This is a genomic window from Allohahella marinimesophila (assembly GCF_039538005.1).
Lineage (GTDB): Bacteria > Pseudomonadota > Gammaproteobacteria > Pseudomonadales > Oleiphilaceae > Allohahella > Allohahella marinimesophila.
Genome location: NZ_BAABBO010000010.1, coordinates 173,015 through 224,438, shown reverse-complemented (window position 1 = coordinate 224,438; position 51,424 = coordinate 173,015). Strand labels below are relative to the sequence as shown.

General features: G+C 54.9%; 54 protein-coding genes and 2 pseudogenes (1 of these 56 only partly in view). 40 read left to right on the top strand and 16 right to left on the bottom strand.

Annotated elements, in window-relative coordinates:
- The first annotated feature begins 83 nt into the window (after positions 1–83).
- From ABD735_RS12195 to ABD735_RS12170, 7 genes are all read left to right on the top strand, one after another.
- A complete protein-coding gene (locus ABD735_RS12195) occupies positions 84–347 on the top strand; it encodes a BrnT family toxin (RefSeq protein WP_344806763.1) in 264 nt (87 codons plus the stop codon).
- A complete protein-coding gene (brnA, locus tag ABD735_RS12190; RefSeq protein ID WP_344806761.1) occupies positions 337–606 on the top strand; it encodes a type II toxin-antitoxin system BrnA family antitoxin in 270 nt (89 codons plus the stop codon). Before ABD735_RS12195 ends, brnA begins: the two co-directional genes overlap by 11 nt.
- A gap of 139 nt (positions 607–745) precedes the next feature.
- Positions 746–1,009 carry a type II toxin-antitoxin system RelE/ParE family toxin gene (locus ABD735_RS12185; RefSeq protein WP_344806759.1) on the top strand — a complete coding sequence of 88 codons (264 nt, stop codon included), beginning with the start codon at positions 746–748 and terminating at the stop codon, positions 1,007–1,009.
- Positions 1,006–1,293 (top strand): NadS family protein, encoded by a 288-nt coding sequence (gene nadS, locus ABD735_RS12180; protein ID WP_344806757.1) that lies wholly within the window; start codon positions 1,006–1,008, stop codon positions 1,291–1,293. The genes ABD735_RS12185 and nadS overlap by 4 nt, the downstream gene beginning before the upstream one ends.
- 210 nt (positions 1,294–1,503) lie before the next feature.
- Positions 1,504–1,566, top strand: a complete 63-nt coding sequence (locus ABD735_RS20190) for a BrnT family toxin (RefSeq protein ID WP_425548608.1) — start codon at positions 1,504–1,506, stop codon at positions 1,564–1,566.
- Positions 1,566–1,754 carry a BrnT family toxin gene (locus tag ABD735_RS12175; RefSeq protein WP_344806754.1) on the top strand — a complete coding sequence of 63 codons (189 nt, stop codon included), beginning with the start codon at positions 1,566–1,568 and terminating at the stop codon, positions 1,752–1,754. The genes ABD735_RS20190 and ABD735_RS12175 overlap by 1 nt, the downstream gene beginning before the upstream one ends.
- Positions 1,732–1,956: a BrnA antitoxin family protein gene (locus ABD735_RS12170; RefSeq protein ID WP_344806752.1), complete on the top strand. Its 225-nt coding sequence runs from the start codon at positions 1,732–1,734 to the stop codon at positions 1,954–1,956. The genes ABD735_RS12175 and ABD735_RS12170 overlap by 23 nt, the downstream gene beginning before the upstream one ends.
- Positions 1,957–2,175: 219 nt before the next feature.
- Here the strand turns inward: ABD735_RS12170 and ABD735_RS12165 are convergent.
- Positions 2,176–2,538 (bottom strand): annotated as a pseudogene (locus ABD735_RS12165) (IS110 family transposase); the annotation flags it as partial.
- A gap of 560 nt (positions 2,539–3,098) precedes the next feature.
- Here ABD735_RS12165 and ABD735_RS12160 point away from each other — a divergent pair.
- From ABD735_RS12160 to ABD735_RS12125, 8 genes and pseudogenes are all read left to right on the top strand, one after another.
- Positions 3,099–5,215, top strand: a pseudogene (locus tag ABD735_RS12160) (diguanylate cyclase domain-containing protein); the annotation flags it as partial.
- A 27-nt stretch (positions 5,216–5,242) separates the two neighbouring features.
- The gene (locus ABD735_RS12155; protein WP_425548607.1) at positions 5,243–6,010 is read left to right on the top strand and encodes a putative bifunctional diguanylate cyclase/phosphodiesterase; all 768 of its coding nucleotides are present in this window, start codon (positions 5,243–5,245) and stop codon (positions 6,008–6,010) included.
- Positions 6,011–6,065: 55 nt separating this feature from the next.
- Entirely contained in the window at positions 6,066–6,989 is a 924-nt protein-coding gene (locus tag ABD735_RS12150; RefSeq protein WP_344806746.1) for a glutathione S-transferase family protein, read from the top strand.
- 21 nt (positions 6,990–7,010) lie between these two features.
- Positions 7,011–7,364: a YkgJ family cysteine cluster protein gene (locus ABD735_RS12145; protein WP_344806744.1), complete on the top strand. Its 354-nt coding sequence runs from the start codon at positions 7,011–7,013 to the stop codon at positions 7,362–7,364.
- Positions 7,365–7,604: 240 nt separating this feature from the next.
- Positions 7,605–8,885: a sensor domain-containing diguanylate cyclase gene (locus ABD735_RS12140; protein WP_344806741.1), complete on the top strand. Its 1,281-nt coding sequence runs from the start codon at positions 7,605–7,607 to the stop codon at positions 8,883–8,885.
- Positions 8,872–9,675, top strand: coding sequence for a substrate-binding periplasmic protein (locus ABD735_RS12135; protein WP_344806739.1), 804 nt, complete (start codon positions 8,872–8,874; stop codon positions 9,673–9,675). The genes ABD735_RS12140 and ABD735_RS12135 overlap by 14 nt, the downstream gene beginning before the upstream one ends.
- A 210-nt stretch (positions 9,676–9,885) precedes the next feature.
- Entirely contained in the window at positions 9,886–11,109 is a 1,224-nt protein-coding gene (locus tag ABD735_RS12130; protein WP_344806737.1) for an ATP-grasp domain-containing protein, read from the top strand.
- A gap of 2 nt (positions 11,110–11,111) precedes the next feature.
- A complete protein-coding gene (locus ABD735_RS12125; protein ID WP_344806735.1) occupies positions 11,112–13,115 on the top strand; it encodes a hypothetical protein in 2,004 nt (667 codons plus the stop codon).
- Positions 13,116–13,141: 26 nt separating this feature from the next.
- On the opposite strand, the gene ABD735_RS12120 is transcribed toward ABD735_RS12125, so the two are convergent.
- Positions 13,142–14,455 (bottom strand): methyl-accepting chemotaxis protein, encoded by a 1,314-nt coding sequence (locus ABD735_RS12120; RefSeq protein WP_344806733.1) that lies wholly within the window; start codon positions 14,453–14,455, stop codon positions 13,142–13,144.
- 250 nt (positions 14,456–14,705) lie between these two features.
- Between ABD735_RS12120 and ABD735_RS12115 the strand changes: the two genes are divergently transcribed.
- The gene (locus ABD735_RS12115; protein ID WP_344806731.1) at positions 14,706–15,371 is read left to right on the top strand and encodes a glutathione S-transferase; all 666 of its coding nucleotides are present in this window, start codon (positions 14,706–14,708) and stop codon (positions 15,369–15,371) included.
- Positions 15,372–15,424: 53 nt separating this feature from the next.
- Here the strand turns inward: ABD735_RS12115 and ABD735_RS12110 are convergent, their stop codons facing one another.
- From ABD735_RS12110 to ABD735_RS12100, 3 genes are read right to left on the bottom strand one after another with little or no spacing between them, the layout of a single operon-like run.
- Positions 15,425–16,708 carry a TRAP transporter large permease gene (locus ABD735_RS12110; RefSeq protein WP_344806729.1) on the bottom strand — a complete coding sequence of 428 codons (1,284 nt, stop codon included), beginning with the start codon at positions 16,706–16,708 and terminating at the stop codon, positions 15,425–15,427.
- A gap of 35 nt (positions 16,709–16,743) precedes the next feature.
- Entirely contained in the window at positions 16,744–17,331 is a 588-nt protein-coding gene (locus ABD735_RS12105; protein ID WP_344806726.1) for a TRAP transporter small permease, read from the bottom strand.
- 18 nt (positions 17,332–17,349) lie between these two features.
- Positions 17,350–18,315: a TRAP transporter substrate-binding protein gene (locus ABD735_RS12100; RefSeq protein ID WP_344806771.1), complete on the bottom strand. Its 966-nt coding sequence runs from the start codon at positions 18,313–18,315 to the stop codon at positions 17,350–17,352.
- Between the two features lie 513 nt (positions 18,316–18,828).
- On the opposite strand from ABD735_RS12100, the gene ABD735_RS12095 reads away from it, so the two are divergent.
- Positions 18,829–18,960 (top strand): hypothetical protein, encoded by a 132-nt coding sequence (locus tag ABD735_RS12095; RefSeq protein WP_344806725.1) that lies wholly within the window; start codon positions 18,829–18,831, stop codon positions 18,958–18,960.
- Positions 18,957–19,931, top strand: coding sequence for a Gfo/Idh/MocA family protein (locus ABD735_RS12090; protein ID WP_344806724.1), 975 nt, complete (start codon positions 18,957–18,959; stop codon positions 19,929–19,931). Before ABD735_RS12095 ends, ABD735_RS12090 begins: the two co-directional genes overlap by 4 nt.
- A 26-nt stretch (positions 19,932–19,957) precedes the next feature.
- Here the strand turns inward: ABD735_RS12090 and ABD735_RS12085 are convergent, their stop codons facing one another.
- Entirely contained in the window at positions 19,958–20,326 is a 369-nt protein-coding gene (locus ABD735_RS12085; protein WP_344806723.1) for a hypothetical protein, read from the bottom strand.
- A gap of 71 nt (positions 20,327–20,397) precedes the next feature.
- Between ABD735_RS12085 and ABD735_RS12080 the strand changes: the two genes are divergently transcribed.
- A complete protein-coding gene (locus ABD735_RS12080) occupies positions 20,398–21,492 on the top strand; it encodes an App1 family protein phosphatidate phosphatase (protein WP_344806722.1) in 1,095 nt (364 codons plus the stop codon).
- 22 nt (positions 21,493–21,514) lie between these two features.
- On the top strand, positions 21,515–22,210 hold the full coding sequence (locus ABD735_RS12075; RefSeq protein WP_344806721.1) for an aspartate/glutamate racemase family protein: 696 nt from the start codon (positions 21,515–21,517) through the stop codon (positions 22,208–22,210).
- Between the two features lie 28 nt (positions 22,211–22,238).
- Here the strand turns inward: ABD735_RS12075 and ABD735_RS12070 are convergent, their stop codons facing one another.
- Complete coding sequence (locus ABD735_RS12070) at positions 22,239–24,800, bottom strand: ABC transporter permease (RefSeq protein WP_344806719.1); 2,562 nt, start codon at positions 24,798–24,800, stop codon at positions 22,239–22,241.
- Complete coding sequence (locus tag ABD735_RS12065) at positions 24,787–25,461, bottom strand: ABC transporter ATP-binding protein (protein WP_344806717.1); 675 nt, start codon at positions 25,459–25,461, stop codon at positions 24,787–24,789. The genes ABD735_RS12070 and ABD735_RS12065 overlap by 14 nt, the downstream gene beginning before the upstream one ends.
- 580 nt (positions 25,462–26,041) lie before the next feature.
- Between ABD735_RS12065 and ABD735_RS12060 the strand changes: the two genes are divergently transcribed.
- From ABD735_RS12060 to ABD735_RS12040, 5 genes are all read left to right on the top strand, one after another.
- Positions 26,042–26,293 carry a YciI family protein gene (locus tag ABD735_RS12060; RefSeq protein WP_344806715.1) on the top strand — a complete coding sequence of 84 codons (252 nt, stop codon included), beginning with the start codon at positions 26,042–26,044 and terminating at the stop codon, positions 26,291–26,293.
- Positions 26,294–26,713 (top strand): MerR family transcriptional regulator, encoded by a 420-nt coding sequence (locus tag ABD735_RS12055; protein WP_344806713.1) that lies wholly within the window; start codon positions 26,294–26,296, stop codon positions 26,711–26,713. It abuts the gene before it with no gap.
- Between the two features lie 54 nt (positions 26,714–26,767).
- Positions 26,768–27,349 (top strand): NAD(P)H-dependent oxidoreductase, encoded by a 582-nt coding sequence (locus tag ABD735_RS12050; protein WP_344806711.1) that lies wholly within the window; start codon positions 26,768–26,770, stop codon positions 27,347–27,349.
- Positions 27,350–27,376: 27 nt separating this feature from the next.
- The gene (locus ABD735_RS12045; protein ID WP_344806709.1) at positions 27,377–27,835 is read left to right on the top strand and encodes a DUF6194 family protein; all 459 of its coding nucleotides are present in this window, start codon (positions 27,377–27,379) and stop codon (positions 27,833–27,835) included.
- A 196-nt stretch (positions 27,836–28,031) separates the two neighbouring features.
- Complete coding sequence (locus ABD735_RS12040; protein ID WP_344806707.1) at positions 28,032–28,556, top strand: VF530 family protein; 525 nt, start codon at positions 28,032–28,034, stop codon at positions 28,554–28,556.
- 51 nt (positions 28,557–28,607) lie between these two features.
- Here the strand turns inward: ABD735_RS12040 and ABD735_RS12035 are convergent, their stop codons facing one another.
- Positions 28,608–31,580: an Ig-like domain-containing protein gene (locus ABD735_RS12035; protein WP_344806705.1), complete on the bottom strand. Its 2,973-nt coding sequence runs from the start codon at positions 31,578–31,580 to the stop codon at positions 28,608–28,610.
- Positions 31,581–32,116: 536 nt separating this feature from the next.
- Between ABD735_RS12035 and ABD735_RS12030 the strand changes: the two genes are divergently transcribed.
- Positions 32,117–32,623: a phosphate-starvation-inducible PsiE family protein gene (locus ABD735_RS12030; RefSeq protein WP_344806703.1), complete on the top strand. Its 507-nt coding sequence runs from the start codon at positions 32,117–32,119 to the stop codon at positions 32,621–32,623.
- Positions 32,624–32,718: 95 nt separating this feature from the next.
- On the opposite strand, the gene ABD735_RS12025 is transcribed toward ABD735_RS12030, so the two are convergent.
- Positions 32,719–32,946: a hypothetical protein gene (locus ABD735_RS12025; RefSeq protein WP_344806701.1), complete on the bottom strand. Its 228-nt coding sequence runs from the start codon at positions 32,944–32,946 to the stop codon at positions 32,719–32,721.
- A gap of 283 nt (positions 32,947–33,229) precedes the next feature.
- On the opposite strand from ABD735_RS12025, the gene ABD735_RS12020 reads away from it, so the two are divergent.
- Positions 33,230–35,530, top strand: a complete 2,301-nt coding sequence (locus tag ABD735_RS12020) for a caspase family protein (protein WP_344806699.1) — start codon at positions 33,230–33,232, stop codon at positions 35,528–35,530.
- A gap of 82 nt (positions 35,531–35,612) precedes the next feature.
- On the top strand, positions 35,613–36,980 hold the full coding sequence (locus ABD735_RS12015) for an autotransporter outer membrane beta-barrel domain-containing protein (RefSeq protein ID WP_344806697.1): 1,368 nt from the start codon (positions 35,613–35,615) through the stop codon (positions 36,978–36,980).
- Between the two features lie 15 nt (positions 36,981–36,995).
- Here ABD735_RS12015 and ABD735_RS12010 read toward each other — a convergent pair whose 3' ends face one another.
- Together ABD735_RS12010 and ABD735_RS12005 are read right to left on the bottom strand one after the other, a co-directional pair.
- A complete protein-coding gene (locus ABD735_RS12010; RefSeq protein ID WP_344806695.1) occupies positions 36,996–37,880 on the bottom strand; it encodes a hypothetical protein in 885 nt (294 codons plus the stop codon).
- 35 nt (positions 37,881–37,915) lie between these two features.
- Positions 37,916–38,836, bottom strand: coding sequence for a sigma-70 RNA polymerase sigma factor region 4 domain-containing protein (locus ABD735_RS12005; protein WP_344806693.1), 921 nt, complete (start codon positions 38,834–38,836; stop codon positions 37,916–37,918).
- Between the two features lie 199 nt (positions 38,837–39,035).
- Between ABD735_RS12005 and ABD735_RS12000 the strand changes: the two genes are divergently transcribed.
- From ABD735_RS12000 to ABD735_RS11970, 7 genes are all read left to right on the top strand, one after another.
- Complete coding sequence (locus ABD735_RS12000) at positions 39,036–39,329, top strand: hypothetical protein (protein ID WP_344806691.1); 294 nt, start codon at positions 39,036–39,038, stop codon at positions 39,327–39,329.
- A 23-nt stretch (positions 39,330–39,352) separates the two neighbouring features.
- Entirely contained in the window at positions 39,353–39,667 is a 315-nt protein-coding gene (locus ABD735_RS11995; protein WP_344806689.1) for a hypothetical protein, read from the top strand.
- Between the two features lie 23 nt (positions 39,668–39,690).
- A complete protein-coding gene (locus tag ABD735_RS11990) occupies positions 39,691–41,229 on the top strand; it encodes a DUF4384 domain-containing protein (RefSeq protein ID WP_344806687.1) in 1,539 nt (512 codons plus the stop codon).
- Positions 41,230–41,245: 16 nt separating this feature from the next.
- Positions 41,246–41,626, top strand: coding sequence for a hypothetical protein (locus tag ABD735_RS11985; protein ID WP_344806685.1), 381 nt, complete (start codon positions 41,246–41,248; stop codon positions 41,624–41,626).
- A gap of 26 nt (positions 41,627–41,652) precedes the next feature.
- Positions 41,653–42,249: an OmpA family protein gene (locus tag ABD735_RS11980; RefSeq protein WP_344806683.1), complete on the top strand. Its 597-nt coding sequence runs from the start codon at positions 41,653–41,655 to the stop codon at positions 42,247–42,249.
- A complete protein-coding gene (locus ABD735_RS11975; protein ID WP_344806681.1) occupies positions 42,246–42,989 on the top strand; it encodes a GIN domain-containing protein in 744 nt (247 codons plus the stop codon). The genes ABD735_RS11980 and ABD735_RS11975 overlap by 4 nt, the downstream gene beginning before the upstream one ends.
- A gap of 132 nt (positions 42,990–43,121) precedes the next feature.
- Complete coding sequence (locus ABD735_RS11970; protein ID WP_344806679.1) at positions 43,122–43,415, top strand: hypothetical protein; 294 nt, start codon at positions 43,122–43,124, stop codon at positions 43,413–43,415.
- An 85-nt stretch (positions 43,416–43,500) separates the two neighbouring features.
- Here the strand turns inward: ABD735_RS11970 and ABD735_RS11965 are convergent, their stop codons facing one another.
- Positions 43,501–44,358, bottom strand: coding sequence for an alpha/beta hydrolase (locus tag ABD735_RS11965; protein WP_344806677.1), 858 nt, complete (start codon positions 44,356–44,358; stop codon positions 43,501–43,503).
- Positions 44,359–44,441: 83 nt separating this feature from the next.
- On the opposite strand from ABD735_RS11965, the gene ABD735_RS11960 reads away from it, so the two are divergent.
- The 4 genes from ABD735_RS11960 (at position 44,442) to ABD735_RS11945 (ending at position 47,564) form a co-directional block, all read left to right on the top strand.
- Positions 44,442–44,735: a hypothetical protein gene (locus ABD735_RS11960; protein ID WP_344806675.1), complete on the top strand. Its 294-nt coding sequence runs from the start codon at positions 44,442–44,444 to the stop codon at positions 44,733–44,735.
- A gap of 266 nt (positions 44,736–45,001) precedes the next feature.
- A complete protein-coding gene (locus tag ABD735_RS11955) occupies positions 45,002–45,640 on the top strand; it encodes an esterase/lipase family protein (RefSeq protein WP_344806673.1) in 639 nt (212 codons plus the stop codon).
- A gap of 213 nt (positions 45,641–45,853) precedes the next feature.
- Positions 45,854–46,603, top strand: coding sequence for a peptidylprolyl isomerase (locus ABD735_RS11950; protein WP_344806671.1), 750 nt, complete (start codon positions 45,854–45,856; stop codon positions 46,601–46,603).
- 7 nt (positions 46,604–46,610) lie between these two features.
- Complete coding sequence (locus tag ABD735_RS11945; protein WP_344806669.1) at positions 46,611–47,564, top strand: lipase secretion chaperone; 954 nt, start codon at positions 46,611–46,613, stop codon at positions 47,562–47,564.
- Positions 47,565–47,599: 35 nt separating this feature from the next.
- Here ABD735_RS11945 and ABD735_RS11940 read toward each other — a convergent pair whose 3' ends face one another.
- On the bottom strand, positions 47,600–48,214 hold the full coding sequence (locus ABD735_RS11940; protein ID WP_344806667.1) for a LysE/ArgO family amino acid transporter: 615 nt from the start codon (positions 48,212–48,214) through the stop codon (positions 47,600–47,602).
- A 96-nt stretch (positions 48,215–48,310) separates the two neighbouring features.
- Here ABD735_RS11940 and ABD735_RS11935 point away from each other — a divergent pair, with 96 nt between their 5' ends.
- The gene (locus ABD735_RS11935; RefSeq protein WP_344806666.1) at positions 48,311–49,231 is read left to right on the top strand and encodes a LysR family transcriptional regulator ArgP; all 921 of its coding nucleotides are present in this window, start codon (positions 48,311–48,313) and stop codon (positions 49,229–49,231) included.
- Positions 49,232–49,298: 67 nt separating this feature from the next.
- Here the strand turns inward: ABD735_RS11935 and ABD735_RS11930 are convergent, their stop codons facing one another.
- On the bottom strand, positions 49,299–50,891 hold the full coding sequence (locus tag ABD735_RS11930) for a PQQ-dependent sugar dehydrogenase (RefSeq protein ID WP_344806664.1): 1,593 nt from the start codon (positions 50,889–50,891) through the stop codon (positions 49,299–49,301).
- 193 nt (positions 50,892–51,084) lie between these two features.
- A protein-coding gene (gltS, locus tag ABD735_RS11925; protein ID WP_344806769.1) for a sodium/glutamate symporter crosses the window boundary here: on the bottom strand, positions 51,085–51,424 show its 3' portion. Its footprint extends 854 nt past the window's final position; the window shows 340 of its 1,194 coding nt (coding positions 855–1,194); its start codon lies off the right edge, out of view; the stop codon is at positions 51,085–51,087.

Here is a 51,424-nt window from a genome sequence, read left to right as displayed (position 1 = left end):
TGGTTTTTCTACAGCCTCGTTAGCAGTCAAACCCATTCTTTTTGCATCTTGCGGTATGAGTAGAAAAGGAATATTTTATACTCATGCGCCAGTTTGAATTTGATCCAGCAAAAAGTGAAGTCAACCTTGAGAAGCACGGGATAGATTTTCCGTCCGCTCAAAGGCTGTGGGACGACCCCGACCTTATCGAAATCCAGGCAAAGTCGGCAGACGAGGACAGGTTTCTGCTTATCGGTCGGATAGGGGAGAAACATTGGTCGGCTGTGGTCACCTACCGAAACGAAAAGACTCGGATAATCTCTGTGCGGCGCTCGCGTAAAAAAGAGGTGGACGTTTATGAAGGCTAAAGATTTCGATAAAAAGTTTGAAGAGGGTGAAGACGATATCATTGAGGATCTCGATCTTTCGACTGCGCGCCGTGTCAACCAGAACCAAAAGCGTATAAATGTCGATTTCCCAGCCTGGGTGGTCGAGTCGTTAGATCGGCAGGCTGCGCGAATTGGCGTCACCCGGCAATCGATCATAAAGGTGTGGTTGGTCGAACGTCTCCAGCTTGAAGCTGCTAACAAGCCGCTGAATGGTGACGCCGCAGGCGGCGCACATTAGCGGAGCGTTACATTTCAAAATAAGTTCGTCTAGACTGAGGTAACCCAATGGGTTACTATGGCTTATGCAGACAGTCGTGGAACTTCCAGAATACTTACGCAAATCGCAGTCGCTTCTGTCAGAGCAGGAGCGTCAGCTTTTGATTTCTCACTTGGCAGAGTTTCCGAAGTCTGGCGTTCTGATTCGAGGTGCTGGCGGTATACGAAAGTTGCGATGGGCTCGGCCAGGCGGTGGCAAAAGTGGCGGCTTTCGCGTTATCTATTATTACCATGATGAGCGCTTGCCCCTCTATCTTCTGACGATGTTTGGCAAGAATGAACGAGCGAATCTGTCAGAAGCGGAAAGGAATGAGCTCGCCAAACTCACCAAACTGATCTTACAAGCTGCAGGGTTGAAGCCATGAGTGAAGCATTCAAAAGTATCTCTACTGGACTTACAGAAGCGCTTGAGCATGCTCAGGGCAAACCTGTGGCTGCGGTTGTGCATGAGTTCAAGCCGATCGACGTCAAGGCAATCCGTAGCCAAGTAGGCATGTCGCAGCGTGAGTTTGCGGCTGCTTTCGGCATTAGTCTCGGTACGCTACGTCATTGGGAGCAGGGAACCCGTCAGCCCCATGGTCCAGCACGCGTCCTTCTCAATGTTGTCGCCAAGGAGCCAGCGGTTATTCTCCGTGCACTGGCCAGCTAAATGTACCAAGGCCATGCAAGGGACAAATTTCCACTCCGTATTTTGTGCTTTCGCTGCGCTCAATGTTTGCACAAAATACTACACTCCAATTTGCCCATGATGGCAGCGTTAACTATCAGATAGTGCTGGAGATGCCACTACACTGTAAGTACAATGTAGGTTATTCATCATCCGACCTTCCAATGGGACGCTGAAAAAAGCGAGTCCAATTTGCGCAAACATGGCGTCTCTTTCAAAGAGACGAAGACCGTGTTTACTGACGAGTTTGGTTGATGAGCGATGCAGATCATTCTGAGCCTGACGAGGATCGTTTCCTCCTCCTCCTCCTGGGGACCAGTATCCACTCAAAACTGCTGGTTGTTTGTCACTGCATCAGAGAGCGAGAATGCATTCGGATCATTTCTGCCCGAAAAGCTGATAAACGTAAAAGAAAACTATATGAGAGGTTCCGTCATGCGTGATAACTATGACTTCGCTGACTCCAAGCCCAATCCGTATTCTGCGAAGCTTAAGAAGCAAGTCACCATTCGGCTTGACGAGGACACTGTCGAGTATTTCAAGCAAATGTCTGAGCGGAAGGGCATCCCTTACCAGAGTCTGATAAATCTGTATCTCCGAGATTGCGCAGCTACGCATAGAGATCTCAAGCTGCAGTGGCAGTGATAGTTAACACATATGAGTCTTCTCTGGGTCAATAGGCAATAGTGGTTTTGGCCGCGCCAGCGGCCAGCCTAAATCCATGAACGAGAACGCCTCCTTCGTCAGTCTCGCGGGGCTGTCAGGCACTCCCAGCAAACACATATAGGGGCTCTCTTACGTGGCTTTGGGCCACAGCCTGACCGGTCGTTCCATCGGTAGGTCAGGGGCACCAGGCATTCATTTGTACACGTAGGCCAGCGGGAAATTGCCGCCCTTCATGAGCATGGCGATCTTGAAGGAGTCGATGCGGTCGTTCTTGGTTTTGCCGCCATGGATGGCCTTCATGTAGAGCGCGTGGCCCAGAATGAAGTGAATGCCATGTGCTTCACACAGGTCAGAGATCCAGTACCAGCAATGCATGCATTCGACGCCCACGATCAGGTCATCACGGAAGGGATCGAGCAGGGCTAGTAATGGTTCCGCTTGGGCTTTGATTTCCTTGTGGAGCAACACCTCGCCAGCCTGGTCGATGATGCAGACATACAGACTGCGGGCGTGCAAATCGATTCCACAATAATGGCGGTGGGTGCTATGGTAAAAGTTCATGAGTCTTCTCCCATGTAGTGCTTGGTCGCCTTCCAGCTTAGCGGGTAAGCGCTGGGCTGGGGAGAAGCCTCAATCAGTAACAAGTTGCTGCTAGCGATATCGCACAGTGGGCATCTTTTCTGCGGCACTTTGCTGGCAAAAAAGCCGCCAACGGCACGCTGCCGCTGAGAAAAGCGTTACCTTGGCGGGCAAGTTTTGTTATTGGATGGGTAGTGATATTGATCTGCTGCCAGCGGTGTACGGTTTGTCCTTCGCCTCCAGCAGACGCTTTTAATTCCGGGTCCGATCGTGAAGCCCACCTATTTGCTAGACTAAGCTTATCTGAAGTAGTAGCGTCCCGATGTTAAGTAGCCACCTTGTCCGGCTGCTTCGATCCAGATACGAGCCTCTGGCTTGCCTTTCAGCAAAGTGGACTAGCCTGGTATGAGTGGATGACCAAATAACAATCGGATGCTGCAGATCAAGCGCGCTGACTATGCGCCCTTCCTTGCTAAAGCGGCTGGACGAAACTGCGTCCGTCTGGATGATTTCAGACTGTCTTATGATGAAGAGGCACCCCCATGCCAGCGTTAAACTATCTACTCAAAAGTTCAGCTCTCAGCTCGCCAGCTATCTACAGCAGCATGGCCGGTCAAATTGGCTGGGCAGTCATCGCTATCAGCGTTCTGGTGATAGTGTCCTGGGTCTTTGATATCGAAGCAGGAAAACGTCTGCTACCCACCTTTCAGTCGATGAAGCTCAACACGGCACTTTGTTTCGTCACTTGCGGGGTCATTCTGGTTCGCAAAGCGCCCTCTGAAGCTCCACCTAAGGATCCGGTGGCTGCGCTCCTGGCTTTGCTGTTGTTTTTAATCTCGGGCCTCACGCTATTCGAATATGGGTCAGGTCTGCTGCTGGGCATTGATAATATTCTGATTCCTGATACTGCAACCGCTCCAGAGAACTGGCCCGGGCGAATGTCAGTTGGTACAGCACTGTGTTTCAGTATGATTGGTGCTGGGTGGCTGATCGCTGTGATCTCTGGACGTCACTCCATTCTGATACTGCAACTCCTCGGTCTTGCAGTGGCCATTATCGGCGGCGCAGCCGTGATCGGCTATGCGTTTGGCGTGAAAGAATTCAGGCTGCCGGTATTCTCGACCATGGCGTTGCACACCGCTGTGCTGTTCGTCCTCTGTGGGGTGGGGATGTTGTTCGTGCGGCCTGGCGAAGGCCTGATGAGTTCTGCCACGAGTCGTTTCGTTGGGGGCCGCTCGCTTCGGCGCCTGTTTCCCTTCATCGCAGCAACGCCGATCCTCATGAGCTGGCTAAGCCTGCAGGGTGTGCTGGCGGGGTACTATTCGGAGGCATTCGGTTTCGCATTGGGCAGTTTGTCCAGCATTCTGGTGCTTGGCTTTGTCGGCTGGCTTGGCGCCGACGCGCTCAACTGCGAAGAAGAACGCTTCTGCTCCACCATCGACTCCTCGCCTGTAGCCACGATCATGATCGATGAGCTCGGCATCATCCGCATGGGCAACCGCCTGGCGCACTCGGTGTTGGGTTATGCGGACAATCGATTGGTGGGCTTGTCTGTGGAGCAGCTGGTACCCGATCAGTTTCGTCAGGGTCATTCGGCATACCGCAGCGAGTATATGATCCACGCTCAGCAGCGAATCATGGGAGAAGGTCGGGAGCTGTTTGCATTGCGCCAGGACGGCACTGGATTCAGGGCTGAGATTGCGCTGAATCCTGTCCAGACGGCCGATGGCCGCTTCGTGGTAGCTGCCATCGTGGACATTACCGAGCGTGTGGCAGCTGAACAGAAAATAATGCGCCTCAATCGCATGCATAAAGTGTTGAGCGGTATCAACACCCTCATCGTGCGCAGTCAGAGCCTCGACCATCTGTTTGAGTGCGCTACGCGCATTACGGTGGAAGAGGGCGGACTGTCTGCCGCACTGGTTGTGCAGCAGGATACCCAGTCCGGGAAATGCACTATTCTGCGTGCGCATGCGGCCGCAACACCGATCGAAGTCCGACGGTTGACCGGTGACGAAATGGAGGCCGTCAGCGACTGCGTCCAGCACCATCGCATCGTTGTGCGGAACGACCTGGCGGCCTTCCCACTGAATTTGCATGAGCATGCCCTGGAAGCGGCCTTTCTGCTCAACCGGCACGAGTCCTTCTCGTTCGATGACTCTGACATGAAGCTTTTACAGGAGGTGACTGGCGATATCTCATTCGCGATTGCCGGCCTGGAGAAGAGCCAGAAACTGGATTATCTGACGAATTTCGACAATGTGACGGATCTGCCAAATCGCTTGCTGCTCACTGACCGGCTGCAGCAGGCCATTTTTCAGGCTGACAGCTTTAAAGGCCTTGTCAGCTTGCTGTATGTGGATATCGACCGCTTTAAACAGGTCAACGACAGCTTGGGACATGCTGGCGGCGACGAAGTGCTCCGTCACGTGGCAAAATGATCAGCTCGTGCGTGGACAAGACCGATACAGTATCCCGCTGGAGTGGTGACGAATTTGTTGTCCTGCTTCCAGGCCAGAGCGCTGCCGGCGCTACCAGGATCAACCGCGCCATCAGTAGTGCACTGCATTCGCTCATAGTCCTGGATGACAGCCGAGAGCTCTTCGTCTCATGCAGTATCGGCATCGCGGAGTACCCGCATAAGGGCAGGAGCATCGATGCACTGATCAACAGCGCTAGAAGTGCAATGGCCACCATCAAGGAGAAAGGGGGGGGTAACTACCTGCATTTCGATGCGGGCAGCGACCAGGCCGTCGATGATGGGCTGGAGCTGGAAACATCATTGAGACATGCACTGGGGCAGGCGCAGTTCGTGCTTTACTATCAGCCTCAGATGGATATTGTGTCGGGGGCAATTGTTGGGCTGGAGGCCCTCTTGCGCTGGCATCATCCCACGCAGGGTATGATTGGCCCCGACCGCTTCATTCCATTGGCTGAAACGACTGGATTGATCGTCCCCATCGGTAAATGGGTGTTGCGCGAGGCCTGCCGCCAATGCGCCGGCCAGCAGGGGCTGAGAGTAGCAGTGAACCTCTCCGCCAGACAGCTCCATCAGGAAGACCTCGTGGCTACCATTCGTCAGATCCTGGATGAGACGGGTATGCCGCCGTCCGGGCTGGAACTGGAGATCACGGAAAGCGCGCTGATGTATGATGTTGAGTCAGCCATCGGCACGATGGAGGAACTGATCGAACTGGGGGTGAGTATTTCTCTCGACGACTTCGGAACGGGGTATTCCAGCCTGAGTTACCTGAAGCGTTTCCCAATCGACACACTCAAGATCGACAAGTCATTCATTGCCGAAGTAACAACAGACCCTGGCAGCGAAGTAATCGTCAAGACCATCATCGTCATGGCTCATAGTCTTGGGCTCAAGGTCATCGCAGAAGGCGTTGAGAGCGAAGAGCAGCTGGCCTTGCTGCGAGACCGCGGCTGTGACCTGGCTCAGGGCTAGCTGATTGCTCGGCCCCTGCCGTATCAGAGCGACTGGACAGGAGCAGCCAGGAACAATGAATAACTCAATGATTCTCCACCACTACGACAGCTCTCCCTACGCCGAAAAAATTCGCTTGATGTTCGGATTGACCAACGCTGGCTGGCAGTCAGTTATCTCACCAGTACAGCCCCCCCGGCCAGGCCTGGACAAACTCACAGGCGGCTATCGACGAATTCCTGTTGCGCAGGTAGGCGCGGACATATTCTGTGACACTGCGCTTATTGCGCGGGAAATCGCAAAAGCGACCGATTGCTCAGCGCTTGATCCGGCGGCGGTCGACTCGGCGGCTGCAGCGCTGATGGAGCAAGCGGAAAAGAAAGCGTTCTTCGCCGCTATCGGCGCGGTCAAGCCACTGCGGCTACTAGGCACAATGCTGCTGCAGATCGGACCGGTGGGCACGTACCACTTCATCAAGGATAGAACCGGCATGATGAAAGGCGGTACAGTTCGCCCACCACAGGGGCCGAGGGCCGAGGCCGAACTGGACGACCTGCTGGCTGCCCTTGAAAAAAGACTGACTGAGCACTCATGGGTTGGCGGCGAGACAGTTTCAGTTGCAGATTTCGCCACCTATCATCCGCTCTGGCTCTACGTTGCCTGCAACCGGCGTCCGCTCAAATCAGGACCAAAGGTTGAAGCCTGGTACCAGCACGTTAGCGACATCGGGCACGGCCGACGCGAGGAAGTCACGCTTGATGCCGCGTTTGCAGCGGCACGCGAATCAGAACCCCGTTCACTCCCACCCAGCGTAGAGGAAGTGCCAGTGGCGAAGGGTACAGTGGTCCAGGTGTCACCCACTGATTACGGCACCCTACCTGTTACAGGCGTTCTGGCTGCCCTGACAGAGGATCGAATCATACTCGCAAGGCACAGTAACGAATTTGGACAGCTGCACGTTCATTTTCCACGCGCCGGATATTCACTCGTTGAAAAATGAACTCGAATAGGCGTGTCCCGGATGAGCACTAACCGAGAAATCATCGCACGTCTGCGCGAGCGGATTCCGTCCTTCGAATGCGTGCCGGGCTGCCACGATTGCTGCGGGCCGGTCACGACTTCCTCTGAAGAAATGTCGCGCCTGCCAGTGAAAACTGATGCCGAGCATGAAGCCGCACTCACTGAGCTCGACTGCGTGCACCTGGGCCCTGAAGGTTGCACGGTATACGCGGAAAGACCGTTGATTTGTCGACTGTTTGGCACCACACCTCGCATGCTTTGCCCAAATGGTCGCGGACCAGAAGAGATGATTGATTCAAAAACAGAGCGTCAGATCCATCAATACATCAGCGGTACACGGCAAGTGTTGGTCTAGAGGCAAATCCGCTGCCAGAAGCAGCAATTACTGCGGTGATGAGCTGTCTTACGAGCTTTGTCTCATCCATTCGTTTGATTGAATTGTGATGCATATGAACATCGCTGATTATTTACATCCGCGAGCAGGCGAATCACCTCACGATAATTCGTGGCGGGTCAGACAAAGCCCAGCCGCGACTGCGCTTGACAAAATCACGAGAAGTTTTTCCCTTAAGCTAATCGGAGAGGATCATACTTAGTGTCTACGAGCTTCCTGCGTCCAAAGAATCTGTCCAAAAAAATGATGCGGGTTATTTTCTCCATCTATTTTGGTGTGGCCTGCCTGATTACAAGCCTCCAGTTCCTGAGTGAATATCTGAAAACTCAGGATTCGATCTTGAATGAACTGAAGCAGCTGGAAGAAACAGTCAGCGGTCCCATATCTACCAGTTTGTGGCAATATAACCAGAACCAGCTCGATGCGCTTATTGCCGGGCTCGTTAAAATGCCGATTATAGTAGGCGTCGATATCGCTGATAAGAATGGCGAACCGATGATTTCGAGAAGAATCTATCCACCCGGTTCGGCACCTATGTCAACTTTCGGTACGACAGCAGAATTGAACTGGGTACTGAAGGAAAAACAGATCTCGTTGGGAATGCTCACATTATATTCCTCTTCAGAGGTTATTCTTGATCGAGTCCTGTTCGGGTTTTTCTTGATTGCGGTTACGGCAATCATAAAGCTCTCTGTCTTATTCTGGCTTTTTATATGGGCGTTCGATCGTTATCTGGCAAGTCCGTTGAGAGAGTTGATGCGTCAGGTTGAAGAGGTCCAACTCAGCCATAACGGCAGACAACGCATCAGCCTGCCAAACATAGACGATAATGAACTCAGTCGACTTCAGGACCATATGAATGCAATGCTCGCTGCCATGGAGCGTGATCAGGAACGTCTATTGGAGGATGAGCAGGCAAAGCGAAGCTGGCTTGAACAGGCTGTGGCAGAGCGTACAGAGGAGCTGCAGATTCTCAATGAGAAGCTCAAGGACCTGGCTACCAAAGACTCCTTGACTGGCATATTGAATCGGGGGAGCTTTCTCGAAACTGCGCAGCACTTGCTTGCCCTCTCCAGACGTCAGGAATCGCCTGGAGCGCTTATCCTAATGGATTTAGACCACTTCAAGAAAATCAACGATACCTTTGGTCATGTAGTCGGCGACAAGGTGCTGATCCATTTCACACAGACTATCCGTGCGATCTTACGAAAATCTGATCTCCTCGGAAGACTTGGTGGCGAGGAGTTCGGTGTTTTCCTGCCTGATACCTCCCTTGATGATGCGGTTAAGCTTGCCGATCAAATGCGGCAGGCTATCGGAGAATCAACGCTGGAGTTTGAAGATAGAACACTCTCCTACACTGTGAGCCTTGGCGTCGAATCATCAGCGCTTGAAGATCATTCGATCGTCGAGCTCTTTAAACGCGCCGATCTGAAGCTGTATGGTGCCAAAGCAAAAGGTCGCGACCGTGTCGAGAAATAAACTGTATTGTCATGTAGCTGTTTCGCTGTTCTTTTCAGCAGCTAGTCAGAGCCAGGCTGAGCCACTAAAAATTTGCTATGACCAATGGGCACCAATGACGATGTTTCCTTCAGAAGCATCTCCTGCTCGCGGCGTCGTTATAGACATGGTCGACGAAATATACACCTCGAAAGGCTACCAGACAGAGTATTTTGAAGTCCCTTTGGCTAGGGGCTTGGATATGGTGGCAGAGGGGCTTTGCGACATGTTGCCGGAATACCTCTTCTCCAAAAATTCAGAAAATGACTTCGTGTATGCTACGGAACCCACATTCGCCTATACCACAGCATTTGTGGTGAGACGGGACGATTCCTGGCGCTATAGCGGGATTGAGTCCGTAGAAGGACGGCGCGTCGCCACCGGGCCGGGCTGGGACTACAGTTCAATGAGCGTCGAGTATCAAAACTACCTGGATGACCCGAAACACTCGAGTTTTGTTGAAGTGATTGCGGGTGACGACGACGTAGTTGACCGAGCCTTGCGCATGATCAGGGACCACAGGGTCGATACTTATGTGGATAATGACCTTGTTCTTCAGTACGCCTTGAACAGGCTGGGTCTCGAAGAGGATCTGCGGATCGTGCGCCCTGGACTGGAAAAGAAATTGGTTGAACGGCCGATCTTCTCGAAAAAGATTCCTGCAGCAAAAAGGCAGAAGCTTATAAGAATCTGGAATGAAGGACGTTTGGCACTGAAAGGCATACAGGAGAAATCGCTGCTGGATAAGTACGACGTGAGATTTGAAGAATAAAAGACCGACCTGGCTCATGCATTGCTGCGGCATAAAATGCAGTATGAGCAATAAGTTGCCTGGCTGTGATCTGGCGCTCATTTGCAAGTCGCACGCGGGCTCTGTAGGGTCATGGCCCTACTACTGTCCACGGAAAGGACATCAAGACCATCACATCTGGGCTTGGGCCAGGACTGCCGGAGCTTTCAGCTTGTTACCAGCGAGGATCAGATGAACACCAATACGGACAAGGGTTATATCGCCTTACTCGGCTGGAGTCTTAACGCGGTGGAAGCCGCTGCTGATTTCGATCGCCGCTATCTTGTAGTTGCCCCGGACTGGGCTGAAGAATACTGCACAACCCACAACATTCCATATATGGCATGGAATTTTGAGCGCCTCAATGATCGTTCGATGGAAATCGCGCAAAAGTTGAAGGATAAAGGCATCGACGTTGCCATTCCGTTGTTTGAAGAAACGGTCGAATGGGCTGGTGCCATCAACTCCGTGCTGCTTGATAAACCCCGCCTGCTGGGACAGTCCATGCTCATGCGTGACAAGTCGCTGATGAAGCGTAGGGCGCAGCTCGGTGGCATTCGAGTGGGTATCTTCGAAGAGGCGCATGACAGAGACGACGTCGTACGATTCCTGCGCCGGGTCAACCAGACTTTGCTCAAGCTCGATGGCGACCCTAATGATCCGATTCACTTCAAGGCTTTCGATAAGGCTGGCTGCCTTGGCCACCGTGTGATTCGCACGCCCGACGATGTCGATGGCATTCCAGACGACGAATTTCCGGCGCTGATAGAGTCACACCTTGATGGCTGGGAGTTTGCAGTTGAAGCCTGGATTCACAACGGCAAGATCCGTTTCCTGAATATTTCAGAATATGTGACGCTCGGTTACTCCGTGTACGTGCCGGCATCGCCGGAACTGGAAAAGTACCGGGAAAAAATCACACGGCAGATCGAGAAGCTGATTCAGGTTTTCGATATCGAGTTCGGCTTCATTCATCCGGAATACTTCGTTACCAGCGATGGCGAGATGTACTTCGGTGAAGTGGCCTATCGGCCGCCTGGTTTCAAGGTATTCGAGTTGCTTGAGCGGGCGTATGGGTTCAATGCCTATAAGGGCCTCATTCTCGCATTCGATCCAAAAACCACAGAGAAAGAGATCACTGACTTCTTTCCTCGCGAAGTTGTGGACGCTAGCTGCTACGCCGGCTGCTTTGGTGTGTATCCACGGCGTCGTGTCGTCAGCAAGCTCGAAATCCCCCAGGAGACTGAACAGCATCCTTATTTCGAGTCGCATGAACTGAGTACGCCGCTTGAAGAAACGGTGACGAAGCGTACTGCGTTCGGCACGCACTGGGGACTTGCTTACTTCAAGGGCGATAACGCGGACACACTGCATAAGCTGCTGAAGCGTCAGGAAGAATTGGACTATTATATTTAGTCATGACTGAACCAGTGCCGATTGATCAGACGCAGTGCAAGCAGCTTTGTCTCAAGCTGGACGAGGCCATAACGCGACTCGCCAAAGCGCCTGATTTCGCCAAGTTTCCAAAGCTGTCACCGGTACTCGATCTTGTGCGCCGCATAATCATGGCGGGCGGCCTGGGTGAAGTAGCCTCACGTGCAGTGGTGTTCGAGCAGGCTGGTGGGTTCCTTGGTACCGATTGGGCTCAGCCCCAGGTTCTGGTGCCGGCGATGACCTGCCACTCGCTCCGATCGCCTGACTCGAATCTCGTCATTATCGAGACGCTGAGCGAGTTGCGTCTGCTGGCTATTGCCATGGGTGAGTACATTCGTCCTGATCTGTCGGCAGAGCAGGCACACCACTTTCTCACTCAGGTTCTGGCTGTGAACCTGGCCATGCTCTTCAATCCGCTGACCGAGGCCGAGCGAGAGACTCAGGGCCGTCTTGCAGAAGTGCCACGGGCTCTACTCAATTACCTGGCTGAGCGTATCGGTTTTGAACACATCATCGACCGACTCATCGAGGAGATCTGGCGCATATTACGCCAGCGCCCCATCCAGCTTGATGGCGTGAAACAGATGATTACCCAGATCGCCGTCTGTCGTGGCTCGGCCAGGCAACCGGGTGCCGCGACGGAGCGCATCATGCAGGGGGCTGATCGGTTGATCAGCGCCTTGTACGGACCAACGCAACTGTGCCGGGAAGATCCTGGTGTAGACGTTTACCGGCAGCGCATCGACTATCTTGACCACACGGCTCTGCAGGCTGAAGCGGCGGGCTTCGTGCGCTCTATGCATGATACCGGACTCGTGTCACCCTACCACGCTGTGCTTCTACAGACCGTCGTCGAGAATTCCCCGCAGCTGCTGGTCGACGCGCTCGGGCTGTCCGGGACCGGCAGGGATTGTCTGGTCTGCTATCACGACCTTGTACTCGAGCTGGTTCAGCATGCAGTGACCCCGCAAACCCCTCAGGCTATATTTGGCCTGAGCTCGATGCTGGAACGAGGTATTCTCTATCAGCCCGCGGTAGGCCCTTCGCTCTGGCGGCAGATTGGTCTGCCTCTCTCGGAGCGAACTGAACAGCGGATTCACGCTGGCTTCGGGACTGGCGTTTCAGCACGAACGCAATTGCTGCATGGTGTGCTGCTTATGCTCGGTCTGCCTCTTGGCATAGGGCAGGGCAATAACCCGACCTGCCAGTCAGCACGAGCGCTGTCGATCTGGTCCTATATCGTGCCTGATTATCTTCTTCAGCTCATTGCTTCGGCTGCACGCGATGATGAAATCGTCATGCATTTTGAAGGAGAGGCGATTTCTTCACGCGCTGCACTGGCAGCGGGTATCGAGGCACTGCCTGTTGATCTCGATCCGGTGTCCCTGATTCTGGTACCACATCTGGATCATATCTATCAGGAAATGGGGCGGCTCTGTTTGGGGCGTGAAGGCGATCCCCATCGCTGGATCAATCCGGAATTCCACGGCTGGCGGGTAGGCCGCGGTTTCTGCATCAACGTGGACGTTGCTACCGGCAATATTATTGATCTCGAAGATTACATGCGTCGTTTCTACGCTTTCTACCATCCCTTTTTCAATGGCAATCAGCCTTTGATTCATCCGCAGCCCGCCGGGATCGCCATTACCGATAGCGTGGCTCGTTTCATCGGCTGGCATGCGATCGCTATTCAGCGCGTTGCGCTGGACCCAGGTGGGCAGATGAGGGTCTTCTTCTATAATCCCAACAATGACAGCGGGCAGGACTGGGGTGATGGTGTTGTGGTGAGCACTGCCGACAACGGCGAGCGCTACGGCGAGTCATCGCTCGAATTCGAAGCCTTCGCGTCGCGTATCTATATCTTCCACTTCGATGCTCAGGAACCCGGCGAGCCCGCTGCAGTAGAGGCGGAGGCCATTGAACGGATCAGGGGGCTGATGTTACGGAGCTGGGGACGCGATCGCATGGTCGAGGGCGATGGGCGTTAGCGTAGGCCCTCAGATCACGCAAGCCACTATCGCAATTCGTTTGCAAAGCGTCCAACTGCATCTACCACCTGCTTGGCGCCTTCCTGAATTTCCACAATGACGGCACCTGCCTGGCTTGCCAGTTCCAGACCCTGCTCAGCTTCCTCCCGGGTGTTAAACATCTGACGCATAACTTCGTCAGAGAGCCCATGGTTTTTCTCGACCACCCTCACGATTTCCTCCGTGGCCGTGCTGGTCCTGCCTGCCAGCTGGCGCACTTCGTCGGCCACCACCGCAAAGCCACGCCCCTGTTCCCCAGCTCTGGCGGCTTCAATGGCAGCGTTCAATGCCAGAAGATTTGTCTGCTCTGCGATGCCACCTATAGTTTGAACGATAGCGTTTATCTGTAGTGATTGCTTGCCCAAGGCTTCGATGCTTTTCGTAGCAGCTTGCATCTGGTCGGCTATTTTCTTCATGGTGTCGACGGTCTGTTTTACAACAGTGGCGCCTTTTTTTGCGCTGACGTCGGTTTGCTGAGAGACATCAAATGCGATAGCAGCACCCTCGCGAACCTGGGCTTCCCGTGCCACCTGGTCAGTAACCACGGTGGCGAACTTCACAACTTTATAAAGCTTGCCTTCGGCGTCGTAGACCGGATTGTAAGTTGCTTCCAGCCATACTTCGGAACCACGGCTGTCGATGCGTCTGAAGCGGCCCGCCACGAATTCTCCGCTGTTCAGTTTCGACCAGAAAGCGGCGTACTGGGCCGAGGCGCCCTCCTCAGTAGAACAGAATGTCCGGTGGTGCTGGCCAACCAGCTGTTCGAGCCGATAACCCATAGCCCGCTGAAATTGCTCATTTGCGGTGATAACAGTGCCATCAAGATTGAATTGAATGACCGCGGTAGAGCGTATCAGCGCATCAATAAATGCTTCACTCTCTTTTGCGCCTTCCACTGCATTGGTGACGTCGCGCGCATAGCCCTGAACGTGAGACAGCTTGCCGTCGCCGCCACGAATCGGGAGCCAGTGTACATTGAGCCAAATCAGCGAGCCGTCAGAGCGCAGGTAGCGATAGTTGTCACTGACAGGCGCAAATTGCGCGATAGCCTGATGGAAGGCACGAAAACAGGGGAGCTTGGATACGTAGGGTGGAACAATCTCGGAGAGCGGCCGGCTGAGCAGCTGCTCTCGCTGGTAGCCTAATGCGCTGGCAAAGTCCTGATTCAGCGAGGTTATGGCAAACTCCGCACTCAGCGTAACTGATAACATGCTTCGGTCGATTTGATCAGTCAGCTGGCGCAGCTTGGCTAACTCAACTCGCTGCTCTTCAAGTTCTTTTTTGAGCCGGCTGTTAAACATCAATATACTCCAAAGAAAGATGGGCTGGTGTTATGGGTAGGCACAGACGATTCTCGAGCTTGTTGTAATACAAGCGAACAGAGTGATGTTCAATGCCAACTGCATCCGCATTCAGGATGCCCAGTTGATCGCTCCCCAGGAGCTTCCACACTCGATAAACTATAGCTGCTTTGAAGGAAAACCCTAATTCAGGGGGCGCAGGACGCTTTATGCGGTACAATCGGGCGATATTTGCGCTTTAACTTTTTATATGCCAATTGCTCAACTGCCGATTCTTTACTCTTTCCGCCGCTGCCCCTATGCGATACGCGCCAGGCTGGCGTTGGCTTACGCCGCGCGCCAGGTTATTTTGCGTGAGGTGGTACTCAGAGATAAACCTCAGGCGCTCATCGACGCCTCAGCCAAAGCGACGGTCCCGGTACTGGTGCTGCCGGATGGCGCTGTGATAGAACAGAGTATTGAGATAATGCAGTGGGCGCTCGCACGCTCTGATCCCGAAGCTTGGCTGCTGCGCAACTGCAAAAAGCAGCAGCATGAAGCCCAAACGCTGATCGAGCGCAACGACCAGCAATTCAAGCAGGCCTTGGACCGCTACAAATACGCCGACCGCCACCCGCAGCAATCGGCAGAGGCTTATCGGCGCGAAGGCGAAGTATTTCTAAAAGAGTTAGAAATGCGGCTGGCGCGGCGTGCCTACTTGATTACGGACCGCATCAGTATTGCTGATGCGGCTATTTTTCCGTTCGTGCGCCAATTTGCTCACACCGATAAAACGTGGTTCTACCACGCGCCCTATCCGAACTTGCAGCGCTGGTTACAGAGGCACCTGAACTCTTCGCTGTTTAACAACGCAATGCACAAATACCCTGCATGGCAGCCAGATGCAGAGCAAACGCTCTTCCCTGTACAGGTGTAGTGCGCGCGCAACAATGACCCACCTCATCGCTCCCCTGTGATCTCGCGGTGCCCTTATCGAAACGCCAGATCGCGCAGGAACAACGCGATCTGCGGGAAGGCGATGATCAGCCCGGCTGAGGCCACCAGCATGAAGATGAACGGCGGCGTACCGCGAATCACTTCCCAGTAGGGCCGCTTGAAGATGGCTATAGCGGTAAAGATGTCGCAGCCAAAGGGCGGCGTCGCCGAGCCGATGGCCACCTGCAGGGTAATCAGTACGCCCACCAGTACCGGATCGAGACCGGTGGCCTGGATGGCCGGGGCAAAAATCGGCGTCAGCACCAGGATCACCACGATGGGATCAACAAACATGCAGGCAATGAAGAAGGCGACACAAATAGTCACCAGGACGCCGACTGGGCCAGCATCGGCGATGCCGACACTCTCTAGCACCGCCTGGGGGATTTGGGCGAAGGAGATAATCCAGGAAAAGCCATTGCCCACGGCCACCAGAATGAAAACGACTGCGGTAATCAGGCCGGTCGATTTGGCAATGCGGTAGATATCCGGCATTTTCAAAGACCTGAAGACCACGAACTCCAGCAAAAATGCGTAGAGTACACATACCGCGGCCGCCTCGGTCGGACTAAAGATACCGCCATAGATCCCACCAACGATGATGACCGGAAAAAACAATGGCCAGATCGCCAGCCGCACCGAGCGACCGCGCTCGCTCCAGGTGGCTTTTGCTTCAGTGGGTACATTGTACTTGTAGGCATAGAACAGGCTGTAGAGGGAGAACATCACCAGAATCATCAGGCCCGGGCCGATGCCGGCGATGAACAACTCGGCAATGGAGGTCTGGGAGATAATGCCGTAGATAATCATGCCGATGCTGGGGGGAATCAGAAATGCGATGTCGCTGGCGTTGATGATCAGTGCCAGTGTAAACGAGTCGGAATAGCCTGCCTTGAGCATCTTCGGCCGCAGTGGTGAGCCCACGGCTACTACCGTGGCCTGGGTCGACCCGGACACCGCGCCAAAAAGGGTGCAGGAGGCGGCGGTGCTAATCGCCAGGCCGCCTTTCACGTGGCCGATAAAGGACATGACCATGTTGATTAGCCGGTCCGCAGACTGGCCGCGGGTCATGATGTCGGCGGCCAGAATGAACATGGGTACGGCGATCAGCGAAGCGGGTCGGAGGCCGCCCATCATCTGCTGAATAAAGGTTTCCATCTGGCCTAGCCCGTTGAACATCATGACGAAGCCAACGATCGATGCGACTATCAGGGGGATCATCATGGGGAAGCCCAGCAGGAGCAGGCCAATCATGATGAGCATCAGGGTCATTCCCATGGATCTGTCCTCTGTGTTTCCCTATCGCTGTCCGATCATATTTCAGACTCGGTATCGGCATAGCCATCGACCACTCCGGTGGATAGGTAGACGTCCCCGGAGATGAGGTTTTTGATGCCGGTGAGGAAGTACTGGATTCCGGTGATCGCGAACCCGACCGGTGCCCAAACGTAGATCGTCCAGATGGGTATCCCTAGGGCGGGCAGAATACGCCCTCGGCCGTACAGCGTTTCAATATAGCCGTAGGCGTAATAGCAAAGGAAAAACATCACCGCCGCAGTTGAGAAGGCTATAACGATCATCAGCACCTTTCGTCCCATTTTCGGCAGTGCGTCATAAACTGCTGACATGCGGATATGGCGGCCATGCCGCGCGGCATAGCCGATACCGGCAAAGGTTACGAAGATAATCATAATGCGATTGATCTCGCCCGAAAAAAACAGGCCTTCACCGAACACGAACCGCGCAATGACGTTGATGCAGGTATTGAGAGCCATCAGCAGGACACCTGCGGCCAGCATGACCGCTTCGATCTTGCTGATCAGGACATCGATGAGACCCAGAATGCCTGGTAACCCCGACTCAAAGACTCCGGTATCATCATCAGATGTGTTCTCACTCATGGGCGGTAACCCCCAGTGTTACTCGGTGACCGCTGCAAGATCCTTGCGGAATTGGTCAAGCAGCGCTTCGCCACTTTTGCCAGTCATCTCTATGAACTTCTTCTCGACCTGCGGTGCACGGGCGCGAAACAGTTCGATCTGCTCTTCATTCAGACGAGTGACGGTGACCTTGTCACTGGCTTTCTGAATTTTTGCCAGGGCTTCGTCCGCCAGGCCGTCGATGTGAGTGATGATTTCCTCAAATGCGTAGTCGGCGGCATTTTGAATCAGCTTCTTGTCTTCATCAGACAGGCCGTCATAGAACTTTTTGTTGGCCATGGAGGCGGTGGTGAACCAGCCGTGGCCGGTGAAAACCAGATTCGGTGAAACTTCATATAAACCGGCAGACTCAATCCAGAAGATCGGGTTCTCCTGACCCTGGATCATGTTGGTCTGCAGCGCACCATAGACATCGCCCCAGGGCAGTGGTGTCGGCGTAGCACCGAATGCATTGTAGGTTTCCGACAGCAGCGGATTTGTCATGACCCGAATTTTCTTGTTGTCAAATTCCGCTGGACTCGTCACCGGCTCATCGACGGTCACGACCATTTCTCCTTCGGGATACATTTTTAACAGCTCAAGACCCTTCTCGGCATAGAGCTTGGGGAAATCCTCGTTGATCGCCTCACTCTCACGGAAAAACTTGATCACCGTGTCCATATCCGTGGGCATCAGGTAGGGGATAAAGAAGATTTGGGCCTCGGGAATCAGCGAGCCGGTGAATCCCGGGGACTGGTTGACGAAGTTGAGAATCCCGGACTGGGCCTGCTCCATGATGTCGTCGGACTCACCAAGTTCGCCGAAGCGGAAAACCTGCAGGGTGTGATCGGAGTTTTCTTCGATAAACTCTTTAAATTTATAGGCATAAACGTCCTGGACGTCGCCTTCATATTCTTCGTGGGCATAGCGCCAGTTGGCCGCGCTAGCGGAATTCACCGCAGTCATCGTCGCAAAAGCGATTACCGAAATTCCAGCCAGTTTTTTCAGCTTCAATGAGGTATTCATGGGCTCGTCTCCGCTAATTCTTCATGAGGATTTTTCTTTACTGTTAACAGAGACTGCTAAAAAAATTACTTTTCCGCAAGGAAATCGGGCAAATAGATGCGAATTAGTCCTTGATGGAGTGTATGCGGCCAGGCTGACATGCAACCCTCGACAATGCGTAGCAGCTTGTTGCGATTGGCACCATCCTTCGCCAACGTCGACATGCCTTGCACGACCGCCAAAACGTGACCAGCAAGCATCTCCGGATCGGCATTTGGGGGCAAGCGCTCCCGACATGGCTATGATCTACGGGTTGTTCACGCCCGGAGGGCGTAAGCACCTTGTGTTCGGCGGAAGCTCGGTTTCTGGACGGTTCTGACATCGACTTCTTAATTATTGCTCCGCGAGTTTTGAAGCAAGGCAATTGGTCAAGCTTCTTGATGAGCATAATCTTTCGCACTCGGAGTAACTCGCATGGGACTTCTCACCTTCAGCCTCAACGTCACCCTGGACGGCTGCGTCGACCACCATGAGGGCATTGCCGACTGCGAGCCGCGGCGGCACAATCGCGATGCACTACCAGCGCATGCGAGGCTGACATTATGAAGTTCAACTGGGGGCTGATAGGGCCAGGACGGATCGCCGAGACATTTGCTCAGGCGATGACAGCTGACGGGGTCGGCACGCTCAAGGCTGTGGCCAGCCGCAACGCTGATCGTGGTCGCGCGTTTGCTGATGATCATCAGATAGACACCGTTTATGACGATTATGAAAAGCTCTACCAGGATGACCGTCTGGATGCTATCTACATTGCCACGCCGCATAATTTTCATGTCCAACAGGCGCTGGCGGCAATAGCTTGCGGCAAACACCTGTTGGTGGAAAAGCCTTTTGCGGTTACGGCTGCCGATGCCGAGCGCGTATTCGAGGCCGCCAGGAACAAAGGGGTCTTTGTGATGGAGGCCATGTGGTCACTCTTCCTGCCCGCCTTTCAACAGGCCACTGCCTGGGTAGCGGAAGGCGCAATCGGTGAGATCAGCGGTGTACGATCTTCCTTTGGTTTTGTTGTGCCACGCACACCAGACGACCGCCTTTTAAACCTCGATCTGGCTGGCGGCGTCCTGCTGGACATGGGAATCTATACCGTGGCTACTTCACAGTGGTTCATGCAGGTTAATCCCGAAGCTATCGTTTCTCAGGTCCGTCTGGGACCGACCGGGGTCGATGAAACCTGCGCCATCCAGCTGCATTATCCCCATGGCAAGGTCAGTCAGTTGCTTTGCAGCTTCGAGAATAAATACGACAACGAATTGATCGTTTTTGGGAACAAAGGACGCATCGTATTTGCCAGTAATTTCTGGCAAGCGGAGAAGGTCAGCCTGGTTGGGACCGACGACAGCGTCCAGACAGTTGATCGTCCGTTCGAGGTCAACGGCTTCGAGTATCAGATTCGGCATGTGGTCAACTGCATCGCGGAGGGCAAGACTGAAAGCGAACTGATGACCCACGAACGTACCCTGGCCAACCAGCGGATTATGGATGTGGTTCGGCGTGAAGCCGGCCTGCTCACCGGGTAATCCGTGTGAGAACACCACCTTCGGATTCAAGCAGTCAGTCGTCCGACGATTTGTCGCACCCACGGCGCTACAATCGAATATTGACCGCGAATTGCTTGCAAACAAGGCAGATGAACTGGATAGGCGCATTCAAAAACTGATGGCGATGCGCGACGGTCTTCGGCATGCCGCCGTTTGTTCTGCGCCAAGTCATCTGGAATGTCCGAAGTTTCTTCGCCTGCTCGGATTAGCTGCACGTGGAGCGATGAGTAGTGGAGGCACAAGAAAGCGGCCACAGAAGCGAAGCGCTTCGTAAAACCTGCCAGGCATTGGATTCTGCCAAAAGCCAATGGAGCGGCGTCCAAGCGGTTGGCACGCTCTCCGTACTGGTTTACCATCCGAAACATGACATCCATCCTCTTTCCTCCAGACGGCCCACTATCGTCAGTAGCTGCGCAATGTCCAGGTATCCCGTTGAGCGCCTTCGATGCAATGGCGTAAGCGCTTCCGTGACTACCTGATATCATTGCGCCGGGGGCTCAGGGTTTTGGCAGCGCCGGTTAAAGGCGACAACGGACGGGGCGGCTTATTCATCCACCCATACCTGGGTTATGGGTCCAGAGATCGCGTGTTTCTAATGGGACGGGTCTTTCATCAGCCAGGCTTTGGGTCATCCATGCAGGAGGACCGACTGAAGCGCGATTTGGTGGACCTGCTTCGAAGACTGTGGCGTAAGCCCATCGTGGGTGCGCGGGTGCGGGTCAGATACAAGGACACCACGACAGTTGTCGAAACGGATCGACATGGCTTCTTTCGCGTCGATATGACACTTGGGACCATGCCCTCGGACGTCACCTGGCACTCGGTTGAGCTGTCTCTGGACAAGCCTGTCGATGAGCGTGCCACGACCACCGGCGAATTTTTTACGCCCACCCATGCCGCTACCTATGGCGTTATTAGTGATATCGACGATACCGTCGTTTACACCGGAGTGGCGAATACGGCGAAGATGCTGTGGCGCCTGTTTGCCTTGGGGTCGGATAGCCGCGTGATTTTCCCTGGAGTGCCTGAGTTGTATCAGGGGTTTTATCAGGGACGTAGTGGTGAGGATGGCAACCCTCTTGTGTATGTGTCTCGCGCCCCCTGGAGTATCTACCAGGTGCTGGTGGCGATGTTTCAGCTGCACAGGATCCCGAATGGACCCATTCTGATACTGCGCGAATGGGGCATGAAGCGTGGCAGTCTCTTACCCCGCCGTGCCCGCGACCACAAGCTGGACGCTATCCGTCATGTCCTTGACCTGTATGACAGCATGTCGTTCGTACTGGTGGGGGATTCAGGCCAGCATGATCCAGAAACCTATACCCGTATCCTCTCGGAAAACCCCGGACGCATCCTGGCTATTTACATCCGAGATGTCAGCCACGATCCGGAGCGCTCCGAAGCCATAGTGAATCTGGCCCGAGAGGCCGGGGTTGATTGTGAGGTCATCAGTACCACGGATAGCGCTGATATGGCTGAGCATGCAGCGAAACAGGGGCTTATCCTTGAGCAGGCGCTGGAAGCCGTGCGGCGGGTCTGATGATTAAACATGGAGTGTATCGATGAAGACAATTGGCCTGATCGGTGGAATGAGCTGGGAATCGACTCAGACTTACTACCGCCTGTTAAATCAGAAAGTGAGAGACGAACTCGGCGGACTTCATTCGGCGAAACTGGTTCTCTATAGCGTGGATTTTGCAGAAATAGAGGCTCTGCAGCACCAGGGAGATTGGGACGCCACTGCTGAAATTCTTGGCTTGGCCGGCCGGGCTGTTGAATCCGCCGGCGCAGAGTTTGTGGTTCTTTGTACCAACACGATGCACAAGGTCGCCTCTCAAATCGAGCAGGCAATGGGCATCCAGCTTCTTCATATAGCGGATGCTACCGCCAGTGCACTGCAAAAGAATGACATCACCAAGGTAGGCTTGCTTGGGACAAAATTTACCATGGAACAGGCCTTTTACCGGGATCGTCTGCAGGCTCATGGGATCGAGGTGATCGTGCCTGATGATGCCCAGCGGGAACTGGTTCATTCGGTTATTTACAATGAATTGTGCCGAGGGGACATCAACGCTGATTCCAGGACCGCCTATCTGGAAGTGGTAGCCTCACTGGCTGATCGTGGCGCTCAAGGTGTTATCCTGGGGTGCACGGAGATAGGACTTTTAATTCAGAGCTCGGATACAGATGTGCCCCTCTATGACACCACCGAAATACACGCAGAGCAGGCGGTTCAGTTCGCATTGGGGCGAAGGTAAACACGGCTGTCGTCCAATTGTTTCACCATCAACCTTCCCTCAGTAAAAGTGCTGGATTGAGCTTCATTGCCCTGAGTGTTGGCAACAGACCGCCCAGTAGCGCAAGTGAACTGACAATGCCTGCCACCAGTGCGCCCAGCCACCACAGATCGCCTGCTGGCAGCTTTAGCGCTATGGCAGCCAGGGGCAGGGCAATCAGCGCACCCAGAGCGGTGGCGAAAAGCGTCGCAAGAAGGGTCAGCAAGCCGGTTTCAAGCAGCATGGATAGTCGGATGGCCTGATGCCTGGCGCCGAGGCAGTGCAGCAGATTGGCCTCATACAGTTGGCGCCTGCGACTCACGCTCACCACGCTTGATAGTACAAGCAGGCTTGCCAGGAGGCTGACCGTCGCAACCGATGCAAGCCCGGCAGCTGCCTTGTTGAGTAGATCACCAGCTGTTTCAAGCCAGTCGGCGGTACGGAGTGTGATCACATTGGGGAAATTTCTCGCTAACCACTGCTGCGACTCTTTCGCGGCCGGATCACTCTGATAGACAGCCCCTACGTATCGCCCAATCAAGCCCTCCAGCGCACCATCCTGCAGAATACCTTCGAACCAGAACCTGGTCTGAAGACCTTTTTGGCGAAAGATAGCTCGTATTTCGGCGGCTATTGGCTGGCCCTCAGCGGTAAGCTCTACCTGGTCACCAACGCCCAAGCCCAACTGATTGGCCTCCCGATCTTCCATCGCCATGAAGGCAGGCGCCCCTGCGGGTGCAGGTGATGCCCACCAGCTGCCATCGACCAGCTCAAGATTTTCCGGATTACCTGACAGATACGTGAGCTTGTACTCATCGCCCATGGCTTCGCGCCTGGCCCGCGGGTTCTCCGCAAGCAGGTCGGAGATCGTTTCATTGTTGATCTCTGTAAGACGGGCGCGAACCAGTGGCAGGAGTTCTGTCGTGCTGGACGGATCAATTGATGCGAGATCAGCCTCGAGCGAACTCATCTGGTCGGGGAAGACTTCGTACAGAATCAGGGCGGGTGACTCACTTGGAATGGTGGTCTCCAACGCTCGCAGCAGTGTGGCTACGATCAATGTGCATGCCACTACGAGCGTCAGCGCTGTGCCCAGCGAAAGCAGCGTCGCCCGCAGCGGCGAATCCGGTCTGTGAAGGTTGGCCAGCGCCAGTCTCCGGGCAAAGTTACGATCTGCGAAGCCGCCATTCTCCAGAGCTTTGGCACCACGGCGCAATCCTTTGATCACGCCTTCCAGCAATGCCCAGAGCAAGAGGACGGCCAACAGGAACAGGAATCCCAGTTGTGGCGATGGCAACCAGAACAGCGTGGCAGCAATGTAAACCGCCAGCAGCAGATAACTCGCTATCCTCCAGCTCCTGGGTTCATGACTGGCGGCCTTGACTTCGCCTCTGAATAGTCCTGCTGGTGAAGCAGCGAGTGCTCTGGCAAGCGCCGGTAACGCGAATACATAAGCCGTCAACGTGGCGAAGAGCCAGCTCAGAAGCAGTGGCACCAACCACAGGGCCGTCCAGTCTCCATCGCGCCCGGATATCGCAAAGGAGTCACCAGCCAGACTGATTGCCACTGCAGAAAGGACCAATCCAATTCCCCCGCCGATAATGCCAGCCAGGCTCCCCAGTATTCCGATCTGCGTGAGATAGATGCCCACCAAGGGCTTGCGACGCAAACCCAGTGTCTGCAAGGTGGCAATGGTGCCAAGTTTTTCGTCCAGATAGGCATGTATGCTATTGGCCACACCCAGGCCGCCAATAAACAGCGTGGTGAAGGCGATCAGGATGAGTGCCGTCGCAATCTGGTCAAGCCGCTCGGACAGACGCTCGCTGCGTTCAGCAAAGGTAGTGGTATCCCAGTTCGATTCAGGGAAAGCCTGTTCGAATTCGCTCAGCCAGACGCCCAGATCGCCTTCAGTCTTCACCCGGTACTCGTAGTCGACGCGGCTACCCGGACGAATCAGTTCAGTGGCCTCCAGCGCCTGCTCGGAAATCATGATTGGCAGACCTCGCCAGTTGGCATTCAGCCTGCGATCGGGCTGCGCCTGAATAAGGCCGCTGATGCGAAAGGTCGCGGCGCCAATCTGAATCTGGTCGCCGATGGACTGGCCCAGACGCTCGGCAAGCAGGGGATCGATAATGGCTCCCCAGAGATCGTCCTGGCGTGCGTTGAGTGCCGAGCGCGGTTGGTCCGGCGTCAGCTCCAGGTCGCCATATAGTGGATAAGCATCGTCTGGAATTAAAATCTGGGCTCTGAAGAAACCTTCACCATCGCTGCCACTGACCATGGTGTCGAACTCCCTGACCAGGGAAAGATCATCACTACGATGAATCCATTCACGCACTTCATCCGGTAAGGGTTCACTGGCATCGAGCTCGACGTCCCCGCCGAGCAAGGCGCGGGTATCCGCCAGCATACTTTGCTCGATGACCCGGTAGAGGCTCGCCGTAGCCGCCACCAGGGTGACGCCGAGGATGAGACAGGCGAGAAAGACCTTGAGCGCCGAAATGCGTGAGCGGAGATCAGTGATTGCGAATTTCAGCATCCACAGAGGGCTGGCAGCGTTAGCAGACTTCATAGAGGCGCCCGTCTTCCATCCTGACCCGATGCTGACAACGCTCCGCCACACGCTCATCGTGCGTTACCAGGACCAGCGTGGACTTACTGTCCTTGTGGAGATCGAACAGCAACGAGAGCACCTTTTCGCCGGTCTTGTGGTCCAGGTTGCCTGTGGGCTCATCGCCCAGCAGCAGGCTTGGCTGGTGGACAAGCGCCCTGGCAATCGCAACACGCTGTTGCTCACCGCCAGACAGCTCCCCCGGGTGATGCTGCAGCCGATGGCTGAGGCCAACAGCCTCCAGCATTGCAGTCGCCCTATCGCGGGCTTTCGCCTGGCCGGCAATTTCAAGCGGCAGGCTGACGTTCCCAAGTGCGGTGAGGCCGGGGAGCAAATGGAACGACTGGAAGATGATGCCGAGGTGCTTACTGCGCCAATCGGCCATGGCATTGGAGTCCATGTCGCCAAGACGCTGACTGCCGACCAGAATCTCGCCTTTGTCCGGACGCTGGAGGCCTGAGAGCAGCAGAAGCAGGGAGGTCTTTCCACTGCCAGACGGGCCAGTAATGGCGAGAGTCTCACCGGGTGGAACCTTGAGTGAGGCACTGCTAAGCACCTCAACGATACCTGACTCTGTTGAGTACGAGAGGTGGATATCGCTCATTTGGACGCTGGTGGACACGAAGGCACCTTTTCTTGATGACAGATTTAGCTTGCTCGGCAGTGATCAATACAGCTGGCAGCCAGGGGGCGAGTCAGAATACGAGTATATTTTCAGTCTGGCGCAATGTGAGTAACTTGCCATACAGTCTCATATCACGGGCAGGGGAGAAACCTTTATGACAGCCGTCGAGCTTGATCGGGCGGCCGGTCAGGCAGCGCGAAATTCATTCAATGAGTAAGAGTATGGCCGAACAAGCGTTCCGGACAAGTTCCCGGTGGGGACTGGCGATTGTCTTGTGTATTCAGGCGTACGGCCGAACTATTCAACCCAATCGGGTAATGGTTTTTCCAAGGGCCGAATGCCACGCTTCCAAGGTGCGACCAGCACTGCAACTTCACAAAAACAATAGCCTATGGAATAGCCAGCATGCTTGAACAATATCAACAACGGAAAACCGTCCAGCTATCCTGTCTTTTCAGGTGCCGACGTGAGTGCCTCGAACTGAGCTGATGGGTTAAAGTGGTCATCCACGGCAAAACTTCGGGTTCCAGGCAGGACTGGAACGCGGAGTTTTGAGTTAACAGATTCAGGAAATATTATGCGTTATTTGATAATAGCCATGCGCACTCCGGAGTTTCAACAATCAGCCATCGAACCGCACAAGCAGTACCTGGCGCAGCTCAAACGGCAAGGCTCGCTGGAGCTCACCGGGCCATTCACTGACAAGTCCGGGGGCGCGTACCTCATTACTGCGGAAAATCTAGAGTCGGCTCAAGCCATCGCTTTCGACGACCCGATCCACAAAAGCGGCTCGTCCGTGCTGACGGTATATGAATGGGATGCTTCATAGATGCTCATAGGCGAGTTGGCCAGGCGCACAGGGGCTTCTCCAAAGGCGATTCGTCTTTACGAAGCGCGTGGTCTGCTCTCTCGAGTCAGCCGCCGGGGCGCCTACCGCATTTACACTGAACAGCATTTCCAGCAGGTGCGCCAGATTCGTCAAGCACAGGCGCTCGGCTTCAGCCTCACCGAACTTGGTGCCTTGGCCAACCAGCAAAGCGAGCCCGACTGGCAGCAGGTACTGCAGCAGCTTAGCGACAAGCGCGCGAGTATTCGTCAGGAGATTCAGCTGCTGGAACGGCTCGAGGCGCAGATACTACTCGTAGAAGGCGAACTCAAGAGCTGTCTGGCGGACATGCCATCTCCGGATACTGCTGCATGCGAAGAGGCGATTAGGCCAACCCGCGTCGAACACAGCAGACTTGCTTGACTCTGCCCCTAGGGACAAGCCTTAGACTTCTCTGATTCTCAGAGGAGTTGCGACATGATCGGTAAGCGTATTCTCGTGGTGGCGGGGCATCCGTCCAGCGAAAGTTTCGGCTGTGCCCTGGCGGAAGCCTATCTGGTGGAGGCTGAAAAGAACGGCCATGAGGTGAGGATGATCCGGCTGGATCGGCTGTACTTTGATCCCATACTGCATGAAGGGTACAGGGTGGTGCAGGCTCTTGAACCAGACCTGCAGTCGGCTCAGGCGGATATGCTCTGGGCTGAGCATCTGGTGTTCGTCTACCCCGTCTGGTGGGGCAGTATCCCAGCGCTGATGAAGGGCTTTCTTGATCGCACGCTGTTGCCGGGTTTCGCGTTCAAATACGTGCCCGGGAAACTGTTTCCACAGCAGTTGCTGAAAGGCCGATCAGCGCAACTGTTGGTCACGATGGACACGCCGCCATGGTATTTTCGGTGGGCCTACGGTGCACCGGCTATACGTCAGATGAAGAAGACGACATTAGAGTTTTGTGGTCTTCGGCCGGTTGGAACCTTAGCAGTTGGGCCTGTACTCAATTCATCCCCTGAGCGCCGGGAGGTCTGGCTGGAAAAGGCGCGTCTACTGGCGGCACGGGTTTAGCGACCGCGAGTGGGAGGGGACGTTCCTGTGCAAATAAAGGAACTTTCAGAGTACATTCTCGAACGCTATCAAGGCCTGAATGCGGTAGACGCCTGGGGAGAGACATCATTCTTTTATAACCCCGAGGGCCGTCTTCCGCGTGGGGTTTATTTCGCCACGCTCAAGAACAAGGATGGCGAAAATGACAAGGGATCAGAGCTTGAACGTGATGGTGTGTTTCGCTTGAATTTTGGTGTCAGTCAGTCCTCATACGAAGAAGCACTGGGAGCGAGACCCGCCAGACCAGCCGCTGGTGGGGTGGTAGGTACAGGCCATGATTTCACGAAGTTGAACACGCTCATGCCCCATCCGGTGTATGGGTGGATGGCCTGGGTATGCATTCTGAATCCGGATCAGGCGACGTGGCAGAATTTGCAGCCACTGCTGAACGAATCTTATGAGTTGGCTGTCAAAAAATATAAACAGCGTGTGAAGGATAGAAGATAGCACCATGGCACTGACGATACATCTCACCGCGAACCGGGAACATCAAGCGCCATAGGGCTTTTGCAGTTGGCGCGTTCTATGGCGTGGTAGGGGCGGGTATTGGCAAGGCAGTTGCAGGAGGGACCTCTATAGCGGGAGAAAAATACTCTGGGACCGCGGTATACTGCGGCTACATTTTAGCTGCTCTGGACACTGCATGACTGATGACATCAACTATCAAAATAATCCTCTGCACGGCGTCAGTCTGAAAACACTGGTGACCGAACTCGTGGATCACTATGGCTACGAGATTCTTTTTGCCTACCTCGACATCAATTCGTTCAAGAACAAGCCCAGCATCGATTCCAGTGTCAAGTTTCTCAAGAAGACCGAGTGGGCTCGCGAAAAGGTTGAAGCCTTCTATCTGTATCAATTCAAGAACCTGCCCAGGGCTTCGGCGGAGCAGTTTGAATTGCCGCCGCGAGATCGAATCGTGCCCGAAAATCAAAAGCCGGGGGAGCCGGCGCAATTGAGCCTGGAAGATGCCGAGCGTTTGCGGGAAAAGCGTGCAAAGAAAGCCGCTGAGCGCCGTGAGGGTTCTGCTGGCGGCGCTCGCTCCGGTTCAGGCCCACGTCAGTCGTATCCGGCCCGAAAGAGCGGAAAAGATTCAGTGAGCCGCCCGAAAGCTTTAACGAGCGATGGGGTAGATCCGTGGGCGCATTGGAGAGGCAAATCGAGCTGAGCGACTGCCTTCAGTCGCCAGCCCTTGATCTCAGGCAACCGACAGTCAGTTCTATCTCACACGATCCCAGGGACCTCGGGGCCAGGTCTTCTCACCCCAGTCGATCAGGTCATCGATAGCGCTGTCCGCGACCCCGATCTTGCGGAGTTCAGGAATCACCCTGTAGGTATCGCGGCCTTGTACGCGATCCCCACCAAATGAACAAGTGCCACTGCATGCCGAGAAATTGGTGCTATCTCTGGGTTGCACCTTGCGATTCTGGTTCGCGTCGGCCCAGTTCTTTGCGGTGGCATTGTCCGCGTATTCAACGAAGTCCTCGACCATTGCCTGAGCCAATCTACCCCATAGCGGCTGACCAACGCTCGACTGGGCATCTGTTTTGGTCTTGTTCCTGGCAGTTCCATAGAAGATGAATGGTTGCGCAGTGCGTAAATCAAGACCCGCTTCGATACCATATTTACCATTTGTCTGCAGCTGACGCTGTTTGATCATCGTCGCCCAGAAACGGAAGCCCTGGTCAACGTTCGAATACTCCTGCAGCAATTCGACATGGCTATAGGTATAGGCGAAATGGGAAGGCATGGTTTCGCGGTAGCCTGTATTCAGCACCATATTCAGGTGATACCAGGTATTACTCTCTAAAATCCCGAGCATGGGATTTTGCGTGAAATACTTGCGGCCTCCACCAGTACCCGTAAAGTGTGGCGGACGGTCGAATACATTGCGACCGTCGACAACCCAACCTCTAGCTTCACTGGCATCGATACAGCGACCGTCCGAGCAGACACGCTTGCCTTCCTTCTCGGACTCCTGCTCCAGATCCTTGCTGTGAACGATCTCCCACATCTTGACGGACGACCAGGCAGATAGACCGCGTTTGGCAATTTCGATGAGTTCGAGGGCTCGAGGTGAATTATCGATGGCGTCGCAGCTATTCCAGTTAAGCGATGGCATCGGCAATCGGCTGGCTTCGATGACATTGCCATTCTTGGCTCTCCAGGCCGCACCGCCTTCACAGTTTCCGCCTCTACGTAGCCAGCTGCCTAGACGGCTGGCCAGATCGCCAATGTTGCTGCGGGTTGGGTTGTTGTTCGCATCATTGTAGAGCTTTTCGTAGAACGGGATGCCTACGTTGTTGCCGTTCTCATCCGAACGAATCGCTGCGGCAGAAGTATCAAATGCGTCAGCTGGGTGGATGATTGGCAACCACTGGTTCCACTCAGGCATCGGAATATTCATCGGTAGTTCACGGAAGTTGAGCGTATCGAAACGATCAACCACTGCGCGCACTGCATTCAGGGATGTGCCTTCAGGGAAAAGATAAGGCGCCATGTCCTTATGGTCGTCAAGAATTGCGTCTACACCTGCACCGGCCGCCCATTCATATGCTGGTCGACTGTCGATCCCCGGTCCTGGTTGGTAGGCGGGGTTCCATGGTCTGGCTTGATCCACGACCGGAATGTCCAGGCTACGAATATAGGAAGCAATCCTTTCACCATCAGCTTGCGTCAGTCCGTGAAATCTGGATCTCTCGATGATAGACAGATTCGAGAAATTGAAGTATTGCAGATCGCGGCCGTCAGACGCATGGCAATCGGCGCATGAAGAACGCATCCTGCCATCCATTGAGCCACGACCGTTGCCCTGACCATCCAGTGCATCAAGCCAGGGATCAGTCAGCCTGTTACGCTGCCGCCAAAGATCGCGACCCTTGGCAATGGCACTCGCCGAATTGAGCGGAGGAGACCAGAAAGACGGATCGTCGATAGCAAATTCATTTTCATTCAGGACCTTTCGATACAAGGCGCCATTTTCGAGCAGATTCAGTTCGATAATTCTGAAGCCGATGCTTGGTGCTTCCGCATCTTGATGCTCGAAAGTAAGGGTGTTCTTGCCTCGCACCAGTCCGTTCACCGGAACAGTCATGCGAACTGTTCTAAAGCCGCCGCCAATACCGCCGTAGTCCGCCTCGCCGCCAACAATGTCGATATTATTGTTGCCATAGACTCGACCGTCTTCGATGAAGTGCTTCAATGGAATGGCAGAACCACCATTGACCTGCACCGTTGCCTTTACCTTGGCCGGGTTTTTGTCCAGACCAATGTCGTGGTAGCCACAGGCATTGCAGCGCAGATACAGATGGGTGATCGACGATGGATCATTGAGCTCGAAGGTCACACTCTTTCGTGTGCCAGCCGGGCCGAGGACCTCGATGGGTAGCTGGATCAGATCACCATCAGTATTGTCGTCACCGCTACCTGGATTGTCGTTGTCGCCACCTGGGTTGTCGGCCAGAACGGTAATGGTGACGGCTTCGCTATCCATTAGATTACTGTTGGTATCCTTGCTCCTCACCATCAAGGTATGAAGGCCTTCTTCCAGGCCATTGACGTCGAACTCATACGGAGCGCTCTCATCGAGGCTATGGTAGGCGCCGTTGATCCAGAGTCGCGCTACCTGCACACCATCCGGGTCAAAAGCATTCGCTTGCACCGTAAACGACTCACCTGCGTTGACTATTGCTCCGTTCGAGGGCGAGCTAATCATGATGTGCGGCTCGGCCAAAGCCTCGGTGTTGCCATCACCATTGACGGCCCATACTGGTGTGTCCCCAGCATAGATCGCCAGAGAACCATCGTTATTCAGTACCAGACGATTTGCATTGGCGCGGCTAGTGCCGCTGGACCAAATGGCGTTGCCAGCTCTACTACGCAGTACCAGATTGCCGTCGCGCTGCATGTACAGGCGGCTGGCTCCTTTGCCACTGGTGCCGCTGGCCCAGACAGCATTGCGCTCACTGTTACGCAGCACAAGATTACCGTCACTCTGCATATACAGGCGGAATGCGCCGTTGGCAGAGGACAATGAGTCGTTCAGGTCGAGTCGGTCGTCCTGCAAGAGGCTATTGGCGTCTGTGGGGCTGTCTCCGCCCTGGGCCGCGGCATCCAGGGCATAGCTCATGAGCACGGCCAGAAGGCCGAACAACAGAAGTACCGGCTTTCCGACTTTCTCGAACATCGTCATTTCTGTCATCTCCCGGATGCTGGTCTGTTCTTATTATGAAAACGCCTGGCTGGCAGGATGCCTTCAAGAATTCGGTTTGCAGGGAACTTATCCTTTCGGTTCCGCAGGGGGCATGAACTAACTGATGACCCTGGCTGATTTGTGACGCAGTAGACCCTGGATCAGCAGGGGGGAATGGTGCAAAAAATGTCAGGCTGCAATGGCAGCGTGACTCAAACCAGCGGGCCTCCGCGATACCCAGGGCGGTTCACTGTTATAAATTGGCCAATACCAGCGTTGCGTAGGACATACTGAACTGAGTGGGAGAAAGCTGCATCGAGGTCTGAAATTGCCGAGTACGCCATGCCTGGCTTGATGAAGGACCGGATGTCCGGCTTTGATGGCGATTTACGAACTATTAAGCAGACCCCTGGCGGATGAAGAGTAACATGTCTTGCGGGTCCATCGACTGTGTTGGCCTGCGAGAGTTGTTCAGTAGATCTCAACCCCGCAATCCAGAGACGACGAGTTTGTGTTGGCCTTAATGGAGAATTTAAATGACCGATGATAACAAAACGGTAGTACCTCCTCAGTCAGCAACAGGGACAAAGAATCAGCTTCATCAAGAGCTGCCGATCGATTTCCCTGATCCTCTTTTTCGTGGTCTTCACCTGATCATTCGCTTCGCTATCAGGGTGCTTGCAGTCCTGATGGTGGCGGTAATTCTCTGGGGTGTAGGCGATGTCATCTACATCATTTATGAACGCTTGGCGACGCCGCCCTTCTTGCTTTTGACTATCAACGATATTTTCTACACCTTCGGTGCCTTTATGGCTGTTCTGATCGCAGTAGAAATTTTCATCAATATACGTCTCTACCTCGGTACCAACGTCTTCCCCGTACAGTTAGTCGTCGCCACGGCACTGATGGCTATCGCCCGAAAAGTTATTGTGCTCGATTTCGCCACACTGACTCCGATGTACCTGCTAGGCATTGCTGCGACCACGTTAGCGTTAGGCGTCACGTATTGGTTGTTGAGGGATGGCCATCAGTACCACGAATAGGGCTTGGCGGCGTAGCGGAAGGCAAGTGAATGCAGGCGGTCATACACCAGTTTTTGAGAAGGTATCCTGGTGCTGGATCGGCGCCGGCTCGTTGCCTACGAGCCAGCTTTTTCCTTTTGAGAAGGGTTGAGCCGCCTGATCTGATCGAGAAGCTTCTCTTCGACAACATTGAATTCAGACTGCCAGAGCCAAAGCAGCATGGACACGATGCCAAGGAGATCGCCACTCTGAAAACCGTTGGTCAGTACCCCGGTGATACCCGCTACGGCAATGAGGATACGGTTCATGTGATTGATGGTGCGTTTTTCTCGTTGTGAGCACATCGTCCTATCCTCCATTCCTGTTTTCTGCTGCTCGCATATAAATGAGAAGGACAGATGGTGAGTTTTCGACAGACCGATTGTGGTTATTTTCGGCTACTTTTTAGAATCAAATCGAATGAGCCATTCGGGTTTATTCTGTTCAGTTTTGTGAACCTGTCCATCAAAGAGAACAGGGTCCTAAAGTCGTACGCAGCGCTTTCGTTCCTGCTAATGAATCACTTATACTGTTCACTTGATGCGAGTTAGTGAGTCAATCGAGACTTTAGCTCGCGAGGAAGCAGCCATGCAGACTCACGACGACAGACTCTGTTTCTCGGTTCAATTGCGCTCTGCAATGTTGCTAGAGGGGCAGAGAGCGTCTTCAATACTCTTCGGTTTTTGTCTTACCCTTTTTACGCTCACCCCAGTCTCCGCCGACACTGCCCAGCCAGAAGCTGACGAACTTTTACCAGTGGATTGTCTCCTGCCTGGCAGCGTGCGCAAAATTGCCGGCAATATGACCTACATTACTCAGCGCCGGCCTGTGAAGACGAGTGCAGTTGACTGTGAAATTCGTGGTGGGGAGTACACCCAGTTTGACAGGGCGAACTACGAAACAGCGATGTCGATCTGGTTGCCCATGGCCGATATGGGCGACGCCGAAGCACAGAACTACGTCGGCGAAATTCATGAAAAAGGCCTTGGGGTCAAACCCGATTACGCCATGGCTGCACAGTGGTACCGCAAGGCTGCGGAACAGGGCCACAGGGCAGCACAGACCAACCTGGGGCAGCTCTATGAACTAGGTCTAGGCGTGGATCACGACATGGAGCAGGCACTGGCCTGGTATCGCAAGGCAGCCAACATCGACGGCAAGACGCTGAAGTTCGTCTCGTACGACTATTCCGATGAGCATATCGAAGACATGGAGACGCGGCTGCTCTTGTCGGAAACCCAGCTCACGCTGCAGACGAGCAGAATAAGCCATCTTGCCAAAGAGCTGGATGCTTCGGAAGCGAGATATCGCCGGGCCGAGCGGCAGCTGGCGGGAAAAAAAGCTGCGCTGGACAAGGAGCTTGCAACACTCGCTGATCGGCGTGAGAACATGGAGCGGCAACAGGCGGACGTTCAGGCGCTTCGTGACGAGCTGAAGGCTATGTTGTTGGCCAGGGCCGAGACAGAGCGACAGGTCTCGGAGCAGCAGGCGAATGCACAGCAGACCGCGCGTATCGATGAGGCCGAGCTGACCGATCTTCGGGCGCGCCTGGCGGGCGCTGAAGACAATCTGGCCGGCCTGCAGGCCGAGCTGTCTGAACGTGAGCAGGCACTCACCGAACGCGAGCTTGCGCTGAAGCAGAAGGACCTCAAGCTAAGCGAGTTATCGGCGACGAATCAGCAACTCCAGAGCGAGCTCGAGGGTACTCGTTCGACACTGTCGACCATACAGTCACAGCAAGAGGTCGAGCCGCTGGAAACAGCTCAGGTCGTGGCATCGAACGAGCCGCCGGAAATCCGGATGATCGAGCCTCCACTTGTCAGCACGCGCGATGCAGCGGACACGGTCGTGGTCACCCGGTCGGGCCTCGATCAGCGTACCGTGATCGGGCAGGTCATCAGCGCGAACCCCGTGCTGGAAGTGATGGTCAACGAAGAGTCGGTGGACTTCGATGATAAAGGTATGTTCCAGCATCGAGTGCCGCTTACACGGTCTGTTACGGACGTCAATGTTGTCGCGGTCGATGTGATGGGTTTGCGCTCCGATCTCGCCTTCATGTTGAAAATGGATTATGTCGCAGAGACCGATCTTTTCGAAAATAGCGGATTCAGTCCGGAGTCTCCCAAGGTGCTACCGGTGCCGGACATCGATTTTGGCAACTACCATGCCTTGGTTATCGGTAATAGCGACTACAAGAGTCTGCCGCGCCTCAATAGCACTGTCGTGGATGCTGAGGCCATTTCGCAGCTGCTTGGTGAACGCTACGGCTTCAACGTCACTACCTTGCTGAATGCTACCCGCTACGACATTCTCTCTGCACTCAACACATTGCGCGAGAAGCTCTCCGAAGATGATAATCTGCTGATATATTTTGCCGGCCATGGTGAGCTCGATGAGGTCAATAACCGGGGGCATTGGCTGCCAGTGGATGCGGAAGAAAGTAGTACCGCGAACTGGATCTCGAACGTCGCCATCACCGATATTCTTAATGCCATGGCCGTGCGCAAGGTGCTGGTCATTGCCGACTCCTGTTATTCAGGCGCCATGACCCGCTCAACGCTCGCGCGGCTCGACGCCGGACGATCGATGCAGGCCTGGACCAGTTGGCTCAAGCTGATCACCGAAAAGCGTTCACGCTTGTCCTTCAGTTCCGGTGGCCTGGCCCCTGTGATGGATGGCGGCGGTGGCAGGCACTCCATTTTTGCAAAGGCCCTCATTGATGCGCTCGAAAACAACAAGGGCGTCATGGAAGGTCGTCAACTGTATTCGCAGGTCGCTCAGGCGGTCAGTTATGCGGCGGAAGCGGCCCAGTTCGAGCAGGCACCGCAGTACGCACCAATCCGTTTTGCTGGTCACGAGGCAGGCGACTTTCTCTTCGTCTCGCGATAAGTCATAGCAGTAGCAGTAGTAGAAGTAGCAGTAGATATACAATCAGGAAGATTACAAAACCAATTATAAACAAGGTGCTACGATGAAAACCCAAGCCGAATCCAGCCGCATGCGGCTGCACGGGGGTGCGGTATGCTGCACAATTCTGTTAACCCAGCTGTCCTCAGCTGTCATGGCCGACCTCCGGGCCGTGCCAGGCTTGAACGGAGTGCAGACTGCCACGGCCGATGCTGTTCAGACCATCTGTCCACAGATGGCAACGCTAAACGGCTCAGGGGAATTAAGCAGCACCCAGCAGGCGCTCTTCTTCCGTTGCAGGGAGCTGGTGCAAACGTCGAACGAACTCCAGCGCAGCGGCGCCAGTGAATTCAGTCTGGGGCTGTCGGAGGAGGGACTGGCAGAAGCCCTGCAGCGCGTTGCCCCTGAAGAGACCGAGATCATGGGCGCTGGCGTGACTGACACCTCTCACGATCAGCTGACCAATCTTGCGTCGAGGATGCAGGCGCTGCGAACCGGGCTTGCCATCAATTCGACTTCGGGTCTGGCATGGAACTTCGAATCAGGATCCGGCGGAGCCGCCGGCGATGAGCACTATTCCAGGCTGGGCGTCTTCATCAACGGTATATACGGCACCGGCGATAGGGATGGCAGCGCTGAAGAAAATGGTTTTGACTACGACGCCTATGGCCTTACCGCAGGCCTTGACTATGCGCTCAGCGATGCGTTGATTCTCGGTCTTGCCCTTGGATATAGTCAGTCCGAGGCCGATATCGAAAACAGAAGCGGCAGCTTTGATACCGATGGCAACAGTCTTTCGCTCTACGCCACCTATCAGCTAGAAAAGATTTATCTCGAAGCCTCGCTGACCTATGGCCTCTACGACTACGAGGGCGACAGGAACATCGTCTACGGCGGAACGCCTGATGCAGCAGCCGTCAGTCAGAGCGTTAGCGGCGATACCGAAGGCGACCAGTTCGCCTACAGCCTCGCGCTCGGGTTCAACGAAGCTATCGACCGGCTTGGTCTCCATGTGTTCGGCCGGGTTCAAGGCATTGATGCCGACATCGATGCCTATGACGAGAGTGGCTCGGAACTGGCCATGCGGGTTGCTGATCAGAGTGTCGAATCACTGCAGCTCATTGCAGGCGGGCAGCTGTCCTACACCATTGACCAGAGCTACGGTGCGCTGCTGCCTTACATCGGTGTGGCGTTTCATTTCGAGACCGAAGACGACGCACGTGATGTGACCGCGCAGTACCTCTTCGATCCCACCAATACCGCCTTTACCTTCAGTACCGAAGAGGGCGACTCGAGCTTTTCGATTCTCAGCCTGGGGGCCAGCGTTGTGTTGGCGCAGGGGAGACAACTATTCATCAATGTCGATACCGTGCTGGGTATGGAGGACGTGACCAGCAACACCGTTACTGCCGGTGCACGATTTGAGCTCTAGTACCAATTCGGTACATTAGCCGGAGACCCGCTCTACGGCTGCCTTGCTGAGGCGGCACACCTTTGTTTCAGCCTTGCCAGGGCGGTCGAGTTGATGCATCAGACTGTCTGCCGTTTCGTTATTGGCGACACGCAGCGCTGGTGCCAGTTCTTCCATCAGCTTAAGGCTGTCGTCGAAAAAGCCTGGCTCGGCGCCCAGGTAGCATTTGAAGTAGGTGATGGCTGCCACTTCACCCAGCGTAAGTAGCGATTCGCTTAGCGGTTCACTCAGGCTCGAAGTGTCCGTGTTGCTGGGATTAAGCTGGCGCAGACTGAAGTGTGAGCCCAACGCCGCAAGTCCAGCCTCGAGGCCGTCCTTCAGGCGCTGGTCTGCTGGAGAGAGTGGTGGACTCTCGGTGTCATCGGCGCCGCGCACCAGCTCTACGGTCTCGGGTAGGCTGTCCCAGTGGCTGCCATAGTCGTCGTAGAGCCCTGAGACTTTCGAATCCATACCCCCGGGCATCGACAGCACGAGCGCCATGGCGATGCCTGCCGTGCCGCCTGTCGCCATAAGCCCCCGCATATGGTCGCTGATAAATTCACGGAAGCGACTGAGCATAGAAGCCCGAGCGGGCGGTTCGACAGCTTGCTCAGGTTCAGTGCCGGGCGCAAAGTGGCCGATGTCAGCAATTTCAGCTGTTTCCACGAACGCTGCCCAACGCCGGAAGGTCTCAGGGTCATTGGCGATGGCATCCATGATCTGGGCTTTCCGGGTCGCATCGAGTGGCTCGGAGGCTTGTGGCTCGAGCAGCTGAGCGAGTTCTTCATCGCTCGGGACGCGGAACTCGGCCCGCTCCCGGGTGAGACCAAGGCCGAGTAGCGCCTGGACCGCCTCACGTCTTGTTTCGTCGGATTTCTTCATGGCGCGCTGCGCTCCTTCAACTAGGTTCTACCGTGTCAGAGGGACGGCACGGCAGATCTCGACACAAAAGTTGATGCCGGCTCCACAAGATCGTCCAGGCTTATATCGCATTTCGCCAGCGCAGCAGAAATGCGCTCGAGCGCCTCGTTCACAGTACGACCGGCCTGGTGGGCTGGCAGGCCGAGCGCCTTTGATGCAGCAGATTTTGAAAGCCCTTCGAGGTAGATCAATCGCAGCATGATCTTCTCCTGATCAGTGAGCTCAAGCGCTGACCGCAAGGTGTCCAGCTTTCGCTGCTGAGCCGCAGCCATGTTATCGAATCGGGAAGCGGCGGATTGTCGGAAATCCTCGTGGCTCACATCGCTGTCACAGACGGTGTTGATCATCATCAGCAGCTCGCCATAAAAAGGGTTCTCGAACTCAGGGTCTTTGCTGCGACACTGTCCGCTGGCTGCTTCGTGAGCATCGCTGAGGCGCTCGATGTCGTCGGCCAGTTCGGTGTCCCTGATGGATTGTCCGCAAGTGGGAATCCGTGCCTTGATTACCCGCGCAGCCTGTTCAACCGCAGCAGGCTCACGAAACCCCCGCGTTGAGTAACGATCTACCAGGGCAGGTAAGGGCTGACGCTCCAGACAGAGACTGCGCCACAGCTTCATCCACATGTCGCCCAGCTCCTGAAGCCATGCCGGAGGCCTTGGCCTGCCGAAGCGCTTGCGGCTGAACTCCTCTAGAGCACTGGTACTGAGGCTATACAGGAAGGTGGTTGGCTGAGCCTTACCTTCGAAGCTGCGACACTTTTCCCAGTCGTCGAGTGAAAGGTATTCGACGACATAGGTGCTAGCTTCTTCGGCAAGACTACCCTGGCCGAAGCGTCTGATCGCCAGCTTACTGATGGTGGCCATGAACTCACTAGTGAAAACAAGCTCGGACCATGTCGGGCTGTCACTGTTTTTCATCAACAGATCCTGACTGATACGGACACCGGTACAGCTTCGACATCGGGTGGCAAGTCTCAAATGTACTCCTCGTGACTGGGCAGTACCAGCTTCCAAACTTTCATTATCCGCAAAAAAACAATTCAGCTTTGGCCGGCTGTCCCTCTAGTACACATGCAAGCCGAAGTCTCGGGCATTCGCACTCATACAGGGGAAGCACATGAACAGGATCATTCTGGCAACGGCAGCCATCGCTGCATTGGCGATCAGCATGCAGCAGGCGCGTTCAGCCGAGGTCAAGGGCGACGTCAACACCAAGGTCAGTACGGGCGTCATTATTCAGAAGAACACCGGTATCGCCAACAGGAACGAGGCCAGTATCGGATCGGTTTCGGGCAAGGATACGACGATATCCGGCAGCGTGAGTACCACGGTCAGCACGGGTGCGGTGATACAGACCAATAGCGGTATCGCCAGCAAGAACAAGGTGAATATCGGCTCAGTAACTGAATGAGCAGAAGCAGACGGAGTACAGCCATGAAACAACTATACAGCGCACTGATGCTAACGATTATGGTAAGCGGCTCTTGCCTTGCTGACGATATCTGGGGAACTGACGGAGATTTTCTGGATGACAACGACAACGCCAAGGTGCAACGACATCTGGCGCAACAACGGGCACTCGAAGCAAAGATGACGCCGGAGGATCTGGCAGCCTCGCAACAGCGTCGCAACGAATGCGGCTCGCTGGATGTTGGCAATGTGGAAGGTGGTGGAAGAAAGGTCGAGAACGTCACGGTCATCAAGGGCGACGTCATCAACGTTGCCGGACAATGCCGCTCACGACGCTAACCAATTGAGGTGGAGACAGAGCCATGAAGAAAATAGCCCGGACGCTGCTGGTCAGTACGATGCTGACGGCCTGCGCCACGCAGGAGACGGTGCATAAAGAGGTCAAGGCACTACAGACCGGTCCTTCTGTCCAGCCTCACAAGTCAATCACGAACTTTGCGTCAGGCCTGCGCTGCATGGACAACATGATGATCGAATACGGCGTCAGGGACATTTCCATGCTGGTGGAGGACCTCGCTGATCAGACAGGCAAGATCAATGCTGGCACCAAGGACATGCTGATCACGGCCGTGTCGGACATGACGCGTCGAAGCCGGTCGGTGAAGCTGATTTCCTTTGGCAATGACTCAGGCAATCTCATCGCCTTTCTGGGCGCTGCCGGCTCACAGGCCCCTTATAGCGTCGTCCCACAGTACGATATCAGGGGCTCTATCTCTCAGCTTGATAGCAGTGTTGTGCGCGAACAGATCGGTGGATCGATCGCTGCCGATAACTGGGGACTTGGCGCATCTGCCAGCACTGCAGGCTCTATCCTTGGTGTGGATCTGAGCGTGCTCAGAACCAGCGACCTTTCCGTGATTCCCGGTGTGGTGTCAAGCAACGCCGTTGTCCTCTTTAAATCCGGACTGGGCGCAGACACCGATGCCACGATAAAGAAAACAGGCATCAGTTTCGACTTTCAGGTGGCCAAGAACGAAGCCACCGTGCAGGCGCTGCGAAATCTGATCGAGCTGGCGAGTATCGAACTCATCGGCCGCCTGGTGAAGGTACCCTACTGGCAATGTGTGGATATCCCGGATGACTCACCCGAAATCGTCCGCGAAATGGAAGACTGGTATTTCGCCATGCGAGCGCATGACGAACTCGATGCCTACGTTCGCTCCCTGCTCATCGCACGGGGCCACTATCCGGTGGACCAGGGGGATGAACGGCAGGCGCTGCAGATCGGCATCGAGCGGTTTCAATCCGTACACGGTCTCGAGACCAAAGGCTATATCGATTACGCCACCTTTGAGGCACTGCTGACAGGCAGTCAGGCGACCGATGATCAGCCGCCGGCTTCCATAGCCGCTCCAGTGACTGAAGGCGCAGGGGATGCAGAAGACCCAGTCCCTGCAGCTGACGCGAACAAGGCAGCAGAGCCGATCGGGCTCGAGCTGAGAACGCTCTCGGGACGTGATCGCTTCAGCCCTGGTGAGAAGATCTCAATCATCGCCAGCGTCAGCAGGCCAGCCTACATCTACTGCTACTACGCGGATGCCGAAGGTGAAATCCAGCGATTCTTCCCGAACCGCTTCACGCCTGACAACTTCCTCGCCGCTGACGTTCAGCTGGAACTACCCGGTGCCATGCCATTCGACATTATGGCGAACAGCGAAGGCCTGTCCGAGTCAATCACCTGCTTTGCCAGCGCCAGGACGCTGTATCACGACCTGCCGCCGGCCCTGCTATCGACCGATTTCGAAGCGCTGCCGGTGGAATCGATCGAGGAGGTCCGCAACGGCTTCTCACTCGCAAGCCAGGGTGAGGTGGCTGACGCCAGTCTCGCCGTCGATATCTGAAACAGGAGTCAGGCTCATGAAATCTAACCAATTCAGGTCGCATAGCTCGATTGCCCGCAATGCGCTGACTGCTCTGGTGTTCAGCTTCGCAGTGACTGGGCTGGTACTGGCCAAAGTCGAGCCTCGAGAAGATGTGTCCGCCGAAGCCGAAATCGTCGAAGCAGAATCGACGGTGGTAGTGCCTACAGTGGCCGAGGAGGACAGACAGAAGCGGTCCAACCTGCGCTGCTGGCAGGACGGCATCCTGCTCTTCGAGGAAACCAATCTGTATGAGGCAGGGCTGTCGAAGTCAGAGCAGAGCATAGTCTTTGAACGAATGGACGGTATGAAGCAGGGCGATGTGGTGCTGATCGAATCCGGCACGGCGCTCTGTCTTTTCAAACAACTGGAAAATTGATCATAACAACACGAGAGGACAGCGACATGAGCAATCATATGCGAACGATATCCCGACACTGGAGCGGCCTGGCTGGACTGGCTATGACCGCAGCGCTGGCAAGTGCGTCCTGGGCTGACACTGCTGATACAGTGCATCTGGGTACACAGCCAATCAGCAGCGAAGAAGTGATTCGACTGCTCGCGCCCGAGAAAATGCCAGTCCTTCTGACACGAGGTCTGCGGGTTCATGAACGCGATGCAGAGGAAAAGTATAGCGGCACCGAGCTACCTGAAGTGCCGGTGGCTAAATCGCTGTCGATGGAGGTTTACTTCGAGTTCAACTCGGTTGAACTGACGCCAGAGGCCATCAAGCAGCTGTTCCCGGTCGGTGGGGCGCTGGAGTCTGATCAGCTGGCGAACCTCGAATTCACCCTGGAAGGCCATACGGACGCGATCGGCGACGAAGCCTACAACCTGCAGCTGTCCGAGCAGCGAGCGGCCTCGGTTCGGAGGTTTTTCCTGGAACAGTTCGAGCTGTCGTTCACAAGAATTCGCGCAGAAGGTCGAGGCGAGTCGCAGCTGATAGAAGGGGCGCCACCTGCTAGTGGCGTGAACCGCCGCGTCACGATCATCGCACAATGAAGGTGTTAAAAAAGCCGCTGCCGCGTTCTGCCGCAGCAGCCTGTGCCACTCTGCTGGGCATGTTTTCAATGTTGGCGCAGAGCGAAAGCACCGTCACCGCGGATCGGAACGGCAATATCAATCAGCGTTCGATTGGCGTGTTCAAGTCAAACACGTGGAGCGATGAATTTGCGCAGGGTGGGCAGGTCGTCAGCGAGACGAAAGCGTTGCCCGTGTTTTCAAGGCTGAAACTCGGTGTGCCCGCTGAACTGTTCTATCGCGAGAATGGCAGAAGCAGCATCGACATCGAGGGGGCTGTCGGGACACTGGCGACGCTACGCATAGAAGTCAGAGCGGGCACACTGTTCATAGACAGTGACCGCGCTCGACCAGGCCCGCTTCAGCTCGTGGTCTCGGGCACAGGTCTCAGGGGGGCAAGCATCTCGAGTTCGGCCGATGCGGTTTTTGATGGACTGCAGGGTCTCAGTTTCGAATTGGCCGTGAGCGGGACCGCAGATATCTCGCTGAACGGCAAGGTTCGTGAATGCTCGCTAGCCGCTCAGGGCTCGGCGGATATTGACCAGGCTGAACTACTGTGCGGAACACTACAGCTCTCAGTGATCGGGGCAGGGGATATTGCAGTGTATGCAGCGAAAAGCCTTCAGGGTCGCGTTCAGGGTGCGGGAGATCTTAAGGTGCATGGCCAGCCCCAGCAGAGGGCAGTGCAGGCCTCAGGTGCGTTCGACATTGAGTATTTATAAAAAGTTGCAAAAAAGTGTGTTCAGTTTTTCAGCGCCGTCCATCTCACTGGTTATAGCGCACAGAAGGAACAAACTGATATTCCAGAGCGCTATATCCACTACTCAACCAAAATGAACTACGAGGAATACAAGATGAAAAAGATACTCACCAGCTCATTGATCGTGATGACTATTGCTGCAGCTTCGCAGGCGACTCTGGCGGCAGATGTCAAAGGCGACGTCAAGACTGATGTAAAGTCGGGCGTCATTCTTCAGACCAACACTGGTATTGCGAACAAGAACGAATTGGCCATGGGTTCAATCAAGGGAGAGAAGTCGAGCGTTGGCGGGAGCTTCAAGTCCAGCGTGAAAACCGGCGCCACGATTCAGAACAACACTGGTATCGCGAACAAGAACGAAGTGGCACTTGGCTCGGTAACCGACTGAGACAGGACCGACGCTTCCACCAGAAGCAGCAACACCTGAAGCCCCAGCCCGGACCCAGTCCGGGCTTTTTGTCTTTGTGAATCAGCTATCGCGACAGCGTGCCTGGTTGTCGTGCCTCTACCTCCCGAACTATATCCGGCCAATGCGCCTCCCAGCAGCAGCTATGGTCTATCTCATCGATGACATAAAAATAGGGCAGGGTTACGCCCTGTGTCAGTGAGGGTAGGGCCTCTTCCAATAGCAGCGGCGGCGTCACTTCGTCGAGTCGGCCAACAAAGTGCAACTGGCTCACTGAATCCGGCAGAGGAAAGTCGACTGGATTCAATGAGCCTTCGAGTGGTGAATAATCGTGGAGTTCCGCCCATCGCCGTATATCGAGATTGCCTGCCAGCGTGATCACCGCGCTCACGTCATGTCGACTAGCAGCCATCAACATGGCCAGCGTTCCACCACCGCTGTGGCCGATCAGAACCAGCTGGACCCGCTCGACGACGAGGTGATCGAGAGCTGAGTTCAGACTGGCGACGATCTCCGGCGCATATCGCCAGTGCGTCCACCAGCGCGGTGAGCAGGCCTCATCTTTCAAAGCATAATAACAGGGGCGGCCGAGATAGATCGCAGCCTGGTCATCCTGGTGCATCAACGCCATCATGCGCGCTCTTGGCGGGCCCGGGTCGAGCGAGATGCTATTTCGACGCCGCCAGGGGCGACCGTCGCCGTCTATGTAAACGTTAATACGGCTGATTGTCTTCGACGCTGTTGCTCTCAGAGCTGCATCGTTCAACACCACCATGTGGCTGAAGTCAGTGCCCTGAAGAACCTGAAAGTGCAGGTTCGGCATATTGCGGTAAGCGGCCATAGGTGAGCTTTGGCAAGCAGTCAGCATCAACAGCAAGGCACCAGGCACACAAATCCTGAAAAATAAACTGTTCAGATTGTCCATGCTGGCCCTCTATCAGGGTATAGGGCAGAGCGACACGCACTGCACTATCACAAGCAACTCATCCATTATTACGGGGTATACTCATGAAAAACATCCTCTCAACAGCATTGCTTTCACTTGCAGTCGCGAGTTTCGCCCAATCAGCGCTCGCGGCAGACGTCAAGGGCGACGTCAAGACTGACGTGAAATCCGGCGTTATTCTTCAAACGAACACCGGTATCGCCAACAAGAATGAGCTGGCTATCGGTTCAGTGACCGGCGAGAAGACCAGTGTCGGTGGTAGCTTCAAGTCCAGCGTCAAGACTGGAGCCGTCATTCAGAATAACACCGGCATCGCCAATAGCAACGATGTGGCACTCGGCTCCGTCACTGACTGAGTCCTGCACACACAAGAAGATTTTCAGGCTTTCGTACCGGCTCCAATGAGCCGGTTTTTTTATGCGTCACCTTTCATCGAGTTTCATATTTGTGACTGCCGTCACAGTTAGTTGCACTGTCCCCCATAAGGGGAGTAGCTGGCAGCGTCCGAACTGATCTAATTTTGATCAGGCGGATTGAGGTTCAAGTCGGTTGCGGCCTGTCAAAACCCTTCCGTGCACACTGGAACAGAGTTCAAACAATAAATATAAGAAAGGAAAACCCTATGAAGTACTCCGTAAGAAAGCTATCCATGCTGGCTTTGCTGGCATCCGTCCTGTTTGCCGGAGCTGCGCATGCAGCTTGCAACGCCAACCCTATTGTATTCGTTCACGGCTATTCGGGCTGGAAATCCCAGTTCGATGTGATGATTAACCGCTTCAAGAGTGATGGCACACCCGCCTGCGCGTTATACAAGTTCGGTTACAACAGCCTGGGTAAAAGCAACAAGACCAGCGCCAAGGAACTGAGATCCTTCATTAATAATATCCGGCCGAATCACGGCAATCGTAAGGCGCAGATCATCGCTCACTCCAACGGTGGTCTGGTCTCGCGCTGGTACCGGGTGTTCGAGGGCGGCTCTTCAGCGACCAGCAGGCTGGTGACGCTTGGCACGCCCCATAAAGGCACTTCGTGGGCTTATGCCTGTTTCAGCCCAGCCTGTTCCGAGATGCGTTATAACTCATCTTTCCTGCAGTCATTATCCGGGCGTGGTTGTGACGTGTCACTGTGGTCGGCCCTCGATGAGATCGTCATCCCGCAATCCAACGCAAAGTGTGGCAACAGCCGCCAGACTTCAAGCGTAGGGCACTTGACGCTGATGGTCTGGAAAGGTGTTTACAATGACGTGAGACGCTACCTGTAATTAAAGACGTTTTGCGCTCGTTTCAGTGTGTGACAGGATAGGGAATCCTGGATGAGCAGGTCGGTTTAACCGACCTGCTCATTTTCGTTTCTGGAGCAGCCCAACCTTTCCCGATTGAGACAATGAATGAACTATTCAATTTTTATCCTGTTTTTTTGCCTTTCGTTGCTGTGTGCTGGCCTCACTCACGCTAACGAACAAAGCAAATCCGAAATGCAGCAGAAAGCCAACAATCCCGAAGTATTTGCTACGGTTAATGGAAGCGTTCTCGGCATGAACCTGTATGAATTTCTTTTAGGATCCAGGCATCAGGACAGCCTCGAAAGGCAGGTCCAGGACGATGACTTCGACGCTGAGTTGAATCGACAGCAAACGGCAAAGGATCTGGTGATGACCGAGTTATTGGCTCAGCAGGCTAGACGGTTGGGCATGCATGAGGGCGAACTGGTAAAAGTGGAAATGGCTATGGCCGAAAAGACCCTGCTCGCCCAGCTTTACGTCAAGCAATTGATGGACTCGATCAAGGTCGACGAAGCACAGATTCGCGACCTCTACGATCAACAAAGCGAGCAGACCATGTATCGTTTCATGATCTGGCGTAGCCCAGACCAGGCTGACGCACAGGACATTCTGAAAGCGCTGAAGACTGGAAACAGGGCAGATACCACCGATATCATCGAGACGCCCTGGCTGCGGGATGTTGATATCGCACCGGAAGTAAATGATATCGTTCGGGCGCTCGAGGTGAGCGAGTTTGCGGAAAAGCCGGTTTTCCAGGATGGTGTCTGGAAGGTTGTGCAGATCATCGACAAACAGGTCTCGGCAAAGCAAAGCTATGAGGAAGAAAGAGAGATTATCAGAGCCGAGCTGGTTCGTCTGAAGCTGGACGAAAAACTTGAGAAACTCGCCGAGGGCGCGTCGATCGTCTTCAATGAGCAACATGTCATCCAGTCAGGACAGTAAGCGAACAATGTCGAAAATAACAGGATCAGGTGGGAAGTTGCTGGTCGTCGCTCTGCTAGTGCTGGGTCTTGGCCTTCTGTTTGTCGTGATCCTCTTTTTCAGTCGCAGTGAGAATACAGCGCCCGAGCACAATGCGCCGACACATCGACCTCAGCCTGTTGAACCTCCCACTCCAATGAGCCCTGAAAGTGCGGGGAACATTGCCCAGAGTCGCTTGCCGCCGTCCACTGATGAACGATTGGGCAGTAAAGACGGCTTGTCGGCTGCGCGCACCGCTGCTCAATCCGGTGCCCAACTCCAGGACGCAGACATCGAACACCTGAGCGACGTATTTCGCAACAGCGTATACCCGTCATTCCAGGATGGTTTTCAGCTGGACCGCGATGGACGTGCGGCGATTGATGTATTTGTCGCCAGCATGCCTGATGGTCTGAACAATACTGATCTGGGCGCGGTTGCCTCGATAATCAAAGCTCAGCTTCCGGCCGCCGAGGCTGAAGAACTGGCGTTTATCATCACGCAGCTGTATCGCCTTGAACAGGAAGAAACCCGAATCATGAATGAGGGTGAGCCCGTGACCACGATGGCGGGCCAATTGGCGGCACAAAAGCGGCTTACACAGTTACGCGATGAATGGTTTGGACCGGAGCTCTCGGCATTGCTGTTTTCGGAGACAGATATCGCGCAGTCCAGCTCAGGTGATAATACGGCAGACCACCATGCCGGTGGAGCGAACTCGGAGGATCTGTCAGAAGCTCTGGTACAGAAACAGGCAGAGCTGGCCGATATCGAATCCGATTGGGAGCAGAGATATCAGAAGTTCCGGACGGAGAAACAGCTTATCGTCAACGCGGGTCTTGACCAGGCTGAAAAAGACAGACAAATAGATCTCCTGTTTCGACAGCACTACTCGGATCAGGAACTGGAAGCCGCACAGGCGTTTGATCGATCCAGGGATTAGCTGGCTGATCAGTCGAGTTGCCGCGAGTCTGGGACTCAACCGACACCAGGAATCAACGTCACCGCCACCGCCAGCAGAACCCCGGCCATGCCACCGTCGAATAGTCGCCAGTGCAAGGGGGAGCGCAACCAGATGCGTAGCTTCGGCGCCAGTTGGGTCAGCGCAGTGAACCAGCAAATTGAAGCCAGGCAAGCACCTGCAGTGAACCACACCGGGGCCGGTTGTTGTATACCAACGCTACCGATGAGCACCACTGTATCCAGGTAGACGTGCGGATTGAGCAGGGTGATCGCCAGAGCGGTAGCGGCAATTTTCCAGGCGCTCTCTCTGAAGTTGGCATTCAGAGTATCGCTGTCTTCCAGTCTTGAATTGCCCTTGTAGGCCCGCTGGGCAGCATTCAGCGCGAGCCATAGAAGCAGAGCTATACCCAGCCAGGTGAGAATGGGCACCAGGGGCGGGAGCAAGGCCTGAATCTTTGACAGACCAAATACCCCGAGAATGATCAGTCCAGCGTCGCAGAGAATGCACACCGTAGCAATGACACCCGGGTGATTACCGCGCATGCTCTGGCTCAGCACCCAGGCATTTTGTGCGCCAATGGCTACGATAAGGCCAAGCCCCACAACGAACCCGGTCAGCATCGATCCCATATTTTCTCTCCCATTCTGTGATTGTCCTGGGCATAGTATTCGTCAGACGCTAGTATTAGGCTAACAACTATTTCTTTTGATGTATTAGCAATTCTTATGATCGATTATCGGCTATTACAGGCGCTCAGTGCAGTGCTCGAGGAGGGTGGTTTCGAGCGTGCGGCACATCATCTCTTCCTCACCCAGTCGGCAGTTAGCCAGCGCATCAAGCAGTTGGAAGCGCAACTCGGTCAGCCGGTACTTGTGCGATCCACGCCGCCGCGAGCCACTTCAGTGGGGCAGCGGCTTTACAACCACATGCAACAGGTGCAACAGCTCGAGGCCGAACTCGGCCTGAGTGGCGCCCCTGATAACATGACCATCCGCATGACTGTGAACGCCGATTCGTTAGCGACATGGTTGCCAGCCGCGTTGGTACTGCCAGAGCACGACACACTCAGATTCAATATCTCCGTCGACGACCAGGCGGTAGGTCTGAGGCAAATGAAGCAGGGTGAGGTGATGGCCTGCCTTTGCGCCAGCGCTGAACGGCTCAATGGAGGATCGGTGGTCCCCTTGGGCAAGATGCGATACCGTGCGCTTGCCAGCCCTGAATTCATCTTGCGCCACAGACTCCATCTTCAGGATGGCGAAGTTGCGGCGGAGAATGGAAGCCCAGTGCACAGAGAAAGATTGGCCCAGGCGCCTTGCCTGGTTTTTAATCGGGATGATCCCTTGCAGCACTGGTTTCTGGCGGAGGTTGCGAATACTGAGCCGCGCCGCATCCATCTGTGCCCCTCTTCAGAGGGATTCGTGCAGTCGGCACTCGCTGGCCTTGGTTACGGTCTGATGCCGGAGTTGCAGATTTACCAGCATCTGAGCACCGGACGGCTACGGGATATCGTGCCCGGATATGTGCTGGATACGCCCCTGTACTGGCATCACTGGCAAACCGAGAGCCAGGTGATGGTCGCGCTGCGCCAATCGATAGTCAGTGAGGCGGCTCGGCACCTGTATCCTCTTGTGGACCCTGGATAAGTCGAGCTATTAGACTCGAACACCATGACATCGACGTCAGTATATGGCGGCACTCTTTTCTCTTCCGCTATGGTTGAGGCTTCGGCATCACCCGCAGCACACGTCCATCAGGTGCATCCGTCAGTAAATAAAGGGCGCCATCGGGCCCCGTTTTCACATCACGAATTCGCTCGTCCAGTTCTTCAAACAGCCGCTCCTGATCAACAGCTTGATTGTCTTCGAACGTGACCCGATGGACGCTTTTGTCCACGAGCGCGCCTACCATAAGGCTGCCTTGCCATTCAGGAAAGAGAGTGCCGTCATACAGTGTCATGCCTGATGGCGCTATCGAAGGCGTCCAGTGCAGGATCGGCTGAACGGTGCCGGGATAGTCCTTGAAAGGCGTCACATGCGCCCAGGTGTAGTCAAGCCCATGGGTGGCGATTGGCCAACCATAATTGGCGCCCGACGCGATGATGTTGATTTCATCGCCGCCGCGGGGACCATGCTCATGACCTATGAGGCGTTGCCGAGTGGGATCGAACACCAGGCCCTGGACGTTGCGGTGACCATAGCTATAGATTTCAGACTTGATCTCAGCCTGACCATGGAATGGGTTGTCCTTCGGAGTGCTACCATCGCGGTTGAGCCGAAAGATGCTGCCCAGGTGGTTGTCCAGTTTCTGGGCCTGCTCCCGATAGTCGAATCCATCTCCAAACGTCAGAATCAGGGTCTCGTCCGGCAGCCAGGTCATGCGTCCACCGAAGTGTGCCGCGCCAGCTTTTGCCGGTTGCGTGCGAAAGATTTCTTCAACCTCAACCAGTCGATCTTCGTTCCCCGGCAGTCGCGCCCGCGCCAGACACAAATGATTGGCCTCGGCATCACCGCAAGAGTAACTGAGGAATAACTGCTGACTTTGGTCGAAATCTCTTGCGGGCAGTACTTCCAGGAGCCCCGTCTGACCCTCGGCGAAGATATCATCTGGCAAACCTGCAACAGGTGTCGACACCAAACTACCGTCCGCACTGATCAGTCGCAACCGGCCTGGACGTTCCGTCACCAGCATCCGACCGTCGGGGAGAAAGGCCAGGGACCAGGGATGCTCAAGGCCATCAGCGACTGTCTCCACCTGATAGTTATCATCAGCCTGGACTTCAGCGGGTACTAACAATCCACCGATCGAAAACAGACCTATGAGGGGCACGATTGAGCGAGCCTTGGCCTCTGAATCAGAGTTAACAAACAGACGGCCAAAAACCCATCCTGCTACAGCCGCGCTAGCGGCCATGGCCAGCATACCCATGCCACCTCGAGTGGCGGCGATCAATGTCGGCATAGGAGCCAGGGCGTCCACCAACCGCACCGCTGCCCAAAGGCCGAAAGCCGCGCCTAGCACACACAGGGTGATCAGCCAGCGGGGACCGGCCCACTTCGCCAACGCTACGGCCAGTGACTGGGAAGCCGCCAGGCTGACCCCTAGAATGGCAGCATACACGGGGCCAAAGCTCACAAGATCCTGCACGGTCGTCGCCAGACGTGTAGACGCATCAATATCCACCCCCAGGTTGCGGAGCGCCAGCAGATTTATTTGAGTCTGTACAACACTGCCTAGAACGGTGCCCAGAATGAGCGCGGCTACAAAGGCATAAAGAATTCCTGGCGAGCGGTTTGTGGGAAGCATGCTATCTCCTGTCGTGCACTCAGCCTGCTATCTTACTGAAGCCAGGTCGATGAGGACATACGGATCGAATTTGTGCGGCCATTTTCCTCGCAGACCATCTAGTCGTAAGGTGCTCTAGTGAGCACTTATCGCTGTACGACCCGTTGGCTGCCTGTTCAGCACCGAGGTCCGTCCTGATATCCATGGAACTGCTTCAGTTGCTGAACATATCCATGCTCAACAGCAGCTGGACAAGGCTCGCGTTGGCAATATCGATAAAGAAGGCGCCAAGCAACGGAATGACCAGATAGGCCTTCGGACTGGGACCGAAGCGGCTGGTCAGGGCATTCATGTTCGCGATGCCGATCGGTGTAGCACCCAGCCCCATACCGATAAAGCCAGATGAGATGCAAGCTGCATCATAGTCGCGTCCCAGTATAGGAAAGACGACGTAGATGGTGATCAGGCTGATGAGAATGATCTGCATGACCATCACCAGGCTGATCAGTCCCAAGGCGCCCTGCAGGGAGAGCAGAGGGAGGCTGATCAGGCTC

Coding starts and splice junctions, on each gene's coding strand:
- ABD735_RS12150 (WP_344806746.1), top strand. CDS start 6,066: ATGAATAACTCAATGATTCTCCACCACTACGACAGCTCTCCCTACGCC.
- ABD735_RS12095 (WP_344806725.1), top strand. CDS start 18,829: ATGGGACTTCTCACCTTCAGCCTCAACGTCACCCTGGACGGCTGCGTC.
- ABD735_RS12075 (WP_344806721.1), top strand. CDS start 21,515: ATGAAGACAATTGGCCTGATCGGTGGAATGAGCTGGGAATCGACTCAG.
- ABD735_RS12170 (WP_344806752.1), top strand. CDS start 1,732: ATGAGAGGTTCCGTCATGCGTGATAACTATGACTTCGCTGACTCCAAG.
- ABD735_RS11945 (WP_344806669.1), top strand. CDS start 46,611: ATGTCGAAAATAACAGGATCAGGTGGGAAGTTGCTGGTCGTCGCTCTG.
- ABD735_RS12090 (WP_344806724.1), top strand. CDS start 18,957: ATGAAGTTCAACTGGGGGCTGATAGGGCCAGGACGGATCGCCGAGACA.
- ABD735_RS12105 (WP_344806726.1), bottom strand. CDS start 17,331: ATGAGTGAGAACACATCTGATGATGATACCGGAGTCTTTGAGTCGGGG.
- ABD735_RS11995 (WP_344806689.1), top strand. CDS start 39,353: ATGAAACAACTATACAGCGCACTGATGCTAACGATTATGGTAAGCGGC.
- nadS (WP_344806757.1), top strand. CDS start 1,006: ATGAGTGAAGCATTCAAAAGTATCTCTACTGGACTTACAGAAGCGCTT.
- ABD735_RS12030 (WP_344806703.1), top strand. CDS start 32,117: ATGACCGATGATAACAAAACGGTAGTACCTCCTCAGTCAGCAACAGGG.
- ABD735_RS12125 (WP_344806735.1), top strand. CDS start 11,112: ATGACTGAACCAGTGCCGATTGATCAGACGCAGTGCAAGCAGCTTTGT.
- ABD735_RS11940 (WP_344806667.1), bottom strand. CDS start 48,214: ATGGGATCGATGCTGACCGGGTTCGTTGTGGGGCTTGGCCTTATCGTA.
- ABD735_RS12005 (WP_344806693.1), bottom strand. CDS start 38,836: ATGAAAAACAGTGACAGCCCGACATGGTCCGAGCTTGTTTTCACTAGT.
- ABD735_RS11930 (WP_344806664.1), bottom strand. CDS start 50,891: ATGCTTCCCACAAACCGCTCGCCAGGAATTCTTTATGCCTTTGTAGCC.
- ABD735_RS11985 (WP_344806685.1), top strand. CDS start 41,246: ATGAAATCTAACCAATTCAGGTCGCATAGCTCGATTGCCCGCAATGCG.
- ABD735_RS12000 (WP_344806691.1), top strand. CDS start 39,036: ATGAACAGGATCATTCTGGCAACGGCAGCCATCGCTGCATTGGCGATC.
- ABD735_RS12145 (WP_344806744.1), top strand. CDS start 7,011: ATGAGCACTAACCGAGAAATCATCGCACGTCTGCGCGAGCGGATTCCG.
- ABD735_RS12085 (WP_344806723.1), bottom strand. CDS start 20,326: ATGGATGTCATGTTTCGGATGGTAAACCAGTACGGAGAGCGTGCCAAC.
- ABD735_RS12010 (WP_344806695.1), bottom strand. CDS start 37,880: ATGAAGAAATCCGACGAAACAAGACGTGAGGCGGTCCAGGCGCTACTC.
- ABD735_RS12020 (WP_344806699.1), top strand. CDS start 33,230: ATGCAGACTCACGACGACAGACTCTGTTTCTCGGTTCAATTGCGCTCT.
- ABD735_RS12060 (WP_344806715.1), top strand. CDS start 26,042: ATGCGTTATTTGATAATAGCCATGCGCACTCCGGAGTTTCAACAATCA.
- ABD735_RS12055 (WP_344806713.1), top strand. CDS start 26,294: ATGCTCATAGGCGAGTTGGCCAGGCGCACAGGGGCTTCTCCAAAGGCG.
- ABD735_RS12080 (WP_344806722.1), top strand. CDS start 20,398: ATGCAATGGCGTAAGCGCTTCCGTGACTACCTGATATCATTGCGCCGG.
- ABD735_RS12035 (WP_344806705.1), bottom strand. CDS start 31,580: ATGACGATGTTCGAGAAAGTCGGAAAGCCGGTACTTCTGTTGTTCGGC.
- ABD735_RS12115 (WP_344806731.1), top strand. CDS start 14,706: ATGCCAATTGCTCAACTGCCGATTCTTTACTCTTTCCGCCGCTGCCCC.
- ABD735_RS11970 (WP_344806679.1), top strand. CDS start 43,122: ATGAAAAAGATACTCACCAGCTCATTGATCGTGATGACTATTGCTGCA.
- ABD735_RS12195 (WP_344806763.1), top strand. CDS start 84: ATGCGCCAGTTTGAATTTGATCCAGCAAAAAGTGAAGTCAACCTTGAG.
- ABD735_RS12025 (WP_344806701.1), bottom strand. CDS start 32,946: ATGTGCTCACAACGAGAAAAACGCACCATCAATCACATGAACCGTATC.
- ABD735_RS12110 (WP_344806729.1), bottom strand. CDS start 16,708: ATGGGAATGACCCTGATGCTCATCATGATTGGCCTGCTCCTGCTGGGC.
- ABD735_RS12050 (WP_344806711.1), top strand. CDS start 26,768: ATGATCGGTAAGCGTATTCTCGTGGTGGCGGGGCATCCGTCCAGCGAA.
- ABD735_RS11960 (WP_344806675.1), top strand. CDS start 44,442: ATGAAAAACATCCTCTCAACAGCATTGCTTTCACTTGCAGTCGCGAGT.
- ABD735_RS12130 (WP_344806737.1), top strand. CDS start 9,886: ATGAACACCAATACGGACAAGGGTTATATCGCCTTACTCGGCTGGAGT.
- ABD735_RS12155 (WP_425548607.1), top strand. CDS start 5,243: ATGGCCACCATCAAGGAGAAAGGGGGGGGTAACTACCTGCATTTCGAT.
- ABD735_RS12015 (WP_344806697.1), top strand. CDS start 35,613: ATGAAAACCCAAGCCGAATCCAGCCGCATGCGGCTGCACGGGGGTGCG.
- ABD735_RS11955 (WP_344806673.1), top strand. CDS start 45,002: ATGAAGTACTCCGTAAGAAAGCTATCCATGCTGGCTTTGCTGGCATCC.
- ABD735_RS12100 (WP_344806771.1), bottom strand. CDS start 18,315: ATGACTGCGGTGAATTCCGCTAGCGCGGCCAACTGGCGCTATGCCCAC.
- ABD735_RS11965 (WP_344806677.1), bottom strand. CDS start 44,358: ATGGACAATCTGAACAGTTTATTTTTCAGGATTTGTGTGCCTGGTGCC.
- brnA (WP_344806761.1), top strand. CDS start 337: ATGAAGGCTAAAGATTTCGATAAAAAGTTTGAAGAGGGTGAAGACGAT.
- ABD735_RS11980 (WP_344806683.1), top strand. CDS start 41,653: ATGAGCAATCATATGCGAACGATATCCCGACACTGGAGCGGCCTGGCT.
- ABD735_RS11990 (WP_344806687.1), top strand. CDS start 39,691: ATGAAGAAAATAGCCCGGACGCTGCTGGTCAGTACGATGCTGACGGCC.
- ABD735_RS11975 (WP_344806681.1), top strand. CDS start 42,246: ATGAAGGTGTTAAAAAAGCCGCTGCCGCGTTCTGCCGCAGCAGCCTGT.
- ABD735_RS12120 (WP_344806733.1), bottom strand. CDS start 14,455: ATGTTTAACAGCCGGCTCAAAAAAGAACTTGAAGAGCAGCGAGTTGAG.
- ABD735_RS11935 (WP_344806666.1), top strand. CDS start 48,311: ATGATCGATTATCGGCTATTACAGGCGCTCAGTGCAGTGCTCGAGGAG.
- ABD735_RS12070 (WP_344806719.1), bottom strand. CDS start 24,800: ATGAAGTCTGCTAACGCTGCCAGCCCTCTGTGGATGCTGAAATTCGCA.
- ABD735_RS12040 (WP_344806707.1), top strand. CDS start 28,032: ATGACTGATGACATCAACTATCAAAATAATCCTCTGCACGGCGTCAGT.
- ABD735_RS12175 (WP_344806754.1), top strand. CDS start 1,566: ATGAGCGATGCAGATCATTCTGAGCCTGACGAGGATCGTTTCCTCCTC.
- ABD735_RS11950 (WP_344806671.1), top strand. CDS start 45,854: ATGCAGCAGAAAGCCAACAATCCCGAAGTATTTGCTACGGTTAATGGA.